The organism is Rhizobium sp. SAFR-030, assembly GCF_059415005.1.
In genome coordinates this window covers 397,543-452,575 of sequence record NZ_JBPFDO010000003.1, presented here as the reverse complement: position 1 = coordinate 452,575, position 55,033 = coordinate 397,543, and the positions used below count along the sequence as shown (strand labels likewise).

General features: G+C 65.4%; 56 protein-coding genes (2 of these 56 running past the window's edge). 24 read left to right on the top strand and 32 right to left on the bottom strand.

Translation table 11 applies throughout. The features are described 5' to 3' along the window. Both moaA and ACR65N_RS11700 read left to right on the top strand, forming a co-directional pair. On the top strand, positions 1 to 595 hold the 3' portion of the coding sequence (gene moaA, locus ACR65N_RS11705; RefSeq protein ID WP_440457331.1) for a GTP 3',8-cyclase MoaA. 392 nt of this gene lie to the left of the window's left edge; 595 of the gene's 987 nt are visible here — the last part of the coding sequence; its start codon lies beyond the left edge, outside the window; the stop codon is at positions 593 to 595. 46 nt (positions 596 to 641) lie between these two features. Further along, positions 642 to 1,442, top strand: a complete 801-nt coding sequence (locus tag ACR65N_RS11700; protein ID WP_440457137.1) for an endonuclease/exonuclease/phosphatase family protein — start codon at positions 642 to 644, stop codon at positions 1,440 to 1,442. A 78-nt stretch (positions 1,443 to 1,520) separates the two neighbouring features. Here the strand turns inward: ACR65N_RS11700 and ACR65N_RS11695 are convergent, their stop codons facing one another. Together ACR65N_RS11695 and ACR65N_RS11690 are read right to left on the bottom strand one after the other, a co-directional pair. Then, complete coding sequence (locus ACR65N_RS11695) at positions 1,521 to 2,996, bottom strand: PQQ-dependent sugar dehydrogenase (protein WP_440457330.1); 1,476 nt, start codon at positions 2,994 to 2,996, stop codon at positions 1,521 to 1,523. 47 nt (positions 2,997 to 3,043) lie between these two features. Next, positions 3,044 to 3,484, bottom strand: a complete 441-nt coding sequence (locus tag ACR65N_RS11690; protein ID WP_430303810.1) for a DUF2231 domain-containing protein — start codon at positions 3,482 to 3,484, stop codon at positions 3,044 to 3,046. A gap of 176 nt (positions 3,485 to 3,660) precedes the next feature. Between ACR65N_RS11690 and ACR65N_RS11685 the strand changes: the two genes are divergently transcribed. Then, complete coding sequence (locus ACR65N_RS11685; protein ID WP_440457136.1) at positions 3,661 to 4,119, top strand: YkgJ family cysteine cluster protein; 459 nt, start codon at positions 3,661 to 3,663, stop codon at positions 4,117 to 4,119. Positions 4,120 to 4,189: 70 nt separating this feature from the next. Here the strand turns inward: ACR65N_RS11685 and ACR65N_RS11680 are convergent, their stop codons facing one another. Further along, positions 4,190 to 6,760, bottom strand: coding sequence for a methyl-accepting chemotaxis protein (locus tag ACR65N_RS11680; protein ID WP_440457135.1), 2,571 nt, complete (start codon positions 6,758 to 6,760; stop codon positions 4,190 to 4,192). 243 nt (positions 6,761 to 7,003) lie between these two features. Between ACR65N_RS11680 and ACR65N_RS11675 the strand changes: the two genes are divergently transcribed. From ACR65N_RS11675 to mobB, 5 genes are all read left to right on the top strand, one after another. Then, complete coding sequence (locus ACR65N_RS11675) at positions 7,004 to 7,909, top strand: DMT family transporter (RefSeq protein WP_430303813.1); 906 nt, start codon at positions 7,004 to 7,006, stop codon at positions 7,907 to 7,909. Between the two features lie 76 nt (positions 7,910 to 7,985). Continuing rightward, the gene (locus ACR65N_RS11670) at positions 7,986 to 8,336 is read left to right on the top strand and encodes an ArsR/SmtB family transcription factor (protein WP_440457134.1); all 351 of its coding nucleotides are present in this window, start codon (positions 7,986 to 7,988) and stop codon (positions 8,334 to 8,336) included. A 5-nt stretch (positions 8,337 to 8,341) separates the two neighbouring features. Continuing rightward, positions 8,342 to 8,845, top strand: a complete 504-nt coding sequence (locus tag ACR65N_RS11665) for an SRPBCC family protein (protein WP_440457133.1) — start codon at positions 8,342 to 8,344, stop codon at positions 8,843 to 8,845. Next, entirely contained in the window at positions 8,842 to 9,501 is a 660-nt protein-coding gene (gene mobA / locus ACR65N_RS11660) for a molybdenum cofactor guanylyltransferase MobA (protein ID WP_440457132.1), read from the top strand. Before ACR65N_RS11665 ends, mobA begins: the two co-directional genes overlap by 4 nt. Next, complete coding sequence (mobB, locus tag ACR65N_RS11655; RefSeq protein ID WP_440457131.1) at positions 9,498 to 10,061, top strand: molybdopterin-guanine dinucleotide biosynthesis protein B; 564 nt, start codon at positions 9,498 to 9,500, stop codon at positions 10,059 to 10,061. The genes mobA and mobB overlap by 4 nt, the downstream gene beginning before the upstream one ends. Positions 10,062 to 10,115: 54 nt before the next feature. On the opposite strand, the gene ACR65N_RS11650 is transcribed toward mobB, so the two are convergent. After that, entirely contained in the window at positions 10,116 to 12,188 is a 2,073-nt protein-coding gene (locus tag ACR65N_RS11650; protein WP_440457130.1) for an OmpA family protein, read from the bottom strand. Positions 12,189 to 12,517: 329 nt separating this feature from the next. On the opposite strand from ACR65N_RS11650, the gene ACR65N_RS11645 reads away from it, so the two are divergent. After that, positions 12,518 to 13,342 (top strand): class I SAM-dependent methyltransferase, encoded by an 825-nt coding sequence (locus ACR65N_RS11645; RefSeq protein WP_440457129.1) that lies wholly within the window; start codon positions 12,518 to 12,520, stop codon positions 13,340 to 13,342. 15 nt (positions 13,343 to 13,357) lie between these two features. Here ACR65N_RS11645 and ACR65N_RS11640 read toward each other — a convergent pair whose 3' ends face one another. Then, positions 13,358 to 13,552: a hypothetical protein gene (locus tag ACR65N_RS11640; protein WP_430303823.1), complete on the bottom strand. Its 195-nt coding sequence runs from the start codon at positions 13,550 to 13,552 to the stop codon at positions 13,358 to 13,360. A 222-nt stretch (positions 13,553 to 13,774) separates the two neighbouring features. On the opposite strand from ACR65N_RS11640, the gene ACR65N_RS11635 reads away from it, so the two are divergent. The 3 genes from ACR65N_RS11635 to ACR65N_RS11625 all read left to right on the top strand — a co-directional run bounded on the left by ACR65N_RS11635 (position 13,775) and on the right by ACR65N_RS11625 (position 15,760). After that, positions 13,775 to 14,335, top strand: coding sequence for a DinB family protein (locus ACR65N_RS11635; RefSeq protein ID WP_440457128.1), 561 nt, complete (start codon positions 13,775 to 13,777; stop codon positions 14,333 to 14,335). Between the two features lie 3 nt (positions 14,336 to 14,338). Further along, on the top strand, positions 14,339 to 14,749 hold the full coding sequence (locus tag ACR65N_RS11630) for a CopD family protein (protein ID WP_440457127.1): 411 nt from the start codon (positions 14,339 to 14,341) through the stop codon (positions 14,747 to 14,749). A gap of 120 nt (positions 14,750 to 14,869) precedes the next feature. Beyond that, positions 14,870 to 15,760, top strand: a complete 891-nt coding sequence (locus ACR65N_RS11625; RefSeq protein WP_440457329.1) for an NAD(P)-dependent oxidoreductase — start codon at positions 14,870 to 14,872, stop codon at positions 15,758 to 15,760. A gap of 52 nt (positions 15,761 to 15,812) precedes the next feature. Here the strand turns inward: ACR65N_RS11625 and ACR65N_RS11620 are convergent, their stop codons facing one another. The 6 genes from ACR65N_RS11620 to ACR65N_RS11595 form a co-directional block, all read right to left on the bottom strand. After that, positions 15,813 to 16,775, bottom strand: a complete 963-nt coding sequence (locus tag ACR65N_RS11620; protein WP_440457328.1) for an alpha/beta fold hydrolase — start codon at positions 16,773 to 16,775, stop codon at positions 15,813 to 15,815. Positions 16,776 to 16,975: 200 nt separating this feature from the next. Beyond that, positions 16,976 to 17,602, bottom strand: coding sequence for an ATPase (locus tag ACR65N_RS11615; RefSeq protein ID WP_440457126.1), 627 nt, complete (start codon positions 17,600 to 17,602; stop codon positions 16,976 to 16,978). Continuing rightward, on the bottom strand, positions 17,599 to 17,796 hold the full coding sequence (locus tag ACR65N_RS11610) for a hypothetical protein (protein ID WP_440457125.1): 198 nt from the start codon (positions 17,794 to 17,796) through the stop codon (positions 17,599 to 17,601). Before ACR65N_RS11610 ends, ACR65N_RS11615 begins: the two co-directional genes overlap by 4 nt. A 58-nt stretch (positions 17,797 to 17,854) precedes the next feature. Further along, on the bottom strand, positions 17,855 to 18,343 hold the full coding sequence (locus ACR65N_RS11605; protein WP_430303829.1) for an Lrp/AsnC family transcriptional regulator: 489 nt from the start codon (positions 18,341 to 18,343) through the stop codon (positions 17,855 to 17,857). Positions 18,344 to 18,408: 65 nt separating this feature from the next. Beyond that, entirely contained in the window at positions 18,409 to 19,038 is a 630-nt protein-coding gene (locus ACR65N_RS11600; protein WP_440457124.1) for a uracil-DNA glycosylase family protein, read from the bottom strand. A gap of 8 nt (positions 19,039 to 19,046) precedes the next feature. Then, positions 19,047 to 19,661 carry a thermonuclease family protein gene (locus ACR65N_RS11595; RefSeq protein WP_440457123.1) on the bottom strand — a complete coding sequence of 205 codons (615 nt, stop codon included), beginning with the start codon at positions 19,659 to 19,661 and terminating at the stop codon, positions 19,047 to 19,049. A 119-nt stretch (positions 19,662 to 19,780) separates the two neighbouring features. Here ACR65N_RS11595 and ACR65N_RS11590 point away from each other — a divergent pair, with 119 nt between their 5' ends. Then, the gene (locus ACR65N_RS11590; RefSeq protein ID WP_440457327.1) at positions 19,781 to 21,328 is read left to right on the top strand and encodes a sensor histidine kinase; all 1,548 of its coding nucleotides are present in this window, start codon (positions 19,781 to 19,783) and stop codon (positions 21,326 to 21,328) included. Positions 21,329 to 21,345: 17 nt separating this feature from the next. Here ACR65N_RS11590 and ACR65N_RS11585 read toward each other — a convergent pair whose 3' ends face one another. Further along, positions 21,346 to 22,374 carry a hypothetical protein gene (locus ACR65N_RS11585; protein ID WP_440457122.1) on the bottom strand — a complete coding sequence of 343 codons (1,029 nt, stop codon included), beginning with the start codon at positions 22,372 to 22,374 and terminating at the stop codon, positions 21,346 to 21,348. A gap of 370 nt (positions 22,375 to 22,744) precedes the next feature. Between ACR65N_RS11585 and ACR65N_RS11580 the strand changes: the two genes are divergently transcribed. Next, positions 22,745 to 23,065: a helix-turn-helix domain-containing protein gene (locus ACR65N_RS11580; RefSeq protein WP_440457121.1), complete on the top strand. Its 321-nt coding sequence runs from the start codon at positions 22,745 to 22,747 to the stop codon at positions 23,063 to 23,065. Positions 23,066 to 23,081: 16 nt separating this feature from the next. Here the strand turns inward: ACR65N_RS11580 and ACR65N_RS11575 are convergent, their stop codons facing one another. Continuing rightward, complete coding sequence (locus ACR65N_RS11575; protein WP_440457120.1) at positions 23,082 to 23,426, bottom strand: type II toxin-antitoxin system RelE/ParE family toxin; 345 nt, start codon at positions 23,424 to 23,426, stop codon at positions 23,082 to 23,084. 145 nt (positions 23,427 to 23,571) lie between these two features. Further along, positions 23,572 to 24,609 carry a nicotinate-nucleotide--dimethylbenzimidazole phosphoribosyltransferase gene (gene cobT / locus ACR65N_RS11570; RefSeq protein WP_430303836.1) on the bottom strand — a complete coding sequence of 346 codons (1,038 nt, stop codon included), beginning with the start codon at positions 24,607 to 24,609 and terminating at the stop codon, positions 23,572 to 23,574. Positions 24,610 to 24,709: 100 nt separating this feature from the next. On the opposite strand from cobT, the gene cobS reads away from it, so the two are divergent. From cobS to ACR65N_RS11555, 3 genes are read left to right on the top strand one after another with little or no spacing between them, the layout of a single operon-like run. Beyond that, positions 24,710 to 25,492 carry an adenosylcobinamide-GDP ribazoletransferase gene (gene cobS, locus ACR65N_RS11565; RefSeq protein ID WP_440457326.1) on the top strand — a complete coding sequence of 261 codons (783 nt, stop codon included), beginning with the start codon at positions 24,710 to 24,712 and terminating at the stop codon, positions 25,490 to 25,492. A 20-nt stretch (positions 25,493 to 25,512) separates the two neighbouring features. Next, complete coding sequence (locus ACR65N_RS11560) at positions 25,513 to 25,728, top strand: DUF1289 domain-containing protein (protein ID WP_440457119.1); 216 nt, start codon at positions 25,513 to 25,515, stop codon at positions 25,726 to 25,728. Then, complete coding sequence (locus tag ACR65N_RS11555; RefSeq protein ID WP_440457118.1) at positions 25,725 to 26,429, top strand: TIGR02281 family clan AA aspartic protease; 705 nt, start codon at positions 25,725 to 25,727, stop codon at positions 26,427 to 26,429. The genes ACR65N_RS11560 and ACR65N_RS11555 overlap by 4 nt, the downstream gene beginning before the upstream one ends. Before the next feature lie 26 nt (positions 26,430 to 26,455). Here ACR65N_RS11555 and ACR65N_RS11550 read toward each other — a convergent pair whose 3' ends face one another. Both ACR65N_RS11550 and ACR65N_RS11545 read right to left on the bottom strand, forming a co-directional pair. Beyond that, complete coding sequence (locus tag ACR65N_RS11550) at positions 26,456 to 27,115, bottom strand: hypothetical protein (protein WP_440457117.1); 660 nt, start codon at positions 27,113 to 27,115, stop codon at positions 26,456 to 26,458. A gap of 167 nt (positions 27,116 to 27,282) precedes the next feature. Beyond that, complete coding sequence (locus ACR65N_RS11545) at positions 27,283 to 28,254, bottom strand: AraC family transcriptional regulator (RefSeq protein ID WP_430304969.1); 972 nt, start codon at positions 28,252 to 28,254, stop codon at positions 27,283 to 27,285. 132 nt (positions 28,255 to 28,386) lie between these two features. On the opposite strand from ACR65N_RS11545, the gene ACR65N_RS11540 reads away from it, so the two are divergent. Further along, a complete protein-coding gene (locus tag ACR65N_RS11540) occupies positions 28,387 to 29,610 on the top strand; it encodes an MFS transporter (protein WP_440457116.1) in 1,224 nt (407 codons plus the stop codon). A gap of 31 nt (positions 29,611 to 29,641) precedes the next feature. Here the strand turns inward: ACR65N_RS11540 and ACR65N_RS11535 are convergent, their stop codons facing one another. The 6 genes from ACR65N_RS11535 to ACR65N_RS11510 form a co-directional block, all read right to left on the bottom strand. Beyond that, complete coding sequence (locus ACR65N_RS11535) at positions 29,642 to 30,403, bottom strand: ABC transporter permease (RefSeq protein WP_430303843.1); 762 nt, start codon at positions 30,401 to 30,403, stop codon at positions 29,642 to 29,644. After that, on the bottom strand, positions 30,400 to 31,326 hold the full coding sequence (locus ACR65N_RS11530; RefSeq protein ID WP_440457115.1) for an ABC transporter ATP-binding protein: 927 nt from the start codon (positions 31,324 to 31,326) through the stop codon (positions 30,400 to 30,402). The genes ACR65N_RS11535 and ACR65N_RS11530 overlap by 4 nt, the downstream gene beginning before the upstream one ends. 124 nt (positions 31,327 to 31,450) lie before the next feature. Next, the gene (locus tag ACR65N_RS11525) at positions 31,451 to 32,509 is read right to left on the bottom strand and encodes a D-alanine--D-alanine ligase family protein (RefSeq protein WP_440457114.1); all 1,059 of its coding nucleotides are present in this window, start codon (positions 32,507 to 32,509) and stop codon (positions 31,451 to 31,453) included. A gap of 95 nt (positions 32,510 to 32,604) precedes the next feature. Next, entirely contained in the window at positions 32,605 to 34,023 is a 1,419-nt protein-coding gene (locus ACR65N_RS11520) for an extensin-like domain-containing protein (RefSeq protein WP_440457113.1), read from the bottom strand. A gap of 157 nt (positions 34,024 to 34,180) precedes the next feature. Further along, the gene (locus ACR65N_RS11515; protein WP_440457112.1) at positions 34,181 to 34,786 is read right to left on the bottom strand and encodes an NAD(P)H-dependent oxidoreductase; all 606 of its coding nucleotides are present in this window, start codon (positions 34,784 to 34,786) and stop codon (positions 34,181 to 34,183) included. 103 nt (positions 34,787 to 34,889) lie between these two features. Next, on the bottom strand, positions 34,890 to 36,710 hold the full coding sequence (locus ACR65N_RS11510; protein WP_440457111.1) for a methyl-accepting chemotaxis protein: 1,821 nt from the start codon (positions 36,708 to 36,710) through the stop codon (positions 34,890 to 34,892). A gap of 180 nt (positions 36,711 to 36,890) precedes the next feature. Between ACR65N_RS11510 and ACR65N_RS11505 the strand changes: the two genes are divergently transcribed. After that, complete coding sequence (locus ACR65N_RS11505) at positions 36,891 to 37,277, top strand: acyl-CoA thioesterase (protein ID WP_430303851.1); 387 nt, start codon at positions 36,891 to 36,893, stop codon at positions 37,275 to 37,277. Positions 37,278 to 37,306: 29 nt separating this feature from the next. Here ACR65N_RS11505 and ACR65N_RS11500 read toward each other — a convergent pair whose 3' ends face one another. Beyond that, complete coding sequence (locus tag ACR65N_RS11500) at positions 37,307 to 38,488, bottom strand: DUF1501 domain-containing protein (protein ID WP_440457110.1); 1,182 nt, start codon at positions 38,486 to 38,488, stop codon at positions 37,307 to 37,309. After that, positions 38,485 to 40,005 (bottom strand): DUF1800 family protein, encoded by a 1,521-nt coding sequence (locus ACR65N_RS11495; protein ID WP_440457109.1) that lies wholly within the window; start codon positions 40,003 to 40,005, stop codon positions 38,485 to 38,487. The genes ACR65N_RS11500 and ACR65N_RS11495 overlap by 4 nt, the downstream gene beginning before the upstream one ends. A gap of 271 nt (positions 40,006 to 40,276) precedes the next feature. On the opposite strand from ACR65N_RS11495, the gene uvrB reads away from it, so the two are divergent. Continuing rightward, on the top strand, positions 40,277 to 43,675 hold the full coding sequence (uvrB, locus tag ACR65N_RS11490; RefSeq protein WP_440457108.1) for an excinuclease ABC subunit UvrB: 3,399 nt from the start codon (positions 40,277 to 40,279) through the stop codon (positions 43,673 to 43,675). A gap of 1,337 nt (positions 43,676 to 45,012) precedes the next feature. Here the strand turns inward: uvrB and ACR65N_RS11485 are convergent. Genes ACR65N_RS11485 through ACR65N_RS11470 form a run of 4 tightly spaced genes read right to left on the bottom strand, consistent with a single transcriptional unit; the run spans position 45,013 to position 47,828 of the window. Beyond that, positions 45,013 to 45,501, bottom strand: a complete 489-nt coding sequence (locus tag ACR65N_RS11485) for a PIN domain-containing protein (RefSeq protein ID WP_495065920.1) — start codon at positions 45,499 to 45,501, stop codon at positions 45,013 to 45,015. Further along, entirely contained in the window at positions 45,501 to 46,580 is a 1,080-nt protein-coding gene (locus ACR65N_RS11480) for an ImmA/IrrE family metallo-endopeptidase (protein WP_440457106.1), read from the bottom strand. Before ACR65N_RS11480 ends, ACR65N_RS11485 begins: the two co-directional genes overlap by 1 nt. 1 nt (position 46,581) lies before the next feature. Further along, complete coding sequence (locus tag ACR65N_RS11475; protein WP_440457105.1) at positions 46,582 to 47,139, bottom strand: Nmad2 family putative nucleotide modification protein; 558 nt, start codon at positions 47,137 to 47,139, stop codon at positions 46,582 to 46,584. Beyond that, positions 47,136 to 47,828 (bottom strand): iron-containing redox enzyme family protein, encoded by a 693-nt coding sequence (locus ACR65N_RS11470; protein ID WP_440457104.1) that lies wholly within the window; start codon positions 47,826 to 47,828, stop codon positions 47,136 to 47,138. The genes ACR65N_RS11475 and ACR65N_RS11470 overlap by 4 nt, the downstream gene beginning before the upstream one ends. Positions 47,829 to 47,993: 165 nt before the next feature. Between ACR65N_RS11470 and ACR65N_RS11465 the strand changes: the two genes are divergently transcribed. Beyond that, complete coding sequence (locus ACR65N_RS11465; protein WP_440457103.1) at positions 47,994 to 48,449, top strand: DUF3828 domain-containing protein; 456 nt, start codon at positions 47,994 to 47,996, stop codon at positions 48,447 to 48,449. 988 nt (positions 48,450 to 49,437) lie between these two features. Here ACR65N_RS11465 and dusA read toward each other — a convergent pair. Then, complete coding sequence (dusA, locus tag ACR65N_RS11460) at positions 49,438 to 50,475, bottom strand: tRNA dihydrouridine(20/20a) synthase DusA (RefSeq protein ID WP_440457102.1); 1,038 nt, start codon at positions 50,473 to 50,475, stop codon at positions 49,438 to 49,440. 191 nt (positions 50,476 to 50,666) lie between these two features. On the opposite strand from dusA, the gene ACR65N_RS11455 reads away from it, so the two are divergent. Continuing rightward, entirely contained in the window at positions 50,667 to 51,368 is a 702-nt protein-coding gene (locus tag ACR65N_RS11455) for a fumarylacetoacetate hydrolase family protein (RefSeq protein WP_440457101.1), read from the top strand. A gap of 21 nt (positions 51,369 to 51,389) precedes the next feature. Then, the gene (locus tag ACR65N_RS11450) at positions 51,390 to 51,917 is read left to right on the top strand and encodes a gamma carbonic anhydrase family protein (protein WP_440457100.1); all 528 of its coding nucleotides are present in this window, start codon (positions 51,390 to 51,392) and stop codon (positions 51,915 to 51,917) included. Between the two features lie 13 nt (positions 51,918 to 51,930). Here ACR65N_RS11450 and ACR65N_RS11445 read toward each other — a convergent pair whose 3' ends face one another. The 3 genes from ACR65N_RS11445 to ACR65N_RS11435 are packed head-to-tail and all read right to left on the bottom strand — an operon-like array spanning position 51,931 to position 54,207. After that, positions 51,931 to 52,344 (bottom strand): Fur family transcriptional regulator, encoded by a 414-nt coding sequence (locus ACR65N_RS11445; RefSeq protein ID WP_440457099.1) that lies wholly within the window; start codon positions 52,342 to 52,344, stop codon positions 51,931 to 51,933. Then, positions 52,341 to 53,168 carry a metal ABC transporter permease gene (locus ACR65N_RS11440; RefSeq protein WP_440457098.1) on the bottom strand — a complete coding sequence of 276 codons (828 nt, stop codon included), beginning with the start codon at positions 53,166 to 53,168 and terminating at the stop codon, positions 52,341 to 52,343. The genes ACR65N_RS11445 and ACR65N_RS11440 overlap by 4 nt, the downstream gene beginning before the upstream one ends. Beyond that, on the bottom strand, positions 53,161 to 54,207 hold the full coding sequence (locus tag ACR65N_RS11435) for an ATP-binding cassette domain-containing protein (RefSeq protein WP_440457097.1): 1,047 nt from the start codon (positions 54,205 to 54,207) through the stop codon (positions 53,161 to 53,163). The genes ACR65N_RS11440 and ACR65N_RS11435 overlap by 8 nt, the downstream gene beginning before the upstream one ends. Before the next feature lie 99 nt (positions 54,208 to 54,306). On the opposite strand from ACR65N_RS11435, the gene znuA reads away from it, so the two are divergent. Further along, positions 54,307 to 55,033 carry the 5' portion of a zinc ABC transporter substrate-binding protein ZnuA gene (gene znuA / locus ACR65N_RS11430; RefSeq protein WP_440457096.1) on the top strand. Its footprint extends 329 nt past the window's final position, so only the first 727 of its 1,056 coding nucleotides appear in the window; its start codon is at positions 54,307 to 54,309; its stop codon lies off the right edge, out of view.

The following is a 55,033-nucleotide window of genomic DNA, read 5'->3' as shown; positions in this document are numbered from 1 at the left end:
GATCACCCGCTGGGGCGAGCTGTCGAAGGTCATGGAAGGCATCGACGCGGCGCAGAAGGCCGGGCTGAAGATCAAGCTGAACGCGGTGGCTCTCAAGGGCTTCAACGATCAGGAAATCCCGGAGATGATGCGCTTCGCCCATGGCCGCGGCATGGACCTGACGGTCATCGAAACCATGCCGATGGGCGAGATCGACGAGGATCGCACCGACCAGTACCTGCCGCTGTCGCAGTTGCGCGCCGATCTCGAGCAGCGCTTCACGCTCAACGACATTCCTTATGCGACCGGCGGCCCCGCCCGCTATGTCGAGGTGAAGGAAACCGGCGGACGGCTCGGCTTCATCACCCCGATGACCCATAATTTCTGCGAGAGCTGCAACCGGGTCCGGCTCACCTGCACCGGCACGCTCTACATGTGCCTTGGCCAGAACGATGCGGCCGATCTGCGCACGGCGCTGCGCGCCTCCGAAGACGACGGCTATCTGTCGGCCGCCATCGACGAGGCGATCCTGCGCAAGCCGAAGGGCCATGATTTCATCATCGACCGCAACAACCGCCCGGCCGTCTCCCGCCACATGAGCGTCACCGGCGGCTGATCTGATGCCTGCTCCATTTCCGCCGCGCGAGACGTGAGGTGCCGGAATGAAGATCGTGTCTCTCAACGGCTGGGGCGGCAAGCTTCACGAGGACCTGACCGCCTACCTCCGGTCCGAAGCGCCCGACATCCTGTGCCTGCAGGAGGTGGTTCACACCCCTGACACGGAAAAGGACTGGCTGACCTATCGGGACGGCGACCATGTCCTGCAGCAACGGGCGAACTTCTTCCGCGACATTGCCAGAACCTTCCCTGATCATCAGGCGACCTTCTGCCCGGCGAGCCGGGGCGTGCTCTGGGACGGAGCGCAGGCCGTGCCCTCCCAGTGGGGACTGGCGACCTTCGTGCACAGATCGCTACCGATCACCGAGCAGGCGCAGGGCTTTGTCCACAAGGCGTTCTCGCCGCACGGCTACGGCGAGCACCCGCGATCGCGCAACGCGCATGCCATCCGTGTCTACGATGTCGAGAAGGGGAGATATGTCTGCATCGCGCACATGCACGGGCTGCGTGATCTTCAGGGAAAGACCGATACGCCCGCGCGACGGCAGCAGGCACACCGGCTGGTGGACCTGATACGCCGGGTCGCTGACCCCGATGATGGGCTGATCGTCTGCGGCGATTTCAACGTCGAGCCGGACAGCGAGACGTTTGCGATCCTCGGCCGGCTCGGGCTCACCGATCTGGTGACGAGCCGCGGGTTTCAAGGCACGCGCACGTCGCACTATGCAAAGCCGGGCAGGTTTGCCGACTACATGCTGGTCAACGAACGCATCGAGGTCCTGACGTTTTCGGTCGTCGTTGAACCGGAGGTCTCGGATCACTGCCCGCTGGTGCTGACCATCTGACCGGATCTGTCATCCCCGCACGTAAAAAAGGGTCGCCGGAAAGGCGACCCTTTACTGTTTGAGCGGCTGGCCGCCGGCTCAGGGCTTCGGCGGATCAAGCGGCAGCGCGGCCGGCGCGATCTGCGTCTGCGCCGGCGTCGTCCCGCCCGTCGCGCCTGCGGCAGGGGTCGAAGCTGCCGGGGTGGATGCGGCGCCGATCGAGCCGGTCGGCATCTGGTCGGTGGCAAGCGGCTGCGGCGTCACCGAGCCGTCGGCTGCCGCCACCCGCCACACCGTGTTGCCCGCATCGTCGGCCACCAGCAGCGCGCCGGTGCCGTCGATGCCGACGCCCACGGGCCTGCCCCGGGCATTGTCGCCGTCGATGAAGCCGGTCACCACGTCCTGCGTCTTGCCGGAGGGCTTGCCGTTCTCGAACGGCACGAAGCTCACCCGGTAGCCGTTGAAGTGGTCGCGGTTCCAGCTGCCGTGCTCGCCGATGAAGGCGCCGTTGGCATAGGGCTGCGGCAGCGCCGAACCGGTCGAGAAGGTCAGCCCGAGGGCCGCCACATGGCTCGACAGCGCATAGTCCGGCGGGATCGCCTTCTCCACCATGTCCGGCCGCGGCGGGTGGACGCGGCGGTCCACATGCTGGCCGTAATAGCTCCACGGCCAGCCGTAGAAGGCGCCGTCCTTCACCGAGGTCATGTAGTCGGGCACGAGGTTCGGGCCGAGCTCGTCGCGCTCGTTGATGACCGCCCACAGCTCGCCTGTCGCCGGATTGAAGCTGAGGCCGTTCGGGTTGCGCAGACCCGAAGCGAACACCCGGGCCGCGCCCGTGCGCCGATCGACCTGCCAGATCGCCGCCCGGCCCTTTTCGGCCTCGATGCCGTTCTCGACGATGTTCGAGTTCGAGCCGACCGAGACGTAGAGCATCTGGCCGTCGGGGCTGAGCGCCAGGTCCTTCGTCCAGTGGTGGTCGATCGGCCCGCCCGGCAGCGGCGTCAGCACGCGCGGCTCAGCCGAGATCTGCGTCTCGCCCAGCCGGTAGGGATAGGCGAGGATGGCGTCGGTTGCCGCGACATACAGCGTTTCATCGGCAAACGCCACGCCGAATGGCGAGTTGAGCCCGGTCAGCAGATCGTGGCGTTCGTCCACCTGGCCGTCGCGATTGGTATCGCGCAGCAGGGTGATGAGATTGCTCTCCTTCTTCGGCCCGCCGGTATCGCCGTGCGAAATGGCCATGATCCAGCCGCGGATGAAGTCCTTCGGCCGTGAGGTCGGCTCGCCCTTCGGTCCTTGGGACTGGATGACCAGCACGTCGCCGTTCGGCAGCGTGTGGACGGTGCGCGGATTGGCAAGGTCCTTGGCATAGACGCTGATCGACAGGCCGTCGGCGACCTTCGGCATCTCGCCGTCCTTCCAGCCGATCACCGAGGCGACCTTCAGGTCTGGCAGCAGCGAGGCGCTGGGCTCCGGCAGCACCGGATCCGGACCGATCTGCTGCGACGTATCGAAACCGCCGTCCTGCGCCACTGCAGCCTGCGGAAGAACGAGCGCCACGGCCGCACCGGCCATCAGCAGCCGGCGCAGCATCGGAAGGGCATATCCCGGAAGAGCGGATCTCATGACAGTCTCCTGTAGGCGACGGGACGGCGGGAAGCAGCGAGCCACAGCGTCACCAGCATCGCCAGCATGGTGACGGCCGAGGCGACCAGTCCGTTCGGCACGACGGCGGTCCAGCCGTCGCCGGCATGGATGAGGCTGTTGACGACGGACAGCAGCAGAACGACGATGAAGCCGAGCGTCGCGGCGATGCCGGGCATCATCAGGCGGGTCGCCGGGCGGATCCAGTCGATGATGCCGGCAAGGATGCCGATGGCACCGAACAGCGCACCGGCAAACAGCAGCCAGGCGGAAAAGTTCTGCCACATCAGGTTGGTGGTGCGCCAGAACAGGATGTCGGTCGCCATCGTCAGCGTAAAGCAGACGAACGGGAAGGGAATGAAAAGCGCAGAGAGGCGGTGGCCGGGAAGGACCACCGGTTCGGCATGCATGGAGGCCATGGGAAGCTCCCCTGTGTCGGAGTTGAACAGGACCATCTTTTACGCATGACACCGGCTTTTGTTCCGCCCCGCCAGGCGGCAAGCCCCCGTCGGCCTGCCGGCGAGCGCCCGAACCGCACTGAATTTGACCCGGCAAAGGGGATGCGCGATAGGCGCCGACCCTGTAGGAAGCGCCGATGGATCTCGCCTCTCCCATGACCGCCGCCACTCCCGCTGCAACCGATCTGTCGCTGCGCGCCTGCGGAACCTGCACGCTCTGCTGCCGGCTGCCCGATATCGAGGTGCTGTCGAAGCCGGCCAATGCCTGGTGCCGGCACTGCGTCGAGGACCGCGGCTGCCGCATCTACGACGACCGCCCGCAGACCTGTCGCGACTTCCTCTGCCTGTGGCGCACCGATGCAGGCCTTGGCCGTGAGTGGGACCCGTCTGCGGCTAAGATGATGCTCTACCGTCAGGGGCCGCAGACGACGGTTCTGGTCGACCCCGCCCATCCGGACATCTGGCGCACGGAACCCTATCGCAGCGGGCTCGCGGCGATCGCCGCCGAAGCGGAGGCGGGCGGCGGCTACGTCATCCTCTTCGTCGGCGATCATGTATCCCGGGTGCGTCCGGACGCGGGTGGCGACAGGGCCTGATCGTCTCGGTCCTATGCAACGAAAAAGGGGCCTCGCGGCCCCCTCTTGACGTAGTTTGTAGAGCCTGATGTCAGGCCGCCTGGGTGCGTCCGCGCAGCACGTCGTCGCGCCGCTCGGTCCGGCCGAGATCCATCTCGAGGTGCGGGTCGCGGGTCTTGAAGTGCTCGATCTTGTCGGCCAGCGCCTCGACCCGGCCGCGCAGGCCGTGGATCTCGGCATTGTTCTCCTCGACCATCGCCGCGTTGCGCTGGGTGATCAGTTCCACCTCGCCGAGCGCCTGGCTTACCTCGCCGATGCCGACCGACTGTTCGCCGGTCGCCGTCGAGATGTCCGAGACCAGCTTCTGCACCGTGCCGATATGGGCAATGATCTGGCCCAGCGCCTCGCCGGTCTGCTCGACCAGCTGCACGCCGTTGCGTACCTGTCCGGAGCTTGCCGAGATGAGGCCCTTGATCTCCTTGGCGGCATTGGCGCAGCGCTGCGCAAGTTCGCGCACTTCCTGGGCAACCACCGCAAAACCGCGGCCCGCCTCGCCTGCCCGCGCCGCCTCGACGCCTGCATTGAGCGCCAGCAGGTTGGTCTGGAACGCGATCTCGTCGATGACGCCGATGATCGTGCTGATCTTGTCCGACGACCGGCTGATTTCGGCCATCGCCTGCACGGCGCTGGTCACCACCTCGCCAGAGCGCGTCGCGAAGGCGCCCGCCTCGTCGACGGAGCGTGCCGTATGCTGGGCGCTCTGAGCCGTCGAGCGGACGATGTCGGAGAGCTGGCGCAGCGCCCGGGTGGATTGCTCCAGCGCCGCGGCCTGCTGCTCGGTGCGCCGGGCAAGATCGTCGGCAGACGCCGACAGGTTGCCGGCACCGCTGTTGATGTCGTCGGCCACCGCCCGCACATCGCCGAGCGTCGCGCGCAGCGTCCGGACGGCGAGGTTGTAGGTGCGGGCCATCTCGATGAAGTCGGCCGGCAGGTTTTCGGTCATCTCCTGCTCGAGATCGCCGTCGGCCAGCAGATGCAGCATTTCCGCCAGCGCCGAAAGCGCCTGGTTCTGCTCCTCGGAAATCCGCGCCCGCTCGCGGGCCCGCCGGTCGGCCTCGGCATTCGAGGCCTCGCGTGCCGAGTGCGCCTCCTGCTCCAGCCGCACATTCTCGACCGCCGCGTCTCGGAAGACGCTGACCGAGCGCACCATGTCGCCGATCTCGTCGCCGCGTTCGCGGCCATCGATCGCTACCTCCAGGTCGCCGCCCGCAAGCCGCGTCATGATCTCCGTCACACGGCGCAGCGGCCCGCGCAGCGTCTCCACCAGCATCAGCGCGCCGATGATGGCAAGCAGCGTGCCGATCACGGTTGCCGCAACCGACAGGTTGGCGGAGCGCTCGCTGTCCTGCTTGCCGGCTTCCTGAGCCTGCGCGACGAAATCCTTGAGCCCCGTCATGCCCTGCGCCAGCGTCTGCTCGGCCGCGGTACGCGCCACCTTCCATTCGCTGGAAAGCGCCAGGATGACCTCGGTATTCTTGCTCAGCTGGTCCAGCTGCGGCAGGAGCTGCGGCGCAAATTCGCGCATCGCTTCGTTCTTGGTGCCGAGCTTGCTCACCGCAGCGCTGGAGGCGGTCAACGCCCGGACGTCGGCCAGCACCTCCTGGCGGGCCTCCTCCGTCAGGTTGACGCGCAGGCGCTCGGTGTGCAGCTGCAGCATGTCGATCAGTTGCAGCGACTTGCCGATTTCGGCCAGCAGGCTGCGCATCAGCTGGATCTCGTCTTCCAGGGTGGCAAACCGGTCGGTGGCGGTCGCGGTGCTCTTCTGCACCTCGGCCATGAAGGTCTCGCGCAGCGACAGCAGCTTCTGCAGCGACTGGCGCGCCGCCGGTGCCTTTTCCGCCGCCGGGCGATCGCTGGAAAGCAGCGTCTGCAAACCACTGGCCTCGCTCTTGGCGCCGTCGAGCATGCGCGCCACCTTGGAGGTCGCCCTGCCCTCCAGCTTGACGAATTCCTTCTGCAAGAGCCCCAGATAGGTCTGCGTCGCCTTCACCACCGTCTCGTCGCTGGTGACGTCCTTGATGGCGTCCTGGACGTTCTGGATGCGGGTGGAAATGCTCTTCAGCACGAAGGCGTCGAACAGCGCGCCCTTGGCAAAGCGCTCCTTGCTTTCCGATTCCTTGCGGACGTTGGCAATCTGCGCATCGACCGAGGAGGCCAGCATGCGGATGTCGTCGACACCCGATTCCAGCGCCTGCTCGGTGCGCGTCACCTTGCGTTCGATCTCCCAGAGCCCGGCCGTCGCCTGGCGCAGCGCAGGCGCCGTCTGGCGCACCGGCTCCACACGCTCACGGTCACCGTCGCTCATCAGCAGGCTCTCGAGCGTGGCGACGCCCTTCTCCTGCCGGTCGATGGTCTGGTTGAGCTGGGCAAGCGTGTCCGCCTGCGGATTTGCGGCAAACCCCAGGAGGGCTGCCTGCAGCCGCTCGAAATCGCCGATGTTCTCGATGGTCGCGCGCGTCACGGTCATGTGGCCGTTCAGCATGCGCGCCGTGTAGAAACCGGCAAGTCCGACGCCGGCGATCAGCAGGATCAGCGGCACGACGAAAAGCAGAACCTTCGTGACAATCCGACGGCTCTGCAGAAGACGATCCAGGAACGACATTGCACCTCCTCAGTGCACACGCCGCAACTGCCGGTCATCGGCAGCGGACGCATCTGTCATCCCGTATCATGCGGGGCGTACCAGACTGGATCAGCACCGGTTGCACAACCGTTAACGATAGCGCCGCCGGAGCACTGTTTGTTGTCGGCAGTGCCGATTGCCGCCGCACTGTCTGCGTGCAGCGTCTGGCGGCATGGGCATGCTTGCTCTAAGTCACAGGAAAAGCATTTTAGGGAATCGGAAATGCCCCTGTCGCAGAACACCCGCGGCGCGATCATGATGACCGTCGCCATGGGTGTATTCAACACCAATGACGCTCTGGTCAAGATGGTGACGCCGGAGATGAACACCGGTCAGATCATGTTCCTGCGCGGGCTGATGACCACCGCCCTGCTGCTGCTCATGGCCCGCCACTACGGCGTGCTCGACAAGTTCCGCCTGATGTTCTCGCCGCGGGTGCTGTTGCGCTCGGCCTTCGAGATCGCCGCCACGGTCAGCTATGTCACGGCTCTGGCGCATATCGAGCTGGCGGTCGCGGCGACCATTCTCCTGTCGCTGCCGCTGGCGGTGACGCTCGGCGCCCGGCTGTTCTTCGGCGAAGCCGTCGGCTGGCGGCGCTGGGCTGCCATCACCGTCGGCTTCATCGGCGTCGTCATCGTCCTGCGCCCGGGTCCCGATGCCTTCGCCCCGGCCGCATTGCTGGCGCTCATCACCGTGGTCTTCACCTGCGGTCGAGACCTGATCACCAAGCGCATACCGCCCGGCATCCCCACCCTGCTGATCTCGCTGTTTGCCGGCCTCACCAACACCGTGTTCGGCGCCATCCTCATCGTGCCGATGGGCGGCTGGAGCCCCGTCAGCCTGTCGGCCTTCCTGCATCTGGCGCTCGCCGCAGCACTCATCCTCACCGGCTACCAGGCAATCGTCATCGCCATGCGCTCCGGCGAAATCTCGTTCGTCGCGCCGTTCCGCTATACGGCGCTGATCTTCTCGCTCAGCCTCGGCTTCTACTTCTTCGGCGAGCGGCCGGACGGCTTCATGGCGGTCGGCGCCAGCCTGATCGTCGCCTCCGGCCTCTATGCCTTCTACCGCGAGAAGAAGCGGACGCGCAGCATCGCGGCCGAGGCAAGCACGCGACCCTCCGGTTGACCTCGAGGAGCGGTCGCACGCCGTAACGCAAAAACTTAGCCGGTTCTGAAAGTTTCCGTTGACGGCGCCCAGCACAATGTTACTTTTCCATATGGCTAAGTATTCGCTCGATCTGGACAGGGCTTTCTCGGCGCTTGGCGATCCGACCCGCCGGGCGATCGTCAGCCGTCTGTGCAACGGGCCGCAATCCGTCACTGAACTGTCCGCGCCGTTCGAGCTGGCCCTGCCGTCGCTGCTGAAGCATGTCCGGGTGCTGGAAGAGAGTGGCCTCGTCAGCTCGGAAAAGATCGGCCGCGTCCGCACCTGCCGCGTCGAGCCGCGGGCGCTCGAAGCCACGCAAGCCTGGATCGACCAGCATATCGCAACCTGGAACGCGCGCCTCGACCGCATGCAGAACCATATCGACCGGATGAAGAGGGAGACTTGAAAGCCATGGCCGATCTACCGAACAGCCTGCAATCCCCCTGGCGCGACTGGCCTCTCGACCGCGAGATCGTCATCACCCGGGTGATCGATGCGCCCCGCAGCCTCGTCTATGCCGCCTGGGCGGATCCCGATCAGATCGGCCGATGGTTCGGACCGGACGGCCTCGCCATCGAGACCCGGGAGATCGACCTGCGCCCCGGCGGTGTCTGGCGGTTCGACATGGTGGGGGGCGACGGCACCCGCTACACCAACCGGATGCGCTTCCTGCGCATGGAGGTCCCGGCCCTGATCGAGGTCGAGCACGGCTCGGATGAGGACGACGACACGGGCACGTTCAGGATGCTGATCACCTTCGACGAGCAGAGCGACGGCAAGACGGTCCTGACGCTGCGCCAGATGCATCCATCGCGCGCACGGCGGGACTGGGCGATCGGCTTCGGCGCCGTAGAATATGGCGGCCAGACGCTGGCAAAGCTTGCCCGCCACGTCGCGTCGGTCAACGCCCGATGACGGCTGTTGAGCAGAGCACGCTGCCGCCTGCCGTCATTCTCGCCGGAGGCCTTTCGCGCCGCATGGGAACCGACAAGACGTCCGTCCTGCTCGGCGGCCGGACGCTTCTCGCCCATGTCGCCGCAAGGCTGCGGCCGCAGGTCGCGTCGCTGGCGCTCAATGCGCCGCCCGATCTTTTCGAAGCCCGTGGGCGCGAAGAAGCGCTTGCCACCGACCTGCCGCTCGTGCCGGATACGCTTGCCGGGCGGCCGGGGCCGCTCGCCGGCATCCTCGCAGCCCTTCGCCATGCACGGGCCACCGCGCCGTTCGCCAGCCATGTGCTGGTCGCGCCGGTCGACAGCCCCTTCCTCCCAAACGATCTCGTCGCCCGCCTGCATGCGGCCCTGACCGGCGCCGAAACGATCGCCGTTGCCCACTCGCTCGGCGCCATGCATCCGGTCTGCGGCCTGTGGCCCGTGGTGCTGGCCGACGATCTCGAAAGCTTCCTCGCCGAGCCGGACAATCGCCGCGTCAAGGCCTTCCTCGCCCGTCATTCCACGGCGGCGGTCGATTTCCCGCCGATCACCACTGCAGCCGGGCTGCTCGACCCCTTTCTCAATGTCAATACGCCTGGCGATCTCACCCAGGCGCATCTGTTTCTGGAGACCCGATCATGACCCTGGACGCCCAGACGAGGCCGCGGATCTTTGGCATTTCCGGCTGGAAGAATTCCGGCAAGACCGGGCTCGCCGTCCGCATCGTCACGGAGCTGACGGCGCGCGGCTACAGGGTCTCGACGATCAAGCACGCCCACCACGATTTCGACATCGACAAGGTCGGCGCCGACAGCTGGCGCCACCGTCAGGCGGGCGCCCACGAGGTGGCGCTGGTCTCGGGCACCCGCTACGCCATCATGCACGAGTTGCGCGGCGCGCCGGAACCGAGCTTTGAGGAAATTCTCGCGCGTCTTGCGCCGTGCGACATCGTCATCATCGAAGGCTACAAGCGCGAGCCGGTGCCGAAGATCGAGGCGCGGCGGCTGGAGGCGAAGAACCGCGAGCCGCTGGCGCCCGGCGATCCGCACATCGTCGCGATCGCTGCGGACCATCCGGTCCACGAGACCGGCCTGCCGGTCTTCGACCTCGATGATACCCAGGCGATCACCGATTTCGTCGTCTCGGTCACCGGCCTGCCTGAGCCCGGCAGTCGACCGGCAGCCGAACTCCTCACCGAATGAAAAAGGCCGCCGGATTGCTCCGGCGGCCTTCTTGATGTCGAGGTGGTGGACCGCTTAGCGGTTCTGCGCCACCGGCTTCACCAGCGCCGTGATGCGGCGGATGGTGACGCGACGGTTCTGCTGTTCGGCAGCCTCCGTGCGAACCTTCAGGTAGCGCTCGCCATAGCCCTGCGTCGCAAGGTTTTCCGGCGGAATGCCGAAGGCATCCGAGAGCACCACGGCGACCGATTCCGCGCGGCGGTCGGAGAGCACGAGATTGCTCTCGTCCGAGCCGACGGCATCCGTGTGGCCTTCGATCAGGAAGGTTTCGCTCGGATCCTTCTCCAGCACTTCCTTGATCGCATCCGCCACCTTGCGCAGCGAACCCGCCTGGTTCATCGGGATCTCGGCACTGCCGGTGGCGAAGGTCACCGTGTCGAGGTCGATGCGGCGCACCTTGTCGCGGATACGGGCCGAGTACTTCACTTCGTCCAGCGAGTAGACGCGCTCGACGCGCTCCACCGGTGGCTGCTCGAGGAACTCGTAGTAATCGCGGTCCGGTTCCGACGAGGTGTCGATGATGTACTCGTCGACCGGGATCGTCAGGCGCATCGGCGGCAGGTCGAGGGCCGGATCACGCCAGGTGTAGTCGCGACCGCGCGGCTGGTTGCGCTCCGGCGAGTAGTACAGCACGTATTCGCGGCCATCTTCGCCGATCCGCGAGCGCTGGACGATATCGCCGTACCGGTCGCGGATCGTGACAATCCGCACGCCGCCGTCGCGCTCGATGATTTCACGCGTGCGGCCATCGCGAAGACGCTCATATTCCGGCTCGTAGTCCTGGGCGTAGAAGCGACGGCTGTCGTCGTGGCGCACGATCGTCCGGTTGTCGAGCTGGATGATCAGGCGACCGTCATCGCTTTCGCGCCCGTTGTCGAAGCCGCGCGGACGCTCGTAGCGCGGCCGCTCGCTCAGCCGCTCGCCGCGTTCGCGGATCGATGGCTCGATCTGCACCGGTGCCGAACGCTGGCCACCGACGGCAGCCTGCGCCTCGGCATCCGAGGTCGGCGGCGGTGCCGGCGGGGTGGTGGGTGCGGCAGCGGTTGCCGGCGCTCCGGCGGGCTGGGCATCGCGGCGGCTTGCACGGCTGCCGTCACGCGGCGCGCCGGGAGCAGCCTGCGTCGTCGCTGCTGCCGGTGCAGCACCTTCCTTGGCGCTGTCGAGCACGGCTGCACCATTCTCGACGGGCAGCACCACGGTCTGGTTGCTGGAGGCCGGATCTGCGGCGATCTTCTTCGCCGCTTCGATTTCGGCCTCGGTGCGCGGAGCGGCCGGCTGCTCGGCGCGCTGTCCACCATCGGCGGACGGCAGCGGTGCTGCCGGAGCGGTGCCAGGCGCTGCCGGCGAAGAGGCGTCCGGCGCAGCAGGTGCCGGAGCGGCAGGGGTTGGAGCGGCAGGGGTTGGAGCGGCAGGCGTTGCCGGCTCCGGAGCCGCCGTTGACGGCTCCTGGGCGGCAGGCGTCTGGGACGTCGCCGGTGCCTCGGCCGGTGCTGCGGGCGCTGCGGGTGTCTCAGCTGCCGGTGCGTCTGCGGCCGGTGCCTCGGTCTTCGGTGCCTCGGGAGCGGCTTCCCGCGTCGCCGGTGCTTCCGCGGCAGGAGCTTCTGCGGCAGGTGCTTCGGTCTTTGGTGCTTCGGTCTTCGGCTCTTCGGCTGCCGGTGCTTCCGCTGCGGGTGCTTCCGCCTTCGGTTCTTCGGCCGGCTTCGACGGAGCTTCCGGCTCCGGTTCCGGCGTCACCTGGCTTGCGGCCGGCGCATCTGCGGGTGCGCTCTGCGATGACGGAGCCTCGGCTGCGGGCGCGTCGGCTGCGGGAGCCTCGGCGGCCGGTTCGCTGGCCTTGGGCTCGGTCGCCTCAGGCTTTGCCTCGGGCTCGGCGGGCGTCTGGGCCGGCTCGGTCGCCTCGGCCGGCGCCTGGTCGGCGCTTGGCGGCACGACGATGGTCTGCTGGACCCTGACGATCGGCAGGGAGCCTGCCTGCGAGGCACCTCCGGCCATTGGCATCATCGGCGCTGCAAGCGCCGTCGGCGCGATCAGGCTGATGGAAATGAGGGGCATCGCCACACTGGCGAGGAGCCTGGTTCTCTTGGACATGCAATCTCCCTGGCTGCAGTTACGTATCCGTCCCTTGACGCGCCCGCCGCCCTCTCATCGGGGCGGTCGGTGGCCCTAAACGGGACGCTCGACGATTTGTTCCAACCTCCATGAGACGACCTTCGGCCGTGAACCGGACCTGAACGCGCATGCCAGCTAATATTCAGTTTACCAACTAAGATGATGATCCCTAATGGCTTTCGGATCAGCCACTTTTATCGCCCGCATCGGCCGGCAGGCGGCCTGCCGCACCCTTGCAAACGCCTCGCCCGGCGCTTGGCGATTGCCAAACCGGCCGGCGATGCGTAAAGCCTCGGCGACACGTGAGGATGATGGCGATGGCGAAGATCGACGAAGAAGCACTGGCGGAAGCCTACAACCGGGCACTGGCGCTGGAAAAGTCCGGCGACATCGACGCCGCCGTTGCGGCCTATCACGAGGTGCTGGAGATCGACCCCGAGGATCACGGCGGTGCAGCGGTGCGCATCGCCTCGCTCGGCCGCGGCGAAACCCCGCCGAAGGCGCCCGATGCCTATGTCGAGACCCTCTTCGACCAGCACGCCGAAAGCTTCGAGGACATCCTCGTCGCCCAGCTCGGCTATGCCGTTCCGGTGATGGTGCGCCAGCGCCTGCAGGAGCTGAAGCTCGGGCCGTTCAAGCGCATGCTCGACCTCGGCTGCGGCACCGGCCTCACCGGCGGCACGCTGCGCGACATGGCCGACGACATCACCGGCATCGACATTTCCGAAAACATGGTCGAGATCGCCCACGAAAAGGATCTCTACGAGACGCTCTACGTCGCCGAGGTCGAGGATTTTCTCGAAGACAATGACGACGAGCCCTTCGACCTCGTCACCGCCACCGACGTGCTGCCCTATCTCGGCGCGCTGGAAGCGCTGCTCTTCGGCGCGGCGGAAAACATGGTGGCCGGCGGCATCTTCGCCTTCTCCTCCGAAACCCTGCCCGACGCGACGCTTGCCGGACGCCCCTACATGGTCGGCCCGCACCAGCGCTTCGCCCATGCGCGCAGCTATATCGAGGAACGGCTGGCCGCCACCGGCTTCGAGATCGTCGAGATCTCCGACATCAACGTGCGCATGCAGAACGGCGAGCCGAGCCCCGGCCACCTGGTGATCGCCCGCCTCAAGGGCTGACGCGGGCGGGCCGCCCTAGTCGGCAAAGCTCGCGATCAGCGCCTGGACGACGGTCGCGCCGCCGATCGGCGCCACCACCAGCAGCAGGATGTTGACGCAGATCACCCAGATCAGCAGCTTCTCCTCGCCGCGCGTCAGCTGCCGGCGCGGCGGGCGACCGGCGGGCGGTTCCGGCCGGCGGCGGTAATAGCCGTTGAGATCAAGGAACATCAAACCTCCTCCAGGCCGGAACGATGGCAAGACGGACGCCAAAGCGTCTCGCCGCCGCGGCTTGACCGAAGACTACACCCGCAACCGCCGGCCTTCCAGCCACCGCGCAGGATCTGTCGCCCGGCCGCTTGAGCGGCTGGTGAAATCGCAAGCCTCCGGCGGCAACCATCTAGCCATGGCCGCAGCGGCTCTCTAAGGTTCGCCGCACATATGGGAGGCTCCATGCTGCTGCAACGCTACTTCCTCGCCCAGGCCTACAACAACGCCTGGTGCAACCACCGTCTCTTGCGCGCCTGCCGGCAGCTGTCGGCAGACGACCTGCAGGCGAGGCGCACCAGCTTCTTCCCGTCGATCATCCATACCCTCAACCATATCCTCACCGTCGACTGGCTCTATGTCAGCGCGCTGGAGGGAGATCCGGTCGGACCGGAAATCTTTGATCCGCAGATCCCCTTCCCGGCACTCGCCGATCTGGAGCGCGAACAGCGCGCCGTCGATCGCCGCCTCATCGACCACTGTCGTCAGCTCGATGCGGACATGCTGGCGCTCGAGGTCGGCATTCCCCGCAGCGATCGCGAACAGGTGGAGCGCACCGATCGCCTGCTGATGCACCTCTTCCAGCACCAGATCCACCATCGCGGCCAGGTCCACGCCATGCTTTCCGGCACGTCAGTGGCGCCGCCGCAACTCGATGAATTCTTTCCCGCCGATCCCGGCGAAGTCGCGCTTCGAAAGCCGGATTTCGCCGAACTCGGCTTTTCCGAAACGCAGATCTGGGGCTGAACAATGCTGTATTTCATCATCAAGGGGTTGCACGTCGCCTCCGATATCATCTGGGTTGGCGGCATGCTGATCAACGCCTTCGTCATCGGCATGGTGCCGGCGGCCATCCGCACCGGCGTCATCGCCTCGCTGCGCCGCTATGACCGCATCGTCACCACCGGCGCGCTGGCCGGCGCCTGGATCTTCGGCCTCATCCTCGCCTTCGGCTATGTCGGCTTTTCCGGCGGCTGGCTGCATCTGAAGCTGCTGATCGTCGTCATGCTGTCGGCCCTGCACGGCATGCAGAGCGCCTGGCTGCGGCGCATGGAGGCAAACCCGCTCATCGATCCGCCGGCCTTTGTCGCCAAGGGCATGCCGATCGTCCTGGTCTCGGTCGTCGTCGTCGTGCTGCTGGCGATCGTCAAGCCGTTCTGAGATTTGCCGAGCGTATGGCGCCGGCCTCTGACCGGATCCGCCGCCGACCGTGTGCGCCGGGTGCCGCATGCCATCGCCCCCGCCCTTTTCCCGCTCCCGGTTATGGTCTAAGCAACGGCAATCAATCAGGAGCAGGCAATGGCGAAGGTAGCATTCATCGGTCTTGGCGTGATGGGTTTCCCGATGGCGGGACACCTCAAGCAGAAGGGCGGCCACGACGTCGTGGTCTACAACCGCACCGCTGCCAAGGCGCAAAGCTGGGTCGAAAAATTCGGCGGCAGTTTCGCCGCAACGCCGGCTGAAGCCGCGAAAGATGCCGATTTCGTCTTCACCTGCGTCGGCAATGACGACGACCTGCGCGAGGTGACGACCGGCGAGACCGGCGTTCTGGCCGGCATGAAGGCCGGTGCCATCCTCATCGACAACACCACCGCATCGGCCGAGGTTGCCCGCGAGATCGATGCGGCGGCCAAGGCCAAGGGCTGCAGCTTCATCGATGCGCCGGTGTCCGGCGGCCAGGCCGGCGCCGAGAACGGCATGCTCACCGTCATGTGCGGCGGCGACGAGGCGGTGTTTGCCGAAGCCAGGCCGGTGATCGACGCCTATGCGCGTATGGTCGGCCTGATGGGCCCGGTCGGTAGCGGCCAGCGGACCAAGATGATGAACCAGATCTGCATCGCCGGCGTCGTCCAGGGTCTCGCCGAGGCGATTCATTTTGGCAAGAAAGCCGGCCTCGACATTGAAAACGTTGTCGATGTCATCTCCAAGGGTGCCGCAGGCTCCTGGCAGATGGAGAACCGTCACAAGACGATGAATGCCGGCACCTATGATTTCGGCTTTGCGGTCGACTGGATGCGCAAGGATCTCGACATCGTTCTGACCGAAGCCCGCCGCAACGGCGCCTCGCTGCCGCTGACGGCGCTCGTCGACCAGTTCTACGGCGAAGTGCAGAAGCTCGGCGGCAAGCGCTGGGATACCTCGTCGCTCCTGGCGCGGCTGGAAAAGGAATAACCGGCAAGGCCCGCCATCGCGGCGGGCCTTCCACTCCGGTCCGACCGGCGGCTCAGAGCCTCTTCAGCCCGTCGAGCAGTGCCGCGTGGAACCGGTCCGGATCCTGGATCTGCGGCGCATGTCCCAGATCCTCGAACTCGACGAGCGCCGCACCGGGAATGGCCTGCGCCGCCTGCTTGCCGAGCTGCGTATAATCGCCAAGCGTTGCGGCAATCTCCTTCGGCGCGCGATTGCCGCCGGGCGCCGTCTTGTCGGTCAGCCCGATCATCAGCAGCGTCGGCACCTTCAGCGAACCAAACTCGTGCACCACCGGCTGCGTGAACAGCATGTCGGAGGTCAGCGCCTGGTTCCAGGCGACCCGCTCGCCGCCCTCGCCGCGATACATGCCGGCGCTCATCTCCACCCACCTGTCGTAATCGGGCTTCCATTCGCCGGAATAATAGAATGTCTGCTGGTACTGCTTGATGCTGTCGAACGAAGTCTTCTTCTCGGTCTCATAGGCCGCATCGATGCTCTGGTAGGGCACGCCCTTCGCCTTCCAGTCTTCCAGCCCGATGGGATTGACCAGCACCAGCTGCTCGGTGCGCTCCGGATACATCAGCGCGAACCGCGTCGCCAGCATGCCGCCCATCGAATGGCCGAGGATGGTCGCCCGCTCGATGCCGCGCTGCTCGAGCAGCGCCTTGGTGTTTTCCGCCAGCTGGTGGAAGCTGAACTGATAGGCGGCCAGCTTGCTCGACATGCAGAACCCCACCTGGTCGGGCGCGATGACCCGGTAGCCGGCGGAAGTCAGGCGCGCGATCGTTCCCTCCCAGGTCGCGCCGCAAAAGTTCTTGCCATGCAGCAGCACCACGGTCCGGCCGTTGGGGTTCTCGGCGGCGATGTCCATGAACGCCATGTCCAGCTTCTGTCCCTGGCTGGAGAAACTGAACCGCTCCGTCTTGAACGGGTATTGGAAACCCTCGAGCTGCGGCCCGTAGGTCGGCCGATCCTGGGCGGCGGACATGCCGGGCATGGTCGATGCAGCAAGAAGCGCCAGCGAAAGCAGGGAGGGTGCGCGCAAGAAAAATCTCCTTCTGATTGGGACCCGACGCCACGCGGCGCCGGGTCTGCTGTTCAGTTAGGAGCGCCGGCTTTGTCGGCAATCGGAGATGACGGCCCCGTGAACCGCTGTTATCGCCGGGCAATAACGCGCGTCGGCACGGCGCGACAGCGTCAATCGATAAACAGGACCTCTGCGTCCAGTGACAGTGCCGGAGCCAGCACCGCGGCAATCCGCCGGTCAAATCCCGAGGCCCGCGACAGGGCGTTCGATTCCACCCTGCCGTCCCTGACTGTCAGCCGCAACGATGGACCGCTCTGGAAGCTGTTGTTGAAGATGGCCAGCTCGTCACAGTACGGAACAGCCAGCGGCAGCTTCTCCAGCGACATCTCGAACCGACGCCGGATCGTCTCGTCCGGGATATGATGCCCGCCCTTCGCCACCCTGTCGCGCACACGCTGGATATGCAGCTCTGCACTTTGGAGCGCAATGAAGACTATCTGCGTCTTATAGCCGGATTGCCGGGCGCGACTGATCACTTTGATGGACTGGTGACTGCTGAGGGTCGTCTCATAGACGAAACTGCGCCTATGCGCGAACATCTCGTCGATCATTCTGAGAACTTCGCGCCCTGCTTGAACTGCTGCAAGCTCCGGGTTCGCCGGCGAGATGCGCGCGGCGATCTCGTCTGCGTTGATGAACGCACCGGGAAGATCGATCAACGAATACAGCGTCGACTTGCCGGCGCCGTTCGGTCCGGTCAGGAGGCTGCAAACGGGGCGATCGGCGACCGCGCTCACCCCTTTGCGCTTCTCGGCACCGCGGGCAGAACCCTTTGTGTCTCCCCGTCACGCTGCTCGACGATGATCACATCGGGATTAGCCGGATCCACGTAGGAAAAAGTGGAGCCCGCCGCCCGTGCCTCGTCGCGAATGGCGGCGCCGGATCGTGCGATCACGTCTGCCTTGCGCTTCAATTCATCCAGCAACGACATGGAACAACCCTCCGTTGCGGCAATCATACATCAAACCGGCGAAACTAGCCAGCAGCCCTCAGTCCTCGCCGGACTTCTGGTTGTCGATCATCATGTAGTCGAGCGGCAGCTCGGTCGTGTACTTGATCTGCTCCATGGCGAATGCCGAGGACACGTCGCGGATCTCGATGCGGGCGATCATCTTCTTGTAGAAGGCGTCATAGGCGGCGATATCCGGCACGACGACGCGCAGCAGGTAATCGACGTCACCGCTCATCCGGTAGAATTCGACCACTTCGGGGAATTCCGAGACCACTTCGGAGAACCGCTTCAGCCACTCGATAGAGTGGCTGGCGGTGCGGATCGAGACGAACACGGTGACCTTGGTATTGACCTTGACCGGATCGAGCAGCGCCACCCGGCGACGGATCACGCCGTCCTCTTCCATCTTCTGGATGCGGCGCCAGCAGGGCGTCGTGGAAAGCCCGACCTTCTTGGCGAGATCGGCCACGGCAAGCGTCGAATCTTCCTGCAGAATGCGCAGGATTTTGCGGTCGAGACGGTCCATCAGGGCTCCTCTGGGATTAATTTTCTTCTTAGCGCCAAAAGCTTCGCCTGTAACCGAAATTCCTTTCACCCGCAGAGGCTTTCCACATGCTGGCGCAGGACCGGCAGCAGTTCCTCCGCAAACCACGGGTTCCGCTTCAGCCACCCACTGTTGCGCCAGCTCGGATGCGGCAGCGGCAGCACCCGCACCCTCTCGTTGACCATCAGGGCCGCGCGCCAGTTGCGCACCGTCTCGGTCATCGTCGGTGCCGCCAGCCGTCCCATGTGCCAGGCATGCGCATAGCCGCCGACCGCCAGCACCAGCTCCACCTGCGGCATGGCGGCAATCACCTCGGCCCGCCAGGCCGGCGCGCATTCCGCCCGCGGTGGCAGGTCGCTGCCCTTGGCATCGTAGCCCGGAAAGCAGAACCCCATCGGCACGATGGCGAAACGGTAGGGATCGTAGAACTGGTCGCGCGTCACCCCCAGCCAGTCGCGCAGCCGGTCGCCCGAGGCATCGTCGAACGGCAGCCCGCTCTGGTGCACGCGAAGCCCGGGCGCCTGGCCGGCGATCAGCACGCGCGCCTTGTGCGACATCACCACCACCGGCCGCGGCTCGTGCGGCAGGCGCCGGTCAACACCGCGAGCCGGCGCATCACGGCAGATGCGGCAACCGGCGATCGCCGTGCGCAGCACCCCGATCCGCGCACCCTCCAACCCTTCTTCTAGAGCCAGTGCAGTGCCATCATTTCCTTCAACTTCAGCCAAATGTCTCGCATGTCCTTGTTCTCGGCTGCCGCGTCCATCCGCTTTCGGTAGGCACGCGGCGTCTCGAACGTGCCGCTCCAGATCCCGACGTGCTCGGCCTCGGCCAGCGATTGCTCCCGCCGGAAGGTGAGGAGACCGGTACCGATCGCATAGCCGTCGCGCACCATCCGGCCGTTCAGACTGTCGCCGTTGATAGTACAGGTTACCAGCCGGCGCCGGTATTGGTCCATTGCCGCACCATGACACTCCGGCACCGCACCCCTCGCCTGTCCGTCGCGCATCAGCGCGCCCAGCCTGTCTTTCGCCTCCCGCCCGCACGGCCACTCGCTGCCGTCGGTCCGCCGACAGGTCTGCATGATCTCCGGCGCGTCGATGCCCGACAGCCGCAGCCGCTCGGATCCGAGCGCTAGCGTATCGCCATCGATGACGCGGAACGGCCCGGAGAATGAGGCATCCTCGCCGGACGGATCGAGGCGCGCAGCCACGAGGATCAGCAGGAACAGGAAGCCGGCCGTCAGAAGCAGGTCGCGCGGGCGGCTGATGGTCGGGCGGCGGCGATACGGTCTCGTCATGGTTCGGCCCCAATCCCGAACGGAAGCTTGTCGAAGATGGCAAACAAAACCTTGCCTGGCAGGATCTTCTTAAGGTTTCCCTCATAGTCTGGCGATCTTCCGGATGAGCGACCATGGCCATGAGTAGCGGCGTCAGTACCAATCCCGACAGGATCCCCGACAAGACCATTGTCGACCGATCCCGGCAGCACCGCAACAAGGCGGTGTCGAAAGCCGTGCGCGCCACCCGCGAGCGCCTGCAGTCGAGCGCCAACGGCACCCACGCCTTCGACCGCGACCTGCTCTCCCTGCACGTCCAGACCATGCTGCACAGCGCGCTGATCATCCCGGTCTTCGTCGTGATGGTCACCGTCATCGGCCTCTACATCAACGGCGATGCCTCGTTCTTCAGCTGGGGCCTGGTGACGCTCGCCATCCATTCGGTGAACCTGCTGCTGGCGAAGAAGGCCTCGCGCACCACCCTCACCAATGCCGGCACGCCCGTCTGGCGGCGGCTTTTCCTCGGCGGCCAGATCCTCATGGGCTGCAGCTGGGCGGCGTTTTCCGCCACCTCCTGCGCGGCCTGCGGAGGCGACAGCTTCTATTTCTTCAAGGGCGTCGTCCTCCTGGTGGCGATTGCCATCTCGGCCATGGGCAATGTCCTGCTGCGCCAGGCGGTGCTCGTCTCGTTTGCCCTGCCCATCGCCGTCCTGGCGTTCCGGGCGATGCTGTCGCACCAAATGCTCGACATCGGCCTGACCGCCCTATGCGCCACGGCCCTGCTGCTGTTCCACTACATTGCCGACCGGCTCTACCGCTCCAACCTCAGCCTGATGGCCTATCAGTCGGAAAAGGACGACCTGATTGCCGAACTGGAAGTGGCAAAATCCGTGTCCGACGAGGCGCGCCGGCGGGCCGAGGAGGCAAACCTTGCCAAATCGCGGTTCCTGGCCTCGATGTCGCACGAACTGCGCACGCCCCTCAACGCCATCCTCGGTTTCTCCGAGGTGATGAACACCGAGGTGCTCGGGCCGCTCGCCAACCCCACCTACCGCGAATATGCCGGCGATATCCACCGCTCCGGCCAGCACCTCCTCAACCTCATCAACGAGATCCTCGACCTGTCGCGCATCGAGGCCGGCCGCTACGAGCTGTCGGAAGATGCGCTGTCGCTGCTCGAGGTTGCCGAGGATTGCATCGGCATGGTGCAGCTGCGGGCGCGCGCCAAGAACATCACCATCCGCCAGCAGTTCGAGCCGGACCTGCCGCAGGTCTGGGCCGACGAGAAATCGATGCGCCAGGTGATCCTCAATCTCCTGTCGAACGCGGTGAAATTCGCCGGTCAGGGCGACGAGGTGGTGGTCAAGGTCGGCTGGACGGCCGGCGGCGGCCAGTATGTGGCGATCCGCGACAACGGCCCGGGCATCGCCGAGGAGGAAATCCCGGTCGTGCTGTCGGCCTTCGGTCAGGGCTCGATCGCCATAAAGAGCGCCGAACAGGGCACCGGCCTCGGCCTGCCCATCGTCCAGGCGATCCTTGCCAAGCACGACGGCCAGTTCATCCTCAAGTCGAAGCTGCGCGAAGGCACCGAGGTCATCGCCATTCTCCCGGCCACCCGCGTCCTCCAGTCACTGCCCGCCGTCGCCGACATCCCGGCCGTCCAACCGCGCCGCCGGAGCTTTGCCTGAGGCTGCAGGTTTGAAGCTCAGAGAACCGCAAGGAACTCGGGATCATCCTTGAAGTCCTGCAGGTCGTTGTCCACCGCATCGGCATTCATCATCGCCCGCAGTTGCGCCTTCAGCCGCGGATCCCGCTTCACCGCCTCCTTCACGGAATCCAGAGCCGATCGACGCGCCGCAAGCGTGTCCTTGGCGGCGGGACCCGACGACTGCAGCAGAAAGTGATGGCGCTGGCCGAAGGCTGCCGCCATCAGCAGCCAGTAGTGGGCGATCTGCGGAGCAGACGTTCCCGCCAGCTGATTGCCGAGCTGGATCGCCCGGTCGAACGCCTCATCTTCGTAGAGCAGGTTCTGGATGACGTAGAGGCTCTCTTCGACGGAGATGGCGCGCCCATCGGCCACCTGCCGCATGACGGGATCCTGCGTCGCATCGGCTATGGTGGCAGCCTCCTCGCGAATGCTGTGGTCGGCCCCCTGTATGACTTCCTTGCCGGGATCGCGCGTCAACGTGTCCTCGACCATCAGGAACAGCGGTGACAGTGCCAGCCGCGTGTAGAGGTAGAGCGACAGGAAGCCGACAACCAGCCCGAACACCAGCAGGATCGGCGCCACGATCGGCAGCACACCGGCGGTCGGCTTGCCGTCGATCCCGGTGAAGATCGCCGCATGCGTGCCGATGAAATTCGAGAAACGCCGGGTATAGTCGAACAGCGACGAGATTTGCGTCAGCCCGACACCGACGAGCATCGTCGTCAGCCATTCGGAAATCCGCTCGAGGTTGGTGTTGGAGGCGAGCAGCCTTGGTTTCGGCTTGCCCGCCCCGCCGTCGCCAAAGCCTTTGGCAGCGCCTGCCTCCAGCCGGACAACTGCAGGGCCGGCGTCGACGGTCAGCACGCGGGGGAGCGAGAACAGGAAGCCGACCAGACATCCGATGGAGGCGCCCGCGATCGTGATCAGAATGCCGATCCCGATGGCGCCGGGGATGCCACGGACCTGCGCGGCCCACAGGCTGAGCGCGGCGACCAGTGCGATGATGAGGACGACGGGTCCGATCAACAGCCTTGGAGCTTCACCCGATGATTTGGCTGCTGGCCGCGACCCGTTCATGCTCCGCATGGTCTTCCCCCACAGTCAGACGGCGTTCACAAGTTGTATTACTGTACAGATTTAGTATTCTGAAGCAAGCTCCAGTGATAGGATGTATCTCTGCAGTATTTTTTGAACGGATGTTGTCTTGGAGGTCGCGGCCTTGCTGCCAGCCAGTTGTTACTTCACCTCCGACACATGGACGCCGGCACCATCCCCTCTGCGGGGTTGCGATGCTTTACCCGAGCGACCTCACATCGTCCCTCAGCGAACCCTTGCTATTGACGCCATCGTTAGCCGACCGTATTTATACAGAATTCGGTATAACAGGATGCGCGCCATGAAAGATCGTCTTGTCTACGACAATCTGTTCGAGTCGATCGTAGAGGATCCCATCGAGGCCGCCGATCTGAGCTTTCGCTCCGACCTCCTCTCCACGCTGATCGATCTGTTCGAGGATCGCGGCTGGAAGCAGGCAGACATCGCCTCGGCTCTGGATATCGCACAGCCCCGTGTCAGCGAGCTGTTGAGGGGAAAGATCCACCTCTTCTCAGCCGATCGCCTGATCGGCTACCTGGCGAAACTCGGCGTCCGCTTCAAGCCTTCCTACCAGAACAGCCAGGTGGTCTGCGCGGTTCACACCGTCGATGGCGTCGCCTGACACGCTGTGCGAACGGTCATGAGCGATCCGCGATGATCTTCATCATTGTCTTGTAGCGCTCTTCGACCGTCGCCATGGCCTTCCGATCGACACCATTGGTGGTCTTGGTGAAGGCATGCAGAATGAAGACGGTCTCCAGATGCTTGACGCAGTACACCACTCGATAGGCGGGGCTGCCGTTCTCGATGAGCTCGATGACGCCGCTTCCGATCCCTCTCAGATGCTTGAAGTCCGAGAGCGGCGGCTTGCCCTTCTGGACGCGCTGCAGGTCGTTGCCGAACTGAATTTGAATGTCGCGCGGCAGCTTGTTCATCTCCTTCTTGGCGGCGGAATTCACATACTCGAAATTTCTGTCCGCCATGGGCCCTCGCTGCACCGGAACCAGTTTCCAGCCTAGCAAGATCCGCGCGAGTTTCAACGTAAGGCTGTAAGGGCGGTGCAAAACCTTGCACGCGCCGCATCATCTGCCGGGCACGACCCCGCCGTCCCTCGCCCGTCCACTCGCCTCAGTGCGTATGCGGAACCGGCTGGCCTGCGGTGCTGACGCCGGCCTGTTCGAACGTCGCCATGCCCGAATGGCAGGCCGCCGCCGCCTTGACGATACCGGCGGCAAGTGCCGCGCCGGTGCCCTCGCCGAGCCGCATGCCAAGCGCCAGGAGCGGGGTCTTGCCGAGCTTTTCGATCGCCTGCAGATGGCCGGGCTCGCCCGACACATGGCCGATCAGGCAATGGTCGAGGGCTGCCGGATTGGCGGCCTTGAGGATTGCCGCGGCGGCTGTCGCCACATAGCCGTCGATCAGCACCGGGATCTTTTCCACCCGGCAGGCGAGGATGGCGCCGGCCATTGCCGCCACTTCGCGGCCGCCCAGGCGCCGCAGCACTTCCAGCGGGTCCGACAGGTGGTCCTTGTGGAAGGCAACGGCCGCCTTCACCGCGGCAATCTTGCGCTCCAGCACCGCGCCATGCGAGCCGGTGCCCGGCCCCACCCAGTCTTCCGCCTCGCCGCCGTAGAGCGCAAGGTTGATGGCGGCAGCGATCGTCGTGTTGCCGATGCCCATCTCGCCGATGCACAACAGGTCGGTGCCGCCGGCGATCGCCTCCATGCCGAACGCCATGGTCGCCGCGCAGTCGCGCTCCGACAGCGCCGGCTCGACGGTGATGTCGCCGGTCGGGTAATCGAGCGCCAGGTCAAAGATCTTCAGGCCGAGATCATAGGCGGCGCAGATCTGGTTGATCGCCGCCCCGCCGGCGGCAAAGTTCTCGACCATCTGCTGCGTGACGCTCGGCGGAAACGGCGTGATGCCGTGGCGTGTGACGCCGTGATTGCCGGCAAAGATCGCCACCATCGGCCGGTTGACGGCCGGCGCCCGGCCCGACCAGGCGGCCAGCCAGAAGGCGATCTCCTCCATCCGCCCCAGCGCACCCGGCGGCTTGGTCAGCTGGCTGTCGCGCTCGCGCGCCGCCACCAGCGCCCGCGTGTCGGGGCCGGGAAGATCGCGCAGCAGCACGCGGAAATCGTCGAAAGGCAGGCCGCTCATGCTCATCGGATCACTCTTTCCTCAGGGTCTTTTCAACGCCGCCCTATGTGACGGCGGCGGAATCTGATTTGGTGGCCCTGTTTATCAGGCATGCACGGAGGAACAACTGCCAAACGCCACGGAATTTTGCAAAGACCTTGCCCGTTCGCTGGCCTTCCTGTCGCGCCTGCCGATGCCGTCGCGTGCCTTTGTCGGCCATGACGGGTCGATGGCGCGTAGCTGCCGCGCCTTTCCGCTCGCCGGCTTCGTCGCGGCACTCGGCCCCGCCGTCCTCCTCTACGCCGCATCCGGTCCGGCAACCGGCCTGCTCGCCGCCTTCCTCTCGCTTGCCGCCCTGACGCTTGTCACTGGCGCGCTTCACGAAGACGGGCTTGCCGATTGCGCCGACGGCCTGTTCGGCGGCCGCGACCGCGCGCACGCCCTGTCGATCATGAAGGACAGCCGCGTCGGCAGTTACGGCGTCGTGGCGCTGATCCTATCCTTCGGCCTGCGCGCCTCGGCACTGATGGCGATCGCCGCCACCGCCGGCACCGGTCTCGCAGCGGCGGCCTTGCTCGCCGCGGCAGCCTTTTCCCGCGCCCTGATGGTCTGGCACTGGGCCGATCTGCCGCTCGCCCGCACCGATGGCACGGCGGCCGGTGCCGGTCGCCCACTGGCTGCCGCGATGCGGTTCGCGCTCGGCCTCGGTGCCGCGCTGTCGCTGGTGCTGCTGCCGGCCGGCGCGCCGCTGGTGCCTGTCGTCCTGGCGCTGCTGGCGGCTGGCCTTGCCGCTCTGCTCTTCACCCGCTTTGTCTCGCGCAGCATCGGCGGCCATACCGGCGATACAATCGGCGCCACCCAGCAGATCACCGAGACCACACTTCTTTGTGCCCTTGCGGTCCTGCTTTGAAGCCATGATATACGGTCATCATGATTAGCCCCTGCATCCTTGTCTGCGCCATCGACGACGCCACCGGCCTCTGCGTCGGCTGCGGCCGCACGGGCGGCGAGATCGGCGCCTGGACGCTCTACACCGACGGGGAACGCGCAGCCGTCATGGCAGCGCTTCCCGCCCGCATGCAGGGCATCGAGCCCAAGTCGCAGCATGAAATCCGCCGCTCCGCCCGCCGGAGGCTTCCGCCATGAACATGCTGACGGTGCTGCTCGCCGTACTCGGCTTCGGCCTTGCGCTGTTGATCATCAACAACGACAGTGGCCAGACCTTCGGGCTGCAGAACGATGATTTCGGCCGGCTGGTGCAGCTGTCGGCGCTTGTGGTCCTGCTGTCCGCCGGCTTTCTGGCAGGCCGCCGCGGGCGCGCCGGCGAAGTGCTGCGCAACATCGCCGTCTGGCTGCTGATCGCCCTGGTGCTGGTTGCCGGCTATGTCTACCGCCACGACCTGCAGCAGGTGGCGGCCCGCGTCACCGCCGGTCTCGTCCCCGGCAGCCCGCTGGTGATGACCACCAGCGAAGGCTCGCAGGAAGTCGTCATCCATCGCGGCCGCAACGGCCATTTCCAGGCCCAGGCAGTGATCGACGGAAAGTCCCTGCCGATGCTCATCGATACCGGTGCCAGCGCCGTCGTTCTGTCCTTCGAGGATGCCGATCGCCTGGGGCTCGATCCGGCGACGCTGAATTTCACGGTGCGCGTCTCGACCGCCAACGGCGAGGCCCGTGCGGCGCAGGTGCGCCTCGACAGCATTGCCGTCGGGCCGATCACGCGCTCCAACATCCGCGCTCTGGTCACCGAAGACGGCCGCCTGTCGGAAAGCCTGCTCGGCATGAGCTTCCTGTCGACGCTCGGCTCGCTGCAGATCCAGACGGACGAGTTGCGGCTGCGCGACTGATTGGGCGGGCTGCCGCAAAAATCCGTTCAGCTGCAGCGTTCGGCCGTCGCCTCACCCGTCAGTTCCGCGCCCTGTAGCCGCACCATCTTGGCGCTGCGAGCCTTTTCGCCATGCGGCGCCTCGCAGGTATCGAGGTAGACGTCGGCAAGCGTCTGCACCGGCCGCGCGGTATTGCGCGCCTCCAGCCGTATCGCCGAGACAGAGGTATGGATCTCGCCCGTGTTCATCGCGCTCGCCTCCAGAAGAACCTCGCTGAGGCCATCCTCGTCCATGTCCACCGCACCGACGATCCGGCTGTACTGGACCTCTTTCGGCAGAACATAGGTCTTGATCGACTGCCCCTCGCGGATGGCGAGGATCACCTGCGCCGGTGCGTCGGGAAACGGCTCGATGGCAACCGGCGGCTTGCCCGACAGAAGGTAGAAATCGGCAGGCCCGGTTTTTCCCATCGTGCCGCGCGCTTCGCCCAGCACCACGGGCTCGCTGCCGAGCGCCCGCACCGCGGCGGAAGATACGCCGGCCAGCGCCGCCCCGATCTTTTTCGTATCGGCCGCATTGATGCCGGGTGTCGCCATCCGGAACTTCACGTCCCGGTAATCGAGCGACAATCCGTCGACCGCCGCCGCCGGATGGCCGGCGCAGATCATTGCCGAAGCCAACAGCCACCACATTCCTCTCGCCGTCATGCGATCCTCCATCCGGTGCCGGCAGCTCCGCTCGCCTCACCCATCGTTGAGATGCGCAGGCGCGGTCATCGAGAGCGCGGACCGTCAGACTTGCGTCCGATTGAGGCGAGACGATGAACGACCGTCTGGGAGCGTTTCGCGGCACCCTGCGTGCCCTGCAGTTCCCGTCACGCCGCCGGAGCGATCTCCAGTGGTGCCGCGACCGCCCGCAGCACGGCGGCATTGTTGCCCTTTGGACGAAAGGCGCTGGGCGGCGACCCGATGATGCGCTTGAAGGCACGGCTGAACGAGGCTTCGGCATCGTAGCCCAGCCGCTCGGCGACGGATGCCACCCGCATGCCGTCCTTCAGCCACAGGCGCGCCTGATGCATCCGCACCTTGGCGACGTAGCGGGCCGGCGTCTCGCCGACCACGCGCGCGAACCGCTCGGCAAAGCCGGATCGCGACGTCCCCATCAGCCGCGCCAGTTCGCCGACCGTCCAGTCGCGTTCCGGCTCAAGGTGGATGGCGGACAGCACGCGCCCGACATCCGGGCTGCGCACGGCGGCGATCCAGCCGGCAGTCTCGCCGCATCCATGTTCCACCCAGGCGCGGATCATCGTTGCCATCAGCACGTCGGCCAGCCGCGCCAGGATGCCGCCTGCTCCGACGCGGTCCATGTCCACCTCGCGGGCCATCGCCTCCAGCAGATGCGGGATGGCCGGCTCGTTCTTGGCAAGGTCGCTGGTCAGCATGGTGTCGGGCATCAGCTGCAGAAGCGGATGCAGCTTGTCGATGTTGAAGCGCATCGAGGCGGTGAAGGCGAGCGTCCCGCCGCAGGCATCGGCGCATTGCAGGTCGTAGATCCCGTCACACACCTGCCTCCGGTCGTACTGGCTGAACGGAACGGCATCGGCAGCCGCATCGCTGGCAATCCGGTGGGCGTCGCCGCGCGGCAGAAGCGCTGCGTCCCCGGGGCGCAGCGGCAGCCACGCGCCCGACGGCGTCTTCAGCATCGCCGAGCCCGACGAGATGAAATGGAAACGTGCCGATTCCTGTGCGGGAAACTCGGTGGCCCAGGGTTCGGCCAATCGGCAGCGTCCGTAGTCGACGCCGTCCAGGCGCAGCCCACGCAGCATTTCGGTCAGCGGGTCGCCGATGATGTCGGATGAAAGTTTGGACGAATGATCAAGCATATCGGATTTATTAGCATGGAAGATACAGCCCGTCACCCTTAGATCTGTCGCCACCGTCCGCTACCGGACATGCATAACCTCCCATAGGAGACCATCATGAGTGACAGCTTTCTCGAAGACGACGAGCAGGGCAGAGGCGCTGCGGCGCCCGCCTTCGCCGGCAAGGCGCGCTGGGATGCCATTGTCTCGCTGACGCTTGGCGTCTTCGGCCTGGTGACGGCGGAGTTCCTGCCCGCCAGCCTCCTGACGCCGATTTCCGCCGATCTCGGCATCAGCTCCGGCATCGCCGGACAGACGGTCACCGTCACCGCGGTGGTCGCCGCCATCGCCGGCCCGGCGATCGTCATCGGCACCCGCAGCCTCAACCGCCGCTGGACGCTCTACGGCCTGACCGCCCTGCTGATCGTCGCCAGCGTGCTCGCCGCACTCGCCAACGGCCTGACGCTGCTGCTCGTGTCGCGCGTCCTGCTCGGTATCGGGCTTGGCGGCTTCTGGGCGATGGCCGGCGCCATGGCGCTTCGCCTCGTGCCGATCGAACATCTGCCGCGCGCCATGGCGATGATCTTTACCGGCGTGTCGGTCGCTACCGTCACCGCCGCACCGCTCGGCGCCTATATCGGCGCAACGCTCGGCTGGCGCGCCGCCTTCGTGCTGTCGGCCGCCGTCGGCATCGTCGCGCTCCTTGCGCAGGCAATCACCATTCCCTCGCTGCCGCCCGCCGGCCATGCCGGCCTCGGCACCATGGCCGCCGTCCTGCGCCGGCCAAAGATCCGCATCGGCTTTGTCGCGACGCTGCTGGTGGTCTCCGGGCACTTTGCCGGCTTCACCTACATCCGTCCTTACCTCGAAGGCATTCCGCGTCTGGATGTCGACATGATCTCGCTGGTTCTGCTTGCCTATGGCGTCGGCGGCTTCTTCGGCAACATCATCGGCGGCATGATCACCAGCCGCAGCGCCACGCTCGGCACCGTCTTTGCCGCCGGCCTGATCGCCGTCTCCGCCGTGCTGCTGGCAGTCTTCGGCCAGTCGGGTCTCGCCTCGGCCATGGCCGTCACGCTGTGGGGCTTTGCCTTCGGCGCCTTCCCGGTCAGCATCCAGAGCTACATCACCCGCGCTGCCCAGGATGAAGCCGAAAGTGCGGGCGCCCTGCTGCTCACCACCTTCCAGATCGCCATCTCCAGCGGCGCCGTGCTCGGCGGTCTGCTGATCGACCTGCAGGGACCGATGGGCGTCATCTCGTTCCTCGCCGTGGCAACCGCTCTCGGCGCATCGGTCATGGTCGCCCGCGGCGGCCGCCAGATGCAGCTCAGCCAGGGCTGATCGCGGCTCCCCGCTACCGGCTGCGCCCCTCTTACTTGCGCAGCCGGTAGCCGGTCTTGAAGATCCAGAACAGCACCGACAGGCAGACGGTCAGGAACAGCCCGATCATTACCAGGCTGATCACCGGATTGACGTCGGAGATCTCGTAGAAGCTCCAGCGGAAGCCGGAGACCAGATACAGCACCGGGTTGAGGTGGCTGACGGCGGCCCAGAACGGCGGCAGCATGTCGATCGAATAGAAGCTGCCGCCCAGAAACGTCAGCGGCGGCACGACCAGCATCGGCACCAGGTTCAGCTGCTCGAAATTGTCGGCCCATATGCCGATGATGAAGCCGAACATCGAGAACGTCACCGCCGTCAGCACCATGAACAGCACCATCATCACCGGATGGGCGATCGACAGGTCGACGAAGAACGAGGCCGTGGCCAGGATGATCAGGCCGACGATCATGCCCTTGGTCGCGGCAGCACCCACATAGCCGATGACGATCTCCGCCATCGACACCGGTGCCGACAGCAGCTCGTAGATGGTGCCGGTGAATTTCGGGAAATAGATGCCGATCGAGCTGTTGCCGATGCACTGCGACAGCAGCGTCAGCATGATCAGCCCCGGCGTGATGAAGGCGCCGTAGGAAACCCCGTTCACCTCCTGGATGCGCGAACCGATCGCCGTGCCGAAGACGATGAAGTAGAGCGAGGTGGTGATGACCGGCGAGATGACGCTCTGCAGCAGCGTGCGCCGCATGCGGGCCATCTCGAACATGTAGATCGACTTGATTGCCTCGATGTTCATGCGCGTGCCTCCACCAGCGAGACAAAGATATCTTCAAGCGAACTCTGCCGGGTCGCGACGTCCTTGATCGACAGGCCGGCGCGTTCGACGGCGGCCAGCACCTGGCCGATCTGCCCCTCGCCAGCACCGTTGCCATACTCGTGGACGAGTTCGCGGCCATCTTCCGACAGCGTCACGTTCAGCCCTTCGAGATCCTGCGGAAGCGCGGCCACCGGCTCCTTCAGTTCCAGGCGCAGCTGCTTGCGGCCGAGCGTCTGCATCAGCGCCGCCTTCTCCTCGACGAGCAGCAGCTCGCCATCGCGGATGACGCCGATCCTGTCGGCCATCTCTTCCGCTTCTTCGATGTAGTGGGTGGTGAGGATGACGGTGACGCCGGTCTCCCGCAGCCGGTCGATCGCCGACCACATGCCGCGCCGCAGCTCCACGTCGACGCCCGCCGTCGGTTCGTCGAGAAACAGGATGCGCGGCTCGTGCGCCAGCGCCTTGGCGATCAGCACGCGGCGCTTCATGCCGCCCGACAGCTCGCGCAGCTTGGCATCGCGCTTTTCCCACAGCGACAGATCCTTGAGGATCTGCTCGATCAGCGCCTTGTTCGGCTTTTCGCCGTGCAGGCCGCGCGAAAAGGTGACCGTGTTCCAGACCGTCTCGAACTGGTCGGTGGTCAGTTCCTGCGGCACCAGGCCGATCAGCCGGCGCGTCTGGCGGAACTCCTTGACCACGTCGTGGCCGCCGACCAGCACCGTGCCGGAACTCGGCATGGCCAGCCCGCAGACGATCGAGATCAGCGTCGTCTTGCCGGCGCCGTTCGGCCCCAGCAGCGCCAGGATCTCGCCGGCGCGGATGTCGAGGTTGACGCCCTTCAGCGCCTGAAAGCCGTTGGCATAGGTTTTCGTCAGGTTTTGGATCGATACGATGGGGGACATGGGATCTCGGAAAGGCCAGGAGGATTGGCAGGATGCTGCGCCTTATATAGGCACGCCCGCCAGATTTCGAGGGTACGCCGATGCGTCCCCCTCCCCACATCCCCTATCGTTACCTCGCCTGCCTCTACCGGCGACGCTTCAGCGCAAATTCGATCGCCACGTCGATCCAGCCGGCATAGCTCACGCCGCATTCGGCAAGCGCCAGCGGATACATCGAGCGGTCGGTGCAGCCGGGCATCGTGTTGACCTCGTTGACCAGCAGCTGCCCGTCGTCGAGCAGGAAGAAGTCGACCCGCGCGATGCCCTCGCAGCCGAGCGCCCGGAAGGCTTTTGCCGCAAGCGCCTGCGCCTGCGCCACCACGCCGTCCGCCACCACCGCCGGGATGACGATCGCCGCCCCTTCCGGGTCGAAATACTTGGCCTCGTAATTGTAGAAATCGTGCTTTGCCGCGGTGACGATCTCGCCCGGCGGCGAGATGATCAGCCGCCCGTCGGCCTGTTCGAGCACCGCGCATTCGATCTCCCGGCCGGACAGGAACGCCTCGACCAGCACCTTGTCGTCGAATTCGAAGGCCTTTTCGAGCGCCGGGCCGACCGCCTGCGCGCCATCGACGCGCGACACGCCGAACGACGATCCCTGCCGCGCCGGCTTGACGAAGAACGGATAGCCGAACCTCTGCTCCAGGTTTTCCGCATCCATCTCTCTGGCATCGCTCAGGCAGACGGCTGCCGCCACCGGCACGCCCGCCTCGCGCAGCAGCCGCTTGGCAATATCCTTGTCCATCGCCGCCGCCGAGCCCAGAATACCGCAGCCGGCATAGGCAAGACCGGCCATCTCCGCATAGCCCTGCACCGTGCCGTCCTCGCCGAACCGCCCGTGCAGCACCGGAAACAGCACGTCGAGCACCGGCAGTTCGCCGCCCGCCACGCCATCCGTTGCCACCAGCCGGCCGCGTCCGCCGGGCACCAGCGCCACGCTGCGGCCGCTCTGCGCGTCGAGCCCGCCCGCACCGGCTGCATCATCCTGCAACCGCCAGATGCCGTCGCGGGCAATGCCGATCGGCACCACCCGGTAGCGGCTGCGGTCCATGGCCTTCATCACGTTGGCGGCCGACATCAGCGAAACGTCGTGCTCGGCCGACTGGCCGCCGAACAGCACGCCGATGGTGAGCATCTCGGTCATGGGGATCTCCGGGAAACGAGGATGAAGCGGTCGGCCTCATGCCGGCGACGGGTCTCTTGCGTCGCCGGCCGGTCGCCGTCAGGTCATTGAACGGGTCAGCTGCAATAGCGGTTGCCGGAGGCCCGGCTGCGCAGGTCGAAGTGGAAATGGTTCCAGTGTTCCTTGTTGCTGCCCGGCCCCAGCACCGTGTTGAAATACTTGCAGCTGTCGGAGCGGACCGCCTTCAGCAGGCCGCCCTCGCGGAACGAGAAGAAGCCCTTCTTGCGCACGTCGATGGCGTGGCCGTTCTTCAGCACGAACTTGCCGATGTCGATGGCATTGCCGCGCGCGTGTTCCGACATCGGATTGTAGCGCTGGCGGCTGTTGTTCATCCGCCGGCAGGAATAGCCGCCCATCGGCTGGATCGTGCCGATGCCGGTGAGGTAGCGCAGCCGCGCCGAAGGCGCGAGCTCGTTCTTCACCCATTTGGCGAAGGCGAGCGTCGTCTGGCAGTTGAGCACCACCGCCGGCTTGACGTCGATGCTGCCCGAAAGCCCCGACAGCGACACCGGATAGTCGATGCCGCAGCTGCCGCCGTCGGAGATCCGCGGCTTGTCGACAAACTCGACGCCCATCCGCTTCAGTTCGCGCCGGCAGGCAAGCTCGGATGCCGGCATCGGCTGGTCCGGCCTGACGCTCATCTGCGGCGCCGTCGGGTTGTTCGGCATCAGCATCGCGACTTCCTGCGGCGCGCGGCTGGGCGGCGTCACCGGCGAGGCATCGCCCCAGCGCGGCGCCGGTTGCCGCGGCTGGCCCTGCCTCGGCGCGCTCTGGCGCGGCGGCATGCTGTCGATATCGTTGCGGGCCGCCTGGCCGGAACGCTTTGGCGGTACCACCACAAGGTCCTCGCCCTCGGCATCGGAACTGGCGCCGGCGAACGGCTCGCTGGCCGGCTCCACCATCGGCGCGCTCATCCGCTGGGCGCTCGCGCGACGGCCGACAGGCACCGGATTGTCGGTGCCGATCCCGTCCACCACCGGCTGGCTGGTGTCGCCTTCGGCAATATCGGCATCCTGCTCCTGCGCCAGCCCGATCACCGGCGCGCCGGCAGGCGGCGTAGCGGCATTGAGCCCCATCTCGGCATCCATGTTCACGCCGTTGCTGTCGTAGGTCAGCGTGCCGAGGCTTGCAGGCGGGGCGCCCATCACCCGCGGCGGCGGCGCCATCGCCTCGTCGCTGTCAATCATCGGCAGGCGGCCGGTGGCAGCCTGGGCCGGCGGCATCGGCTGCATCTGTGAGGGGCCTGCATCGAGCGGCTCCAGCGACTGCCCTGCCTGGACGGGTGCCCGGCCGGCCGCGCCATAGCCCTGGTCGACGGGCGAGACCGCCACGGGACGGCGGGTCTGGATGGAGGAAACGCGCGTGCCGCTGTCGATCGATCCCGGCGGCACCAGACCGTCGGCACTGCAGCCCACCAGCATCGTCGAGATCATCAGGAAGGCTAGCGCCCGCCGGGAGGTAAAAGCATACGCCATACAGTCTGCTCACGTCTGGGCGTGCTAAGAATGGCACACCCGCAGAGTGTAGGTGGACAGGGTAAACGAAGGCTTTCCCAATCGCGGCCATTTCATGGTCATGTGTCGCTCATTCGGTGTCGGGCCCATCCCGCCCTGGCCGCAGCCGCGGCTGTGGTCAGCGGCCGCCCCTGCCCAGCCGGTGCACCGTCTCCAGCCAGTGCTCTGCGTTGAAGTCCGGCGCCGCCACCTGCCCGATCAGCGTCGCGCGCACCGGCCGGATGCCGACGAAATGCAGGATCCCGATGCGCAGCGCCGTCAGGCTCGCGGAGCGGTAGGCGAGCCGGAACCACCAGGACGGCATGCCCATCGTCACGATCACCCGTGCCGAGCGGCCCTCCAGCAGCTTGCCGCCGAACGGACCCTTGCTCGGATCATAGGCGAAGCCCGGCCGCGCCAGCTGCTCCCAGAAGGCCTTCAGGCGCGCCGGCATCCCGCCGAGCCACAGCGGATAGATCAGCACGAGGTGATCGCATGCCGCGATGTCCGCCTGTGCCGCGCGGATGTCGTCCTCGGGCAGGCCTTTCTCCTGCTCGGCCTGCGACTGCAGGAAGCCGAACCTCATCATCGCCGGGGAAAGCCGCGTCACCGCATGACCGGCATCCGCGGCGCCTTGCGCATAGGCCTCCGCCAGCGCCCCGCACAGATGTCCGCCGGCCGCATCCGGATGCCCTTCGATGATCACGATCCGCATGGCACCATCCCCCGTCAGCCGTTGCGCCATCGTCAGCGCATGCGCGGCTCACGCCTTGCGCAGGATCAACCGGCCACGAAAAAACCCGCCGGTTTCCCGGCGGGTTCTGTTTTGCATGTCGATAAACAAACGCTCAGGCGGCGCGCGCGATGCGGACCTGTCGCCCCTCGCCCGGCTCCAGCCGGAAGCCGGACAGCAGCCCCTGCAATTGCCGGCTCTGCTCGGCCAGCGTCTGGCTGGCGGCGGTGGATTCCTCCACCATCGCGGCGTTCTGCTGGGTCATCTGGTCCATGGCGTTCACCGAGGCGTTGATTTCCTGCAGCCCCGTCGCCTGCTCGCGCGAGGCATTGGCGATGCTCTCCACCTGCGCATTCACCCGCTCCACCAGATGGGCGATCTCCACCAGCGCGTCGCCGGTGGTGCGCACCAGCGAAACGCCCGCCTCCACCTCGCCGGCCGATGTGCGGATCAGCGTCTTGATCTCCTTGGCGGCATTGGCGGAACGCTGCGCCAGCTCGCGCACTTCCTGGGCGACGACGGCAAAGCCGCGGCCGGCCTCACCGGCGCGGGCCGCCTCGACGCCGGCATTCAGCGCCAGAAGGTTCGTCTGGAAGGCGATCTCGTCGATGACGCCGATGATCTGGCTGATGCGGCTGGAGGAATCCTCGATCCGGCCCATGGCGTCGATGGCGTTGCGGACGATCGCGCCGGAACGGTCGGCGCTGTCCTTGGTTTCGGAGACCATCGAGCGCGCTTCGGCGGCCCGCTCCGAGGCGCTGCGGACGGTCTGGGTGATCTCGGCCAGCGATGCGGCCGCCTCCTCCAGCGCTGCCGCCTGCTGTTCGGTGCGCCGCGACAGGTTGTTCGTCGCGCCGGATATGTCGGCGGCGCTGTCATGGACGATATGGCCGGTTTCGGCGATCGCCTCGATCGTGCCGCGCAGCGATGCGACGGCCTGGTTGAAGTCGCTGCGCACCTTGGCGTAGTCCTGTCCCAGATCGCCGAGCGCCACCGAAAGGTCTCCCTGCGCCAGCGCCTCCAGCGCCCCGCCGAGTTCGGCCATAGCCTGCTCGTGGCGGGCAGCCGAGGCCTGCATCTGCTGCGCCACCTCTTCGCGACCGCTGGCGATCTGGCGCTGCTGTTCGGCTTCGCGGGCCTGCAGCGCAGACCGCTCGTCGACCGCGTCGCGCAGCACCAGCAGAGATTTGGCGATAGCACCCAGCTCGTCGCGATACTGGGCGCCTTCCACCGTGACGCCTGCCTCGCCCGATGCCATCCGCTCCAGCGACCCCCGGATGCCGTTCACCGGCCCGGTGACACTGCGCACGATCAGGTATGCGGCGCCTGCCAGCAGCAGCAGGCCGGCGCCGGAAATCATCGCAAACCGCGTCGCCTTCATCCAGAACAGCGCGTCCAGGTCGTCCACATAGACGCCGGTGCCGACGATCCAGCCCCACGGCTCGAAGCCGGCGACATGCGAATACTTGCCGACCGGCTTTTCGGCGCCCGGCTTCGGCCAGTCGTAATCGACAAAACCCTGGCCCGAGGCCTTCACCGTCTTGACGAACTCGACGAACAGGAATTTGCCGTTCGGATCCTTGTTCTGGGTGAGGTCGCTGCCGTTCATCTCCGGCTTGATCGGATGCATGATCATCCGCGGCAGCATGTCGTTGATCCAGAAATAGCCGCTGCCATTGTCGTAGCGCATCGCCGCGATCGTCCGCTTGGCTTCCGTCTGCGCCTGCTCGCGGCTCATCGTGCCGGCCTGCTCCTGCGCATGGTAGAGCTTGAGGATACCGAGCGCATTGGCGTCCATGGCGGCAAGCGCCGACTTGCGCTCCTTGGTCAGCGCATCGAAGCTCTGCATCAGGCTGACGGTCATCGCCACCGCCAGCACCACGACGGCCAGTCCGACCAGCATGTATAGCCGCGTGAAAATCCGGATATTCTTCATCTCTTTACCCCCCGATAGATAGATGCGTGTAAAGTTATCCCGGTTCTGTTTCGAACTCGTAAATGATGTTTAAGTCCCTGCAGCAACACACTATTGCGGCTCCAGGAGGTTGCACGGCGTGCGCTGCGGCAATACAGTCGCGTTTGTTTGCAGTGCACAATGTTGCTCGAGGAGAGACCGATGAACGATCACCCCGGCCCGGACGGCGAGCTGACGCTCCGCACTCTGGCGATGCCCGGCGATGCCAATCCCGCCGGCGATATCTTCGGTGGCTGGGTGATGGCGCAGATGGACCTTGCCGCCGGCATCCGCGCCGGCGAACGGGCGCGCACCCGCGTCGTCACCGCAGCGGTCAAGGAGATGGCCTTCCAGCAGCCGGTGAAGATCGGCGATACGCTCAGCATCCACACCGACATCACGCGCATCGGCCGCACCTCGATCACCCTTCAGGTGGAAGCCTGGGTGAACCGGTCGCGCATCGGCCGGCGCGAGAAGGTCACCGAGGGCACCTTCATCATGGTGGCGCTCGACGATGAAGGGCGCCCGGCGGTGGTGCCGGAGATCTGAGCGAAGGGGTCCGTCTAGGCCCCGCGCCGCTACACTTTCAGGAAGGCTGAGGTCTGGTCGAAAGACAGGCCCGGAAAGACCTTGGCCGAGAGATTCGCCGGGGTGATGTCGAACTGTCGGTGCAGCATCGCCGCGGCGATCTCGCGGGCGTCGGTGGTCGGCATCAGGTCGCGGTCGTCGAGCAGCTGGCCGGCACCGAGCCCTGGCCATGTGCCGAGCACGCGGCCGCCGGCAAGACCGCCGCCGGCGATGATCGTCACGCTTGCCGTGCCGTGGTCGGTGCCGCGGGTGGCGTTCTGCCGCACCGTGCGGCCGAACTCCGTCTGCACGAGAACGACCGTCGATCCCCAGGCCTCGCCGAGCGAAAGCTTGAGGCCGGTCAGCACCGCCGCCAGGTCGCCCGCCGCAGTGTCGAACTGTGTCGCCTGGTCGGCATGCGTGTCCCAGCCGGACAGCGAGAGGCTGGCGATCCGGTAGTCGCCGCGCAGCTGGGTGCCGATCTGCGTCACGATGTCGGCAAGGCCCGCCCGGCGGCCGGCCGGATCGAGGATGCCGCCGGCGGGGCCAGCGTCACCGGTCTCCAGCAGCGCCGATCGAAAACCCTCGTCGGAGGCATAGAGCGCCCCCAGGAAGCGCAGCTCGTCTTCGGCCAGCGGCAGCGGCATCGCCGGCGACCAGAGGTCGACCTCGCCCGGACCGTTCAGAAGGCTGCCCATCGACATGCCGATATCGAGCGTCTTGCGCGAGCCTGCGCGCGGAATGAGCGACAGCGACCGGTTCAGCCAGCCGCTCTTCAGCGCGCGGCCGTCGAGGCTGCCGGCATCCAGCACATCCTGTCCGTCGAAATGACTGGCGCCGCCGCGATAGGGGGTGGCGGTCGCATGCACGAAGGCAAGCTCGCCGCCCTGCCACAGCGGCATCAGCGGCGCGGCGGCCGGGTGCAGTCCGAAAAAGCCGTCGAGATCGATCAGCCGGTCGTCCGGCGACAGCGCCAGATCGGGGCGCAGATCGGCAAACGCCGGATCGCCGTAGGGCTGGACGAGGTCGAGACCGTCCAGTGCCCCGCGCAGGGAGATGGCGATGAAGCGATTGTCGCCCTGCGCCGCCTCCAGGCGAACGGGCCCGAGAAGCGGCACGGTGGCGGCACCGAAGGCCGATGCCAGGAAGCCGCGGCGCGACAGCGCGTAAAGGTCGGATTTGGCCACCGTCATCTCCTGTTGAACTCGGGCGACAGGAACACCATCGTCAACCCGTGGAGTTTCGTCGGCGCCTGGGCGACGACCGTCCGGGTTTCGTCGCGCGCCGCATCGGCTAGCGCCGTGTCGATCAGGGCTGCCGGATGCGGATCGGCAATCAGCACCCGCGCCGCAAGCCGGATCCAGGCAATGCGCTCGGCAAGCTGCCGCTTGGTCAGCCAGACGCTCCGCACCGAACCTTCGGCCTGTGCCGAGCCGCCGGCGTCGACACCTCCCGCATTCGCAGCGCCGGCCGCCGCCGAAGGCGGCGCAGCATCGAGCGGCCGGGACACGCCCCAGATCGGCTGGCCCATGCGCTCCAGCCCGTCGACCGTCAGCGCCCGCGTCACCTCGGCCCGGTAGCGCACCGGCGCCTTGGCATCGCCGGCGGCGCGCTCGGTCGCCGCGGCATCGTCGGCAGCCTTGGCCATTGCCTCGAAGGTCTCGCCCTTGACGTCAAGCGCCCGCAGGCTGGAGACGACGAAATCGAACGGCTGGATGACCGTGCCCGCCTCCGGTGCCCAGGCCCGCGGCTGGTCGAGCATCGCCCGGTAGACGGCGGTCAGGTTGCCGCCGGTCGCTGTCCAGGCCGTCACCATCGCCTGGACGACCTCCTGCGGCGGCACCTCGGCAATGAAGTGGCGGACGAGACTGCGGCAGACGAACTGCGCGGTTTCCGGCCGGCTCGCCAGCTCGCCCAGCATGTCGAGATGATCCTTGGCGCCGCGCCCGCCCTCGCCATAGGTGCGGCCGAGCAGCGTCAACCGTCCGGGCTCGGCGCGCTGCGGCTCGTAGCCGACGGTCAGTGTGCGCACGTCCACCGTCACCCCGGTCAGCAGCATCGCCGCCGCCTGGATGTCGGCCTCCGCCACCGGCAGGTCCGGCCCCAGCGCATAGTCGTGCAGCAGCGCCCGCGCCAGCCTGTCGTTCAACGCCCCGCCCGCCTCGGCTCCGGCCGGCGATTGCGGCGCGACCGACAGCGTCTGGTCGGTGGAAATCAGCATCGCCGGATGCAGCACCGCGGCGCGCAACAGGTCGGCGAACGGTCCCGCCAGATGCGGGCGGATCGCTTCCGCCTCGTAGACCGGGGCGATCATCCGCATCTCGTAGGTCTTTGCCGCGTCGATCGAAAAATGGTCGAGCCAGAAGCTCGCCAGCCGCTCGTAGAAGCCGTTTTCCGAATAGACCGCCTGGGCGATCCGCCCCAGCGCATCGCGGAAGAACAGCCGGTCGGCCTCGCGTTCGGTGTCGGCGCGCATCGAGGCATTCGGCCGTCCCGCCTCGGCCACCTTCGCCTCGACGGTGCGCACCGAAACCAGCCGGCCGATGGTCTCCTTGCGGCCGAGCAGCCCCTCGCGCGGAAACCGCGGTTTTGCCGCCGCGCCGCGCTCCACCTGCGTCATCAGGCTCTCGACATCGGCCGGCGGTGTCTCGCCGGGCCGCAGGCCGTAACCGAAACGCCGGGCAGCAAGGGTGGAAAACGAAGGAGCCATCAATGAACCTCGAGCTGCGCCGCGCAGCATGCATGACCGTCACCCGCTCAAGAGGCGGTGGATTGGGGCGTTTTTCGGAACGGCGGGAGCGGGTCGCGAAACTGCCTCCCCAGAATCCTCCGCCGTCCGTCCCGGGCGCGCCACTTTAGAACCTGCGATCCCGCCTGGCAAACCGCGACCCGCACTTTACCCCGCCGCCGGCCGTGAGATTCGTTCTCAATTTGTTTCTGCCGCTCTTCACTTTCCGGGCAAGCCCCTCCATATTTCCGGCATGTCCAAAGCTCCGAAGAAATCCTCCCCCGCCGCCGGTTTTGATGAAGCGCCGCAGTCTGCCTTCGAGGGCCAGCCCCTCGGCGGCTCGGTCGCCGACTGGGTGAAGCAGCTGGAGGCCGAGGCGGAAACCTCCGGCGTCGAGACGCAGCGGGAAATCGCCTCGAAGGCCGGAAAGCACCGCAAGAAGATCGAGATCGCCGCCCGCGAGGAGGCCATCAAGGCCGCCGCCCGGGAGGCTCCGAAGACCGCCAAGCACACGACGTCCGGCAAGACCTCGCGCGGCGTGTCGATCGGCGCCTCGTCCGATCCGAAGACCCGCGCCGCCGCCGGCCTCAACCCGGTCGCCGGCATGGACATGTCGCTGGAGGACGCCCAGACCTTCTCGCAGACGCTGGCCCCGGGCGCCGTCACCGCCACGGTCGACGCGCTGTCGAAACTGATCGAAAGCGGCAATCCGCTGTTCAAGGACGGCAAGATGTGGACGCCGCACCGGCCGTCGCGGCCGGCGAAGTCGGAAGGCGGCATCCCGATCCGCATGGTCTCCGACTACCAGCCGGCCGGCGACCAGCCGACCGCCATCCGCGATCTCGTCGAGGGCATCAATTCCGGCGAGCGCTCCCAGGTGCTGCTCGGCGTCACCGGCTCCGGCAAGACCTTCACCATGGCCAAGGTGATCGAGGCGACGCAGCGCCCGGCCGTCATCCTCGCGCCCAACAAGACGCTCGCCGCCCAGCTCTATTCGGAGTTCAAGAACTTCTTCCCCGACAATGCGGTGGAATATTTCGTCTCCTACTACGACTACTACCAGCCGGAAGCCTATGTGCCGCGCTCGGATACCTTCATCGAGAAGGAATCGTCGATCAACGAGCAGATCGACCGCATGCGGCACGCCGCCACCCGCGCCATCCTCGAGCGCGACGACTGCATCATCGTCGCCTCGGTGTCGTGCATCTACGGTATCGGCTCGGTCGAAACCTACACCGCGATGACCTTCCAGATGGAGCTCGGCGACCGCATCGACCAGCGCCAGCTGCTCGCCGACCTCGTCGCCCAGCAGTACAAGCGCCGCGACATGGACTTTACCCGCGGTTCGTTCCGGGTGCGCGGCGATACCATCGAAATCTTTCCCGCCCACCTGGAGGATGCCGCCTGGCGCATCTCGCTGTTCGGCGACGAGATCGATTCGATCACCGAGTTCGACCCGCTGACCGGCCACAAGACCGGCGACCTGAAATCGGTCAAGATCTACGCCAACTCGCACTATGTCACGCCGCGCCCCACCTTGAACGGCGCCATCAAGTCGATCAAGGAAGAGCTGAAGCTGCGGCTTGCCGAGCTCGAGGCGGGCGGCCGGCTGCTGGAAGCCCAGCGGCTCGAGCAGCGCACCCGCTACGACATCGAGATGATGGAGGCGACCGGCTCCTGCGCCGGCATCGAGAACTATTCCCGCTATCTGACCGGCCGCCGCCCGGGCGAGCCGCCGCCGACGCTGTTCGAATACATCCCCGACAACGCCCTGCTGTTCATCGACGAGAGCCACGTCTCCGTCTCCCAGATCGGCGGCATGTACCGCGGCGACTTCCGCCGCAAGGCGACGCTGGCCGAATACGGCTTCCGCCTGCCGTCCTGCATGGACAACCGGCCGCTGCGCTTCGAGGAGTGGGATGCCATGCGGCCGCCCACCGTCGCCGTCTCCGCCACGCCCGGCAACTGGGAGATGGAGCAGTCCGGCGGCGTGTTTGCCGAACAGGTCATCCGCCCGACCGGCCTCATCGATCCGCCCGTCGAAGTCCGCTCGGCCCGCTCCCAGGTCGACGACGTGCTCGGCGAGATCCGCGAGACCGCGCAGAAGGGCTATCGCACGCTGTGTACCGTGCTCACCAAGCGCATGGCCGAGGATCTCACCGAATACCTGCACGAGCAGGGCGTGCGCGTCCGCTACATGCACTCCGACATCGACACGCTGGAGCGCATCGAGATCATCCGCGATCTTCGCCTCGGTGCTTTCGACGTGCTGGTCGGCATCAACCTTTTGCGCGAGGGCCTCGACATTCCCGAATGCGGCTTCGTCGCCATCCTCGATGCCGACAAGGAAGGTTTTTTGCGCTCGGAGACGTCCCTTATTCAGACCATCGGTCGTGCGGCGCGTAACGTCGACGGCAAGGTCATCCTCTATGCCGACAACATCACCGGCTCGATGAAGCGGGCGATGGAGGAAACCGCCCGCCGCCGCGAAAAGCAGGTGGCCTACAACACCGAGCACGGCATCACGCCGGAATCGGTCAAGGCGCGCATCTCCGACATCCTCGATTCGGTCTACGAGCGCGACCATGTGCGGGCCGACATTTCCGGCGCCAGCGGCAAGGGCTTTGCCGATGGCGGCCATCTGGTCGGCAACAATCTCCAGGCGCATCTCAACGCGCTGGAAAAGGACATGCGCAACGCCGCCGCCGACCTCGATTTCGAAAAGGCCGCCCGCCTGCGCGACGAGATCAAGCGCCTCAAGGCCTCCGAACTCGCCGCCATGGACGATCCGATCGCCCGCGAGGAGAGCAAGGCCCAGGAAGGCGTGCGCCGCAATGCCGAAGCCACCCGCGCCTCGCTGCCATCCGGCGGCGGCAAGGGTGCGGCTGGTCGTGGCGGCAAGACGGGTGGAAGGAGCGATCGCTCCGAGTCTGTCTCCCCCCTTGAGGGGGGTCCGGAGGACGGGTTGAGACCCGTGGCTCAACCCCGGCAGTCCGGCAGGACAGAGGGGGGTGGACGTGCTCCCGACACTGGAAAAGCACCCCCCTCTACCCCTATCGGGGCATCTCCCCCTCAAGGGGGGAGATCAGGGGAGCAAGCCTCCTACTTCGCCAAACCCTCGCTCGACGACATGGGCCCGGGCACCGACACGGCACGGCCGCTGTTCCGCAAGAACACGCTCGACGAAATGACCGTCGGCCGCACCGAAAAGCCGCTCGGCAAGCGGCGTGGAGGGCCGGAGGCCGGACAGGGAGCGGACAAAGTCGCGCTGCCCGAACGGCCGCTGGAAACATTCAGCACCAAGCGCCGCCATTCTCCGCTGCTCGAAGGCCAGTCGGAGCGCGGCACTGGCGCCGCCTCTCCGTCTTCCCCGGGCGCCGCCTCTCCGTCTTCCTCCGGCCCACCCTCGCCGTCATCCCCGGCCCCACCCTCTCCGTCGTCCTCAGGCCCATCCTCTGCGTCATCCTCGGCCCCATCCACTGCGTCATCCTCGGCCCCACACTCTCCGTCATCCTCGGGCCTGTCCCGAGGATCCACCGACGACCCCCGCCCGCTCGTCCGCGCCAAGCCGGGCGTCGGCTCCTACGAGGATCCCGGCGAGGTCAAGCGCAAGGGCCGCACCAAGGGCAAGACCGGACGGCCGGGGCGGTAACCGCCCGTCTCTTACCCACAGGGTAGATCCGCAAGGCGGGCAGCGGCGGCAGCCGCAGATCTCTTCTCCCCGTCGTCACGGGGAGAAGATGCCGGCAGGCAGATGAGGGGGTGAGGAGCGGTCCGCCGAGCGGAGCAATCGATCCGGTACATTGAATGCCGCGATGAACGCTCGGAGCCAGAGCGACGGGCCGGCAAACGGAACGTCATCCTCGGCCCCACCCTCTAGTCATCCTCGGACCCACCCTCGCCGCCATCCGCGGCCCCATCCTCTCCGCCATCCTCAGCCCACCCTCTCCGTCGTCCCCGGCCCCACCCGCTCTGTCATCCTCCAGCCCCTCCTCTCCGTCATCCTCGGCCCCGCCCTCGCCGTCATCGTTGCCCACACACCCCGTCATCCTCGGGCCCACCCTCGCCGCCATCCGCGGCCCCATCCTCTCCGTCATCCTCGGGCCTGTCCCGAGGATCCACCGAGGCTTCCCGCCCGCTCCCCCGCACCCTGGCGCCCGCTCGCCCGCGGCAAGACCGGCACCGGCTCCGACGAGGATCCTGGCGAAGTCAGGCGCAAGGGCCGCACCAGCGGCAAGACCGAGAGATCGGAGAAGGTGCACCGGCCGGGAGACGAAGCCACGCACCGACGCACCGCCCCCTCTAAAACGACTGCGTCAACATGGCGGATGCCGTCGGCAGCCATGCTGCGTTAGACGTCCCTCACAATCGACCGTGTCAACAGTGCCTGGATGTATCCGAAATGTGGGATTGGTTCCCGATCGTCTTCTTTCCGCTCAAGATCCTCGTGCTCGGCACGGGCATGTTCTTCGCCATCAAGTGGCATCACGATCAGGCCAAGAAGAAATAGCGACGCCTGCGGATCGGGGCGCCGCCGACGCGGCCTCCTGCCGCCGCGCGCTTAGGGATGAGGTCGTGGCGAAGTGGCGGTTGGGAGAATCTTGCTAGAGACCGACGCGCCCGCCACCTGCCAATCTCCCCCCTTGAGGGGGAGATGTCCGGCAGGACAGAGGGGGGCAAACTCGCTCGGACGACCCCCGCCCGCTTGCCCACGCCAAAGCTGGCATCGGCTCCGGCGAGGTCAAGCGCAAGGGCCGCACCAAGGGCAAGACCGGTCGGCCGGGGCGGTAGAGCTGGCCGCCGTCCTCTCCCGTCCCCAACCTCTCCGCCGTCATCCTCGGGCTCGACCCGAGGATCCAGCGACGACCAGTCGTTCGTGCTAGGCTCGGCGTCGGCTCACTATGACGCCTGCGACATCAAGCAGCAGAAGCGCTGCACGAAGGGCAAGACGGGGCAGCCGGGGCGGTGAGTAAAATGTCTCGGCGTTTGCTAGATTGATGCCCTTGATCGAAAATTATAGGCCGGCAAATGCCCGCCGCAAGAATGAATAGTTTGAAGAGCCTTTTCCGCGTCCCTCAGCGAAATTTGCCTTTTGTCAATCAATTCACAGAGGAGGCCAATACTCCCAGTCACTTGTACCGGTTTAGGCAGAATGCGAACTGCCGTTTTTCTCGCGCGTTTGTCATCAGAGATGAAGCCGTAATTAAATCGTTGAGCTATAGCTAGGCACTCCGACTCACCAATACCAACAGCGTTATCTACCGCGATCTTAGCGACCTCACTTGCACCTATTTGGGAACCGTCAAACCTAAGCAAGTGTCCCCTCCGCACTAAGTCATGAAGTCTTAGCTCAACCGAACTGCATTCGTCCTCGACAAGCCCTTGAAAGCAAATTTGCCGCGAAAAACACGAGCCAAAAGTCTCCCATAGGTCGCAGTTTAGCATGTTTATAAGAGCGCAAGCGTCGATGATTCTCATCACATCATCTTTAGGCTCAGAAGATCGTGCATCCTTGTCAAGGAGACTTCTCCCTCTTCTACCAAAGGATAGATTTTTTGCAGCGCATTTCGCGAAGGATAATCCCAGTTAATAGTGAATCGAGGCGCTATCTTTAAAACGTTGGCGTATTTTTCCGCACTTCCATATTTTCTTTTAATCTCAGCTTCTATCGTAGCTGCGCCGCCGAAGTCTAACAGCCCCAAATTCTCGCATCTACGCGCCGCTACGCTGAAACTCGTTCCGAACTTCCGAGCAACCGACGCAATATGAAACGCTGTAAGTTGAGCTGGCCCTACCAGTGAGCGCCTTAGATATTTCAATTCCTCAAGTAGCCCTTCAACCGGAATTAAAAGCGTCGCTGCAAACTCGTTGGCAAAAAACTCGACCTCCCGAACCTCGTTGTTACTCGGATACAACACGTCCTCATCTATCCAGATCTCGTTATTGGTATCATCCTCGATATCGACGAGAAGATGTGAGACTTCGTGGGCAAGTGTAAAGAGCATGCGGATATCGTTGCGTTCCGCTATTGCAATTAGTGCTGTCCCGCCCTTGCGATAAGAAGCACCGTCTACTTTTCGAGCCTTGACGCGAAATGCAACGGTCCCAAACTTATCGAATAGCAACGCTGGCAATTGAGGAATCGGCTTTACCATATCGACGTGAAGAAATTCAGCGCGGAATATCCGCGACAGATGCTCGGCGCTTTGTGAGGTCTTCGGGTAATCAACAAAGTAAGGGAGATCACTTGGAAACCCCAGAGAGTCTGAGACCTCATCTAACGTGTTTTCTATACGGCACGCCTCGTGATATCCCAAACTGTCTCGAATATAATTAAAGTTGGACCTCAGCTTTGTTCTACGTTCAGACCCGGTACGTATAGGGACAATTAATTCACGAGCAGAAACCTTAAGGAACCTTGCGATGAGGCGGACCTCTTCGACAGTTGGCTCGGCATTTGAATAAAGCGAATCCAACCTATCGGCCGTGATCCCGATGTTACCAGCGGCACCCTTACCAATCTGTCGTGCGAGGAGATAGTCTCTTAAAGCAGTCACATCACTGGATCTTTTTCAGCTCAAATAAAAGCGTATCTACTTGCTTGCCGTCAAGTTTTCTCCACCGAGGAACTATGTCATCAAGCCGGTTAGCTCTCTGGCCGAATGTTACTTGCAATATGTCGAGTGTCTTATTGCGGCTAGATTCCACGGCCTGATGCGACTCGATATATACCTTATTGCCGCCGGTAATGTAATTTTCGCGCCTCTTCTCGAAGTTGTTATGGTCGTCTAGATCATGATGCCTTCCGTCCTTATCAACAATTATATTACCAATGACTTGTCCCTTTTCATTTCTCTGCAATCTAAACTCCGGATACTTTAGGTTAGCCTCTATTGCCGATATCTTCTCGTCTACTTGGAAGCCTCCCACGATGTACGGAGCTTTTTGCGGTATCTTGCCGCTAATGCAGAACACCCAGTCTCCCAAGTCCACCGCCTTTCTGATATTTGGCATACACGCGCCGAGCGATGCCTTTTTTCCGAAAATCGGATCATTAAATGTCCAGCCAGCTTCCGGATCGGCGCCCTTGTAGAGCTTGTAAATGTACCCCTTCATTTCCCATTCCAATACGTGTTAGCGCCTGTTGCTGCTTGCAGCATACCATCGTAGTGAAGACTAGTAGCAACAAACGCGTCCCGAATTGCCAACCCCAATTCCTTAGAAAGGGCTTGAGCGAGAGGTGAACCTAGGGTCTCAAGCGCTCTTTCGCCATGCACCTCGTCCATAGGGCCATGAAGCTGATACGTTTCGAACGACCCTGGCTGGAACCGATACGTATTCAGATAGGCATCATAAATCTTTGGACACAGCTTACTGTAGTAGAATTCTACGCATCCCGCGCCAATCATGTGATGTAGCGGGCCACGGTCAGCGATGCTCTTGTAGAGCGCAATCGCCGCTATATTACCGGGCGTGGAGACTGCGGTTCGCAAGTCAGAAGACGTAACGCCATTAGCCAACAAGAACTGTTTGATTAGTTCGGCATGGCTTTGGCCGCCATCTGTGCCATAGCATTCCTCCACGACGGTTTGATGGAGTAGCTCGTATATTGTGTCGTCTAAGTGCTTGGCTGCTACGGCAGAATGCTCTCGAAAAATCTTGCCTATTTCAGACCGCAAATAATGCTGCACTTCCGCCTTTAAGACTTGTTCGGCACTGAGGCCCCCATTGATAATAGCCACCCAAAGAGGATGATCATGAAATGGAAATAGATCGTAATATGCGAGAGCTTCTTCACGCTTCATGTAGCTTTCCTCTCCTGATCGTTCGTATGATAGCGTTGGCTCCTCCGCCACTTCAACTACCTCGATCCAAAAATTTCAACTTAGAGTGATGCCGTGTAGTCCCAGACATGGAGATTGGGTATTGCCCACCCTCACTCCCCCCACACCCCCTGTTGGACCATCCCCATGCGCTTCCTCCTCCTTGCCTTCGCGCTTCTCGCACTCCCCGCCCATGCGGCTGAGACCTTTAAATCCCCGCAGGCGCTGATCAAGGCGCTCTACGCCTATGACACGGCCGAGACGGCAGAGGATGCGCCCTCGCCCTACCAGCCGTTCTTCTCGCGCGGGTTGAACCGGCTGTTCCAGGCGGACCGCGACACGACCGCCGATGGCGAGGTGGGGGCGGTGGATTTCGACCCGGTGAATGCCGGCCAGGACGGCGAGGCGAAGGGCGTAAAACTGTCAGCCCCGATCCTCCTCGACGATACCGCCGAGCTGGAGGTCAGCTTCCGCAACGGCGCCGAAAAGGTCACGCTCTACTACACGCTGAAGCGCGAACAGGGCGGCTGGAAGGTCGACGATATCGCCAACCAGCAGGGCGAATATCCGTGGAGCCTGCGCGACCTGCTCGGCGGCCAGTAGCCGGCGAGCGGGGATATTTCCCGACCCCTCTCCGAGCCCGTACAAGGGGTTGGCGTTTTCCCATCCCCGCCCCCGTTTGCGCGCCGACAATGGCGCCGTTCCGCAGCGGTTACACCAGAAGGCGTTCTGGCGATGCGGGGCCGGTGCGGTTCATGGGGGGCAGACGCAGAACCTCATGGCCCGGGTCCGGGAAAATGATCTCCCTCCGGCAGATGCGGGGGAAATGGCCAGGGCCTCGGATGTCGGCCTGCCGTTTTCAAAAACCCGTCGTACTGCGCCGGACGTGCCTGTGTGGCGCACAAGGGAAGCGGTTGCATGTTCTGGCCGCGCCGCCCGCGGCTCCGTCGGTTGCCCATCTTGGGACACCGGGACGGGCGGCGGATGAGGCCAGACCCCGCCTCCTGCAGAGAGATCGCAGTCCGGGCAAAAACCACCGAGCGGGGCGCTGAAAGGTGTCATTTCTACTCAACCTCCGAGGCAGCTTTCAGCGCTCCGGCCGATGAGATCGAAACGGTTTTTGGAGAACCACGGGCAGGTCCTGCCGCGTGACGGCTTTTGGCTGCCTGGCGCAAAGGAGAGTGCGGGCGATGACCACGCAAGCGACGATCGGTCCCAAATCCCTCCGGCTGCTGCTGGCCGTCGCCGAGGTGCTGGAGCTGCCGAAAACTTCCTGTGGCATGCGCGCCTGCCGGCGTTCCGGGCGCTGCTGCGCCGGCCGCACGCAGACCCCGCTCTGCTGCGGCTTGTCCGGGCTGCGCCAAGAGGACGCGGTCAAGGCCATCGCGTTTCTGGCCTGTTGCTGCGAGCTCCTGCGCGATTTCGACAGCGCGTCGGCGACGGTCGAGACCGCAGAGCCGGAAGCGCCCGCATGGCTCGCCGAGGTGCATCCGCCCCTTCTGCCCTTCGTCATTGACGTCGGCTACCGTCTCGTCGGGCTCGCCCGGCAGCGGCGTTTCCGCCGCTGGCTGAAGTCGGTCGGCGCCTGGCCTCAGCCGGCCAGCCGGTCTGCCGCAGGAGAACCGGCGGTCTTCGAGCCGCCAGCGATGTCGACGGCGGCGAACGCCTCAGAAATCAGCTCCGGCCCGATGCCGGGCTTGGTTGCCTCCGAGGACAGCAGCTGCCGGTAGCGCCGTGCACCGGCAAATCCCTGGAAGAGGCCCACCATGTGGCGGGTGACGTGGTTCAGCCGCCCGCCCGAGGCGATCACCCCGGCCGCATAGGCCATCATCGTGTCGCGCAGCTGCTGCCAGTCCGGGTCGCTCGGCGCATCGCCGTAGATCCCGTGGTCGACCTCGGCCAGCAGGCCGGCATTCTGGTAGGCGGCGCGGCCGAGCATCACCCCGTCCACATGGGAAAGATGGGCGCGCGCCTGGTCGAGATCACCGATGCCGCCATTGATGCCGATGAAGACCTGCGGGTTTTCGCGCTTCATCCGATAGACGAGGTCGTAGTCGAGCGGCGGGATGTCGCGGTTTTCCTTCGGCGAAAGCCCCTGCAGCCAGGCCTTTCGCGCGTGGATCCAGATGGCGTCGGCGCCGGCCGCCACCATGCGGGCCAGGAATTCGGGCAGCACCGCCTCCGGCTGCTGGTCGTCGACGCCGATGCGGCATTTGACCGTGAGCGGCACGTCGCTCACCTGCTTCATCGCCGCGATGCAGTCGGCGACAAGCTCCGGCGTGCGCATCAGGCAGGCGCCGAACGTTCCCGATTGCACCCGGTCCGACGGGCAGCCGACATTGAGGTTGATCTCGTCATAGGCAAAGTCGGCGGCGATCTTGACTGCCTCGACGAGCTTTTTGGGGTCCGAACCGCCGAGCTGCAGCGCCACCGGATGCTCGGCGGCGTGATGCGACAGCAGCCGCTCGCGCGGCCCGTGGATGATCGCGTCGGCCACCACCATTTCGGTGAACAGCAGCGCGCGGCTCGACAGCTGCCGGTGAAAGAAGCGGCAGTGACGATCCGTCCAGTCGATCATCGGGGCGACGGCGAAGATTTTTTCGCCGGCGCCAGGCGCATTCGCATACATTTGGAAAACCTCGTTTGCGCCCGCTCATACAGGAAACAGGCGCCGGAGAAAAGATTGGGCCGCCCGCGTCCCCATGCGCTCCACCGGCGCTATGATGGTCGAAGCGTTGATGACAGGAAGCGCAAGACAAACCGGCCGGGCTGTTTTAGGAAGGAAGCGAGACACATTTCCAACCTCCCAAGGACATGCCCATGACCGAACCGACCGCTGCGAAAACCGTCATTCCGGCCCCTGCCCCGGTGCTCCTCCCGGTCGAAGGCTCGACGGATCTTTTTCCGGTCCGCCGGGTCTACTGCGTCGGTCGCAACTATGCCAACCACGCGATCGAGATGGGACATGATCCGTCGCGCGAGCCGCCCTTCTTCTTCCAGAAGAACCCGCAGAACCTGCTGACCTCAGGCCAGTTCCCCTACCCGCCGCTGTCTTCCAACGTGCATTTCGAGGTCGAGTTGGTGATGGCGCTGAAGACGGGCGGCAGCGACATCCCGGTCGAGCGAGCGCTGGATTGCGTCTGGGGCTACGGCGTCGGCGTCGATTTCACCCGCCGCGACCTGCAGGACGCGGTGAAGAAGGCCGGCCGGCCGTGGGAGGCCGCCAAAGCCTTCGAGGGCTCGGCGCCGGTGTCGGCCCTGGTGCCGGTCGAGCAGTCCGGCCATCCGCAGACCGGCGAGATCTGGCTCGAGGTCAACGGCGACCGCCGGCAGACGGGCGATCTGGCCCAGATGATCTGGAAGCTGCCGGAAATCGTCGCGGAACTGTCGAAGCTGTTCACGCTCGCTCCCGGCGACGTCATCATGACCGGCACGCCGGCCGGCGTCGGCCCGGTGGTGCGCGGCGATCGTGTCGTCTGCGCCGTCGAGGGCCTGGCCGTGCTCGAGATTGCCGTCGTCTGAACCGCCTGAGGAGAACCGATCATGCCGCTATACGCCCTGGGCGAATTCGAACCGAAAACGCCGGCGCCGGACCGTTTCTGGGTGGCACCCGGTGCGCATGTGATCGGCAAGGTGGAGATCGGCGAGGATGTCGGCATCTGGTTCGGCGTGACGATCCGCGGCGACAACGAGTGGATCACGCTCGGCGCCGGCACCAATGTGCAGGAAAACACCGTCATCCATACCGACTGGGGCTTTCCGGTAACGATCGGTGCCGGCTGCACCATCGGCCACGGCGCCATCATCCATGGCTGCACGATCGGCGACGATGCGCTGATCGGCATGGGTGCGACGGTGCTGAACGGCGCGCGCATCGGCAACAACTGCCTGGTCGGCGCCAATGCGCTGGTCACCGAAGGCAGGGAGTTTCCCGACAACTCGCTGATCGTCGGCTCGCCCGCCAAGGCCATCCGCACGCTTGATGATGTCGCCGTCGAGAAGCTCAAGGCGTCGGCGGTAAACTACGCCGCCAACTGGAAGCGCTTCGCACGGGAGATGAAGCCGCTGTAACGAGCGGAAAGGTTCAGCCGGCGCAGGCCTCGCAGCGGCCACGCAGTTCGATGGTGGTCTTCTCGGCCCGGAAACCGGTCTGCTTGGCCCATTCCGTCAGCCGGTCGTCCATCGCATGGTCATGGAATTCCTGCACCTGGCCGCAATTGTCGCAGATGGCGAAGGCCACCGTGCCGTGGTGGCGGCAGCAGCTTTCCTCCACATGCGAGCAGGCGACGAAGGAGTTGAGGCTTTCCAGCCGGTGCACGAGGCCAAGCTCCAGCAGCTTGTCGAGCGCCCGGTAGACCTGCAGCGGCGCCCGAAAGCCGCTGTCGCGCAGCCGGTCGAGAATGGTGTAGGCGCTCATCGGCTGGTCGGCGCGGGTCAGCGCGTCGAACACCAGTGTCTGGTTCTTGGTGAGGTTCGGTGTTTGCGGCTGGGTGTTCATCGGGCATCTCCGCTGACCGTCGAGGTCTTGGCCAGTCTGCGTCCCGCCATCGGCAGGAGGCTCAGCATGAAAAGGATCAGCGCCGCGACGACGATCGACGGGCCGGATGGGCTGTCGCCGTAGAGCGAGCCGAACAGGCCGCCGGTCACCGACAGGGCGCCGACCACCGAGGCGATCAACGCCATGGTCTCGGGGCTTGCGGAGAACCGCCGGGCGGTGGCGGCGGGAATGATCAGCAGCGCGGTAATCAGCATGATGCCGACGATCTTCATGGCGATGGCGATCACCAGCGCCATCAGCAGCATGAAGAGCAGCCGCGCCCGCTCCGGCTGCAGGCCTTCTGCCTCCGCCAGGTCATGGCTGACGGTGGAAGCGATCAGAGGGCGCCAGAGGAAGGTCAGCGATACCAGCACGAAGGCGCCGCCCACCCAGATCAGCAGGATGTCGGGGATCGTCACGGCCAGGATGTCGCCGAACAGGAAGGCGATGAGGTCGATCCGCACCCACGACATGAAGGCGACCAGCACCAGGCCGATGGCAAGCGTTGCATGCGACAGGATGCCGAGCAGCGAATCCGCTGACAGCCCCTGGCGCCGCTGCAGGAACAGCAGCAGCAGCGAAACGCCGACGGCAACCGCAAACACGCTGACCAGCAGGTTGACCTCGAAGAACAGCGACAGCGCCACCCCAAGCAGCGCCGAATGCGCCATGGTGTCGCCGAAATAGGCCATGCGCCGCCAGACGACCAGGCAGCCGAGCGGCCCGGTCGTCAGCGCCAGTCCGATGCCGGCGAGCAGCGCGCGGATAAAAAAGTCGTCAAGCATGGCGTTCGTCGTCCCCGCTACCCTGCCGGCGACTATGATCGTGTTCATGGTCTTCGGCATGCGAATGAGAGTGGGAATGGGCATGAGAGTGGGAATGCGAATGGCTGGCGGAGACCGCAGGCGGCAGATGCGAATGCCCGGTATGATCGTGTCCCGGTCCGGCGGAGTTCTTTGCGCCCGAGCTCGCGCCCGCGCTGTGCGCATGCGTATGCGCGTGATCGTGCGCGCCGTCATCCGCGTGATGGCCGTCATCCGGATGGCAATGGTCCGTCACGCTCCCGTCGCTGTGCCGCACCCGGCCGTCAGGCAGGTGCTCGTGGTCATGGCGATGGTCGTAGAAGGCAAGTCCGCGAGCGGCGCCACCGAACAGCTGCCGGTAGTCGGCGCTCTGGCTGACCGCGTCCGGCGTCCCGCGACAGCAGATATGGCCGTTGAGGCAGATCACCGTGTCGGTGCTCGCCATCACCACGTGCAGGTCGTGGGAAATCATCAGGATGCCGCAGCCGGTGGTATCGCGCAGCCGGCCGATCAGATCGTAGAGGGTCGTCTCGCCGGCGAAATCGACGCCCTGCACCGGTTCGTCCAGCACCAGCAGGTCGGGCTTGCGGGCGATCGCGCGGGCCAGCAGCGCCCGCTGGAATTCGCCGCCGGAAAGGTGCTGCACCTCGGCTTTCAGCAGATGCGGAATGCCGACTGCCGTCAGCGCCTCCTGCAGCACCGGCTGCGAAAGCCGGCCGGTGAGGTGCATCAGACGCTCGACTGTCAGCGGCATGGTCCAGTCGATCGACAGTTTTTGCGGCACGTAGCCGATGGTCAGCGATCCGCTGCGGGAGACCGCCCCCTCGTCCGGCTTCAGCACGCCGATCGCAAGCTTGGCCGTCGTCGATTTGCCGGCACCGTTGGGTCCGATCAGCGTGACGATCTCGCCGCGGCGGATCGACAGGTCGATCCCGCGCACCAGCCAGCGTCCCTGTCGGCGCACCCCGGCGCCCGTCAGCGAAACGAGTTGCCCGTCACCGGGCGGCGAATGCATCAACATCAAAAATCCTTGGACGGTGTTGCCCTCTGCTATGACACGCGTTATAGCGTAACACAACCCAATGTAATAACATTACGGATGCGTTCAAGGAGTTGTGCTATGACGAAAACAGGGATCCGACGAACCGCGGGACTGTCGGCTGCACTCATGGCTTCGGCCATGCTGATGGGTGCAGGCGGTGCGCTCGCCGCGCCGGATGTCGTTGTGTCGATCAAGCCGATCCACTCGCTTGTCGCCGGCGTCATGCAGGGGGTCGGCGTGCCGACGCTGATCGTCGAAGGCGCTGCCTCGCCGCACACCTATTCGATGAAGCCTTCCAACGCGCGCGCCGTGCAGAATGCCAACGTGGTGTTCTGGATCGGTCCGAGCATGGAGGCCTTCCTCGACAAGCCGCTTGATGCGCTGGCCGGCAAGGCCGTCGTCGTGGCGCTGCAGGATGCGCCCGGCCTGGAAAAGCTGAAATTCCGCGAAGGCGGCGCCTTCGAGGCGCATGACGATGGCGACGAGCACGAGCACGGTCACGCGGATCACGATGCCACGGAGGCTGGCGCCGATCACCAGCACGAGCATTCCGGCGACGATCACGCCGCCGACGATCACGCGGGCCATGACCATGCGGGCCACGGCCACGAGGGCTTTGACGCCCATCTCTGGCTGGATCCGGAAAATGCCAAGGCGCTGGTGAAGGAGATCCAGGCAAAGCTTGCAGCCGCCGATCCGGCCAATGTCGAGGCCTACAGCCGCAACGCCATCGCGCTTCTGGCGCGCATCGACACCATGGACGGCGACATCGCCAGGCAGATCGCCCCGGTGAAGAACAAACCCT

Coding starts and splice junctions, on each gene's coding strand:
- ACR65N_RS11700 (WP_440457137.1), top strand. CDS start 642: ATGAAGATCGTGTCTCTCAACGGCTGGGGCGGCAAGCTTCACGAGGAC.
- ACR65N_RS11695 (WP_440457330.1), bottom strand. CDS start 2,996: ATGGCCGGTGCGGCCGTGGCGCTCGTTCTTCCGCAGGCTGCAGTGGCG.
- ACR65N_RS11690 (WP_430303810.1), bottom strand. CDS start 3,484: ATGGCCTCCATGCATGCCGAACCGGTGGTCCTTCCCGGCCACCGCCTC.
- ACR65N_RS11685 (WP_440457136.1), top strand. CDS start 3,661: ATGGATCTCGCCTCTCCCATGACCGCCGCCACTCCCGCTGCAACCGAT.
- ACR65N_RS11680 (WP_440457135.1), bottom strand. CDS start 6,760: ATGTCGTTCCTGGATCGTCTTCTGCAGAGCCGTCGGATTGTCACGAAG.
- ACR65N_RS11675 (WP_430303813.1), top strand. CDS start 7,004: ATGCCCCTGTCGCAGAACACCCGCGGCGCGATCATGATGACCGTCGCC.
- ACR65N_RS11670 (WP_440457134.1), top strand. CDS start 7,986: ATGTTACTTTTCCATATGGCTAAGTATTCGCTCGATCTGGACAGGGCT.
- ACR65N_RS11665 (WP_440457133.1), top strand. CDS start 8,342: ATGGCCGATCTACCGAACAGCCTGCAATCCCCCTGGCGCGACTGGCCT.
- mobA (WP_440457132.1), top strand. CDS start 8,842: ATGACGGCTGTTGAGCAGAGCACGCTGCCGCCTGCCGTCATTCTCGCC.
- mobB (WP_440457131.1), top strand. CDS start 9,498: ATGACCCTGGACGCCCAGACGAGGCCGCGGATCTTTGGCATTTCCGGC.
- ACR65N_RS11650 (WP_440457130.1), bottom strand. CDS start 12,188: ATGTCCAAGAGAACCAGGCTCCTCGCCAGTGTGGCGATGCCCCTCATT.
- ACR65N_RS11645 (WP_440457129.1), top strand. CDS start 12,518: ATGATGGCGATGGCGAAGATCGACGAAGAAGCACTGGCGGAAGCCTAC.
- ACR65N_RS11640 (WP_430303823.1), bottom strand. CDS start 13,552: ATGTTCCTTGATCTCAACGGCTATTACCGCCGCCGGCCGGAACCGCCC.
- ACR65N_RS11635 (WP_440457128.1), top strand. CDS start 13,775: ATGCTGCTGCAACGCTACTTCCTCGCCCAGGCCTACAACAACGCCTGG.
- ACR65N_RS11630 (WP_440457127.1), top strand. CDS start 14,339: ATGCTGTATTTCATCATCAAGGGGTTGCACGTCGCCTCCGATATCATC.
- ACR65N_RS11620 (WP_440457328.1), bottom strand. CDS start 16,775: ATGCCCGGCATGTCCGCCGCCCAGGATCGGCCGACCTACGGGCCGCAG.
- ACR65N_RS11610 (WP_440457125.1), bottom strand. CDS start 17,796: ATGTCGTTGCTGGATGAATTGAAGCGCAAGGCAGACGTGATCGCACGA.
- ACR65N_RS11605 (WP_430303829.1), bottom strand. CDS start 18,343: ATGGACCGTCTCGACCGCAAAATCCTGCGCATTCTGCAGGAAGATTCG.
- ACR65N_RS11595 (WP_440457123.1), bottom strand. CDS start 19,661: ATGACGAGACCGTATCGCCGCCGCCCGACCATCAGCCGCCCGCGCGAC.
- ACR65N_RS11590 (WP_440457327.1), top strand. CDS start 19,781: ATGAGTAGCGGCGTCAGTACCAATCCCGACAGGATCCCCGACAAGACC.
- ACR65N_RS11580 (WP_440457121.1), top strand. CDS start 22,745: ATGAAAGATCGTCTTGTCTACGACAATCTGTTCGAGTCGATCGTAGAG.
- ACR65N_RS11575 (WP_440457120.1), bottom strand. CDS start 23,426: ATGGCGGACAGAAATTTCGAGTATGTGAATTCCGCCGCCAAGAAGGAG.
- cobT (WP_430303836.1), bottom strand. CDS start 24,609: ATGAGCATGAGCGGCCTGCCTTTCGACGATTTCCGCGTGCTGCTGCGC.
- ACR65N_RS11560 (WP_440457119.1), top strand. CDS start 25,513: ATGATTAGCCCCTGCATCCTTGTCTGCGCCATCGACGACGCCACCGGC.
- ACR65N_RS11555 (WP_440457118.1), top strand. CDS start 25,725: ATGAACATGCTGACGGTGCTGCTCGCCGTACTCGGCTTCGGCCTTGCG.
- ACR65N_RS11550 (WP_440457117.1), bottom strand. CDS start 27,115: ATGACGGCGAGAGGAATGTGGTGGCTGTTGGCTTCGGCAATGATCTGC.
- ACR65N_RS11540 (WP_440457116.1), top strand. CDS start 28,387: ATGAGTGACAGCTTTCTCGAAGACGACGAGCAGGGCAGAGGCGCTGCG.
- ACR65N_RS11535 (WP_430303843.1), bottom strand. CDS start 30,403: ATGAACATCGAGGCAATCAAGTCGATCTACATGTTCGAGATGGCCCGC.
- ACR65N_RS11530 (WP_440457115.1), bottom strand. CDS start 31,326: ATGTCCCCCATCGTATCGATCCAAAACCTGACGAAAACCTATGCCAAC.
- ACR65N_RS11525 (WP_440457114.1), bottom strand. CDS start 32,509: ATGACCGAGATGCTCACCATCGGCGTGCTGTTCGGCGGCCAGTCGGCC.
- ACR65N_RS11520 (WP_440457113.1), bottom strand. CDS start 34,023: ATGGCGTATGCTTTTACCTCCCGGCGGGCGCTAGCCTTCCTGATGATC.
- ACR65N_RS11515 (WP_440457112.1), bottom strand. CDS start 34,786: ATGGCGCAACGGCTGACGGGGGATGGTGCCATGCGGATCGTGATCATC.
- ACR65N_RS11510 (WP_440457111.1), bottom strand. CDS start 36,710: ATGAAGAATATCCGGATTTTCACGCGGCTATACATGCTGGTCGGACTG.
- ACR65N_RS11505 (WP_430303851.1), top strand. CDS start 36,891: ATGAACGATCACCCCGGCCCGGACGGCGAGCTGACGCTCCGCACTCTG.
- ACR65N_RS11500 (WP_440457110.1), bottom strand. CDS start 38,488: ATGACGGTGGCCAAATCCGACCTTTACGCGCTGTCGCGCCGCGGCTTC.
- ACR65N_RS11495 (WP_440457109.1), bottom strand. CDS start 40,005: ATGGCTCCTTCGTTTTCCACCCTTGCTGCCCGGCGTTTCGGTTACGGC.
- uvrB (WP_440457108.1), top strand. CDS start 40,277: ATGTCCAAAGCTCCGAAGAAATCCTCCCCCGCCGCCGGTTTTGATGAA.
- ACR65N_RS11485 (WP_495065920.1), bottom strand. CDS start 45,501: ATGAGAATCATCGACGCTTGCGCTCTTATAAACATGCTAAACTGCGAC.
- ACR65N_RS11475 (WP_440457105.1), bottom strand. CDS start 47,139: ATGAAGGGGTACATTTACAAGCTCTACAAGGGCGCCGATCCGGAAGCT.
- ACR65N_RS11470 (WP_440457104.1), bottom strand. CDS start 47,828: ATGAAGCGTGAAGAAGCTCTCGCATATTACGATCTATTTCCATTTCAT.
- ACR65N_RS11465 (WP_440457103.1), top strand. CDS start 47,994: ATGCGCTTCCTCCTCCTTGCCTTCGCGCTTCTCGCACTCCCCGCCCAT.
- dusA (WP_440457102.1), bottom strand. CDS start 50,475: ATGTATGCGAATGCGCCTGGCGCCGGCGAAAAAATCTTCGCCGTCGCC.
- ACR65N_RS11455 (WP_440457101.1), top strand. CDS start 50,667: ATGACCGAACCGACCGCTGCGAAAACCGTCATTCCGGCCCCTGCCCCG.
- ACR65N_RS11450 (WP_440457100.1), top strand. CDS start 51,390: ATGCCGCTATACGCCCTGGGCGAATTCGAACCGAAAACGCCGGCGCCG.
- ACR65N_RS11445 (WP_440457099.1), bottom strand. CDS start 52,344: ATGAACACCCAGCCGCAAACACCGAACCTCACCAAGAACCAGACACTG.
- ACR65N_RS11440 (WP_440457098.1), bottom strand. CDS start 53,168: ATGCTTGACGACTTTTTTATCCGCGCGCTGCTCGCCGGCATCGGACTG.
- ACR65N_RS11435 (WP_440457097.1), bottom strand. CDS start 54,207: ATGTTGATGCATTCGCCGCCCGGTGACGGGCAACTCGTTTCGCTGACG.